This is a genomic window from Pseudomonas reinekei (assembly GCF_001945365.1).
Classification (GTDB): Bacteria; Pseudomonadota; Gammaproteobacteria; order Pseudomonadales; family Pseudomonadaceae; genus Aquipseudomonas; species Aquipseudomonas reinekei.
Genome location: NZ_MSTQ01000010.1, coordinates 1 through 55,235, shown reverse-complemented (window position 1 = coordinate 55,235; position 55,235 = coordinate 1). Strand labels below are relative to the sequence as shown.

At 59.0% G+C, this 55,235-nt stretch carries 55 protein-coding genes and 1 pseudogene (1 of these 56 running past the window's edge); 31 read left to right on the top strand and 25 right to left on the bottom strand.

Going from position 1 to position 55,235, the window contains the following annotated elements; translation table 11 throughout:
- The 8 genes from mlaD to hisC form a co-directional block, all read left to right on the top strand.
- Positions 1–446: the 3' portion of an outer membrane lipid asymmetry maintenance protein MlaD gene (gene mlaD / locus BVK86_RS17525; RefSeq protein WP_046026814.1), read on the top strand. Its footprint begins 22 nt before the window's first position; the window shows 446 of its 468 coding nt (coding positions 23–468); the start codon falls outside the window, past its left edge; the stop codon is at positions 444–446.
- 11 nt (positions 447–457) lie between these two features.
- The gene (locus tag BVK86_RS17520) at positions 458–1,114 is read left to right on the top strand and encodes an MlaC/ttg2D family ABC transporter substrate-binding protein (protein ID WP_075947612.1); all 657 of its coding nucleotides are present in this window, start codon (positions 458–460) and stop codon (positions 1,112–1,114) included.
- Positions 1,111–1,416 carry an STAS domain-containing protein gene (locus BVK86_RS17515; protein ID WP_075947611.1) on the top strand — a complete coding sequence of 102 codons (306 nt, stop codon included), beginning with the start codon at positions 1,111–1,113 and terminating at the stop codon, positions 1,414–1,416. The genes BVK86_RS17520 and BVK86_RS17515 overlap by 4 nt, the downstream gene beginning before the upstream one ends.
- 114 nt (positions 1,417–1,530) lie before the next feature.
- Positions 1,531–1,770, top strand: a complete 240-nt coding sequence (locus BVK86_RS17510; protein ID WP_007912386.1) for a BolA family protein — start codon at positions 1,531–1,533, stop codon at positions 1,768–1,770.
- Positions 1,771–1,792: 22 nt separating this feature from the next.
- Positions 1,793–3,058, top strand: coding sequence for a UDP-N-acetylglucosamine 1-carboxyvinyltransferase (murA, locus tag BVK86_RS17505; protein ID WP_075947610.1), 1,266 nt, complete (start codon positions 1,793–1,795; stop codon positions 3,056–3,058).
- 126 nt (positions 3,059–3,184) lie between these two features.
- Complete coding sequence (gene hisG, locus BVK86_RS17500; protein ID WP_046820541.1) at positions 3,185–3,820, top strand: ATP phosphoribosyltransferase; 636 nt, start codon at positions 3,185–3,187, stop codon at positions 3,818–3,820.
- 127 nt (positions 3,821–3,947) lie between these two features.
- Positions 3,948–5,273: a histidinol dehydrogenase gene (gene hisD, locus BVK86_RS17495; protein WP_075947609.1), complete on the top strand. Its 1,326-nt coding sequence runs from the start codon at positions 3,948–3,950 to the stop codon at positions 5,271–5,273.
- A gap of 2 nt (positions 5,274–5,275) precedes the next feature.
- Positions 5,276–6,328, top strand: a complete 1,053-nt coding sequence (gene hisC, locus BVK86_RS17490; RefSeq protein WP_075947608.1) for a histidinol-phosphate transaminase — start codon at positions 5,276–5,278, stop codon at positions 6,326–6,328.
- 119 nt (positions 6,329–6,447) lie between these two features.
- Here hisC and BVK86_RS17485 read toward each other — a convergent pair whose 3' ends face one another.
- From BVK86_RS17485 to algW, 3 genes are all read right to left on the bottom strand, one after another.
- On the bottom strand, positions 6,448–7,167 hold the full coding sequence (locus tag BVK86_RS17485) for a DUF4198 domain-containing protein (protein ID WP_075947607.1): 720 nt from the start codon (positions 7,165–7,167) through the stop codon (positions 6,448–6,450).
- A 12-nt stretch (positions 7,168–7,179) separates the two neighbouring features.
- Entirely contained in the window at positions 7,180–9,285 is a 2,106-nt protein-coding gene (locus BVK86_RS17480; RefSeq protein WP_075947606.1) for a TonB-dependent siderophore receptor, read from the bottom strand.
- Positions 9,286–9,417: 132 nt separating this feature from the next.
- Positions 9,418–10,578, bottom strand: coding sequence for a Do family serine endopeptidase AlgW (gene algW / locus BVK86_RS17475; protein WP_075947605.1), 1,161 nt, complete (start codon positions 10,576–10,578; stop codon positions 9,418–9,420).
- Between the two features lie 103 nt (positions 10,579–10,681).
- On the opposite strand from algW, the gene BVK86_RS17470 reads away from it, so the two are divergent.
- The 3 genes from BVK86_RS17470 to cysN all read left to right on the top strand — a co-directional run bounded on the left by BVK86_RS17470 (position 10,682) and on the right by cysN (position 14,428).
- Positions 10,682–11,440, top strand: coding sequence for a Nif3-like dinuclear metal center hexameric protein (locus tag BVK86_RS17470; RefSeq protein WP_075947604.1), 759 nt, complete (start codon positions 10,682–10,684; stop codon positions 11,438–11,440).
- Positions 11,441–11,602: 162 nt separating this feature from the next.
- On the top strand, positions 11,603–12,520 hold the full coding sequence (gene cysD, locus BVK86_RS17465; protein ID WP_007912374.1) for a sulfate adenylyltransferase subunit CysD: 918 nt from the start codon (positions 11,603–11,605) through the stop codon (positions 12,518–12,520).
- A gap of 9 nt (positions 12,521–12,529) precedes the next feature.
- Positions 12,530–14,428: a sulfate adenylyltransferase subunit CysN gene (cysN, locus tag BVK86_RS17460; RefSeq protein ID WP_075947603.1), complete on the top strand. Its 1,899-nt coding sequence runs from the start codon at positions 12,530–12,532 to the stop codon at positions 14,426–14,428.
- A gap of 171 nt (positions 14,429–14,599) precedes the next feature.
- Here cysN and BVK86_RS17455 read toward each other — a convergent pair whose 3' ends face one another.
- From BVK86_RS17455 to BVK86_RS17445, 3 genes are read right to left on the bottom strand one after another with little or no spacing between them, the layout of a single operon-like run.
- Complete coding sequence (locus tag BVK86_RS17455) at positions 14,600–15,505, bottom strand: acyltransferase (RefSeq protein WP_075947602.1); 906 nt, start codon at positions 15,503–15,505, stop codon at positions 14,600–14,602.
- Positions 15,506–17,605 carry a phosphate acetyltransferase gene (pta, locus tag BVK86_RS17450; protein WP_075947601.1) on the bottom strand — a complete coding sequence of 700 codons (2,100 nt, stop codon included), beginning with the start codon at positions 17,603–17,605 and terminating at the stop codon, positions 15,506–15,508.
- A 60-nt stretch (positions 17,606–17,665) separates the two neighbouring features.
- On the bottom strand, positions 17,666–17,992 hold the full coding sequence (locus BVK86_RS17445; protein WP_075947726.1) for a DUF3565 domain-containing protein: 327 nt from the start codon (positions 17,990–17,992) through the stop codon (positions 17,666–17,668).
- Here BVK86_RS17445 and BVK86_RS17440 point away from each other — a divergent pair.
- The 3 genes from BVK86_RS17440 (at position 17,961) to BVK86_RS17430 (ending at position 20,298) form a co-directional block, all read left to right on the top strand.
- Entirely contained in the window at positions 17,961–18,446 is a 486-nt protein-coding gene (locus tag BVK86_RS17440; RefSeq protein ID WP_010463269.1) for an FKBP-type peptidyl-prolyl cis-trans isomerase, read from the top strand. The genes BVK86_RS17445 and BVK86_RS17440 overlap by 32 nt on opposite strands.
- Positions 18,447–18,568: 122 nt before the next feature.
- Positions 18,569–19,051 carry a glutathione peroxidase gene (locus tag BVK86_RS17435; RefSeq protein WP_075947600.1) on the top strand — a complete coding sequence of 161 codons (483 nt, stop codon included), beginning with the start codon at positions 18,569–18,571 and terminating at the stop codon, positions 19,049–19,051.
- 143 nt (positions 19,052–19,194) lie between these two features.
- Complete coding sequence (locus tag BVK86_RS17430) at positions 19,195–20,298, top strand: NADH:flavin oxidoreductase (RefSeq protein WP_075947599.1); 1,104 nt, start codon at positions 19,195–19,197, stop codon at positions 20,296–20,298.
- Between the two features lie 133 nt (positions 20,299–20,431).
- Here BVK86_RS17430 and BVK86_RS17425 read toward each other — a convergent pair whose 3' ends face one another.
- Together BVK86_RS17425 and cysZ are read right to left on the bottom strand one after the other, a co-directional pair.
- Entirely contained in the window at positions 20,432–21,631 is a 1,200-nt protein-coding gene (locus BVK86_RS17425) for a glycosyltransferase family 4 protein (RefSeq protein ID WP_075947598.1), read from the bottom strand.
- A 40-nt stretch (positions 21,632–21,671) separates the two neighbouring features.
- A complete protein-coding gene (cysZ, locus tag BVK86_RS17420; RefSeq protein WP_075947597.1) occupies positions 21,672–22,424 on the bottom strand; it encodes a sulfate transporter CysZ in 753 nt (250 codons plus the stop codon).
- A 315-nt stretch (positions 22,425–22,739) separates the two neighbouring features.
- On the opposite strand from cysZ, the gene trxB reads away from it, so the two are divergent.
- Positions 22,740–23,696: a thioredoxin-disulfide reductase gene (trxB, locus tag BVK86_RS17410; protein ID WP_075947595.1), complete on the top strand. Its 957-nt coding sequence runs from the start codon at positions 22,740–22,742 to the stop codon at positions 23,694–23,696.
- Positions 23,697–23,783: 87 nt separating this feature from the next.
- Here trxB and BVK86_RS17405 read toward each other — a convergent pair whose 3' ends face one another.
- From BVK86_RS17405 to BVK86_RS17375, 7 genes are all read right to left on the bottom strand, one after another.
- Complete coding sequence (locus BVK86_RS17405; RefSeq protein WP_075947594.1) at positions 23,784–25,034, bottom strand: 2-aminoadipate transaminase; 1,251 nt, start codon at positions 25,032–25,034, stop codon at positions 23,784–23,786.
- A 167-nt stretch (positions 25,035–25,201) separates the two neighbouring features.
- Entirely contained in the window at positions 25,202–25,540 is a 339-nt protein-coding gene (locus tag BVK86_RS17400; RefSeq protein WP_075947593.1) for a HopJ type III effector protein, read from the bottom strand.
- Positions 25,533–25,829, bottom strand: coding sequence for a DUF1244 domain-containing protein (locus BVK86_RS17395; protein WP_075947592.1), 297 nt, complete (start codon positions 25,827–25,829; stop codon positions 25,533–25,535). The genes BVK86_RS17400 and BVK86_RS17395 overlap by 8 nt, the downstream gene beginning before the upstream one ends.
- A gap of 96 nt (positions 25,830–25,925) precedes the next feature.
- On the bottom strand, positions 25,926–26,297 hold the full coding sequence (folX, locus tag BVK86_RS17390; RefSeq protein ID WP_007970304.1) for a dihydroneopterin triphosphate 2'-epimerase: 372 nt from the start codon (positions 26,295–26,297) through the stop codon (positions 25,926–25,928).
- Between the two features lie 2 nt (positions 26,298–26,299).
- Entirely contained in the window at positions 26,300–26,860 is a 561-nt protein-coding gene (gene folE, locus BVK86_RS17385; protein WP_075947591.1) for a GTP cyclohydrolase I FolE, read from the bottom strand.
- A gap of 20 nt (positions 26,861–26,880) precedes the next feature.
- The gene (folM, locus tag BVK86_RS17380) at positions 26,881–27,591 is read right to left on the bottom strand and encodes a dihydromonapterin reductase (protein ID WP_075947590.1); all 711 of its coding nucleotides are present in this window, start codon (positions 27,589–27,591) and stop codon (positions 26,881–26,883) included.
- A gap of 65 nt (positions 27,592–27,656) precedes the next feature.
- Positions 27,657–28,226 (bottom strand): putative antibiotic biosynthesis monooxygenase, encoded by a 570-nt coding sequence (locus BVK86_RS17375; RefSeq protein WP_075947589.1) that lies wholly within the window; start codon positions 28,224–28,226, stop codon positions 27,657–27,659.
- Between the two features lie 222 nt (positions 28,227–28,448).
- Between BVK86_RS17375 and BVK86_RS17370 the strand changes: the two genes are divergently transcribed.
- Entirely contained in the window at positions 28,449–29,408 is a 960-nt protein-coding gene (locus BVK86_RS17370) for a MerR family transcriptional regulator (protein WP_075947588.1), read from the top strand.
- Positions 29,409–29,411: 3 nt separating this feature from the next.
- Here BVK86_RS17370 and BVK86_RS17365 read toward each other — a convergent pair whose 3' ends face one another.
- On the bottom strand, positions 29,412–30,017 hold the full coding sequence (locus BVK86_RS17365; protein ID WP_075947587.1) for a hypothetical protein: 606 nt from the start codon (positions 30,015–30,017) through the stop codon (positions 29,412–29,414).
- 54 nt (positions 30,018–30,071) lie between these two features.
- Positions 30,072–30,548, bottom strand: coding sequence for a PAS domain-containing protein (locus tag BVK86_RS17360; RefSeq protein ID WP_075947586.1), 477 nt, complete (start codon positions 30,546–30,548; stop codon positions 30,072–30,074).
- Between the two features lie 102 nt (positions 30,549–30,650).
- On the opposite strand from BVK86_RS17360, the gene BVK86_RS17355 reads away from it, so the two are divergent.
- The 4 genes from BVK86_RS17355 to BVK86_RS17340 all read left to right on the top strand — a co-directional run bounded on the left by BVK86_RS17355 (position 30,651) and on the right by BVK86_RS17340 (position 34,061).
- The gene (locus BVK86_RS17355; RefSeq protein ID WP_075947585.1) at positions 30,651–31,106 is read left to right on the top strand and encodes a flavodoxin; all 456 of its coding nucleotides are present in this window, start codon (positions 30,651–30,653) and stop codon (positions 31,104–31,106) included.
- A 233-nt stretch (positions 31,107–31,339) separates the two neighbouring features.
- The gene (locus BVK86_RS17350; protein WP_075947584.1) at positions 31,340–32,122 is read left to right on the top strand and encodes a class II aldolase/adducin family protein; all 783 of its coding nucleotides are present in this window, start codon (positions 31,340–31,342) and stop codon (positions 32,120–32,122) included.
- The gene (locus BVK86_RS17345) at positions 32,122–33,024 is read left to right on the top strand and encodes an alpha/beta fold hydrolase (protein WP_075947583.1); all 903 of its coding nucleotides are present in this window, start codon (positions 32,122–32,124) and stop codon (positions 33,022–33,024) included. Before BVK86_RS17350 ends, BVK86_RS17345 begins: the two co-directional genes overlap by 1 nt.
- 125 nt (positions 33,025–33,149) lie before the next feature.
- Positions 33,150–34,061: an SDR family oxidoreductase gene (locus BVK86_RS17340; RefSeq protein WP_075947582.1), complete on the top strand. Its 912-nt coding sequence runs from the start codon at positions 33,150–33,152 to the stop codon at positions 34,059–34,061.
- 41 nt (positions 34,062–34,102) lie between these two features.
- Here the strand turns inward: BVK86_RS17340 and BVK86_RS17335 are convergent, their stop codons facing one another.
- The 3 genes from BVK86_RS17335 to BVK86_RS17325 all read right to left on the bottom strand — a co-directional run bounded on the left by BVK86_RS17335 (position 34,103) and on the right by BVK86_RS17325 (position 36,824).
- Entirely contained in the window at positions 34,103–34,369 is a 267-nt protein-coding gene (locus tag BVK86_RS17335; protein ID WP_075947581.1) for a hypothetical protein, read from the bottom strand.
- 174 nt (positions 34,370–34,543) lie between these two features.
- Positions 34,544–34,804 (bottom strand): bacteriocin immunity protein, encoded by a 261-nt coding sequence (locus BVK86_RS17330; RefSeq protein WP_075947580.1) that lies wholly within the window; start codon positions 34,802–34,804, stop codon positions 34,544–34,546.
- The gene (locus BVK86_RS17325; RefSeq protein ID WP_075947579.1) at positions 34,791–36,824 is read right to left on the bottom strand and encodes an S-type pyocin domain-containing protein; all 2,034 of its coding nucleotides are present in this window, start codon (positions 36,822–36,824) and stop codon (positions 34,791–34,793) included. The genes BVK86_RS17330 and BVK86_RS17325 overlap by 14 nt, the downstream gene beginning before the upstream one ends.
- A gap of 698 nt (positions 36,825–37,522) precedes the next feature.
- Between BVK86_RS17325 and BVK86_RS17320 the strand changes: the two genes are divergently transcribed.
- From BVK86_RS17320 to BVK86_RS17305, 4 genes are all read left to right on the top strand, one after another.
- Positions 37,523–39,316, top strand: a complete 1,794-nt coding sequence (locus BVK86_RS17320) for a DUF1302 domain-containing protein (protein WP_075947578.1) — start codon at positions 37,523–37,525, stop codon at positions 39,314–39,316.
- Positions 39,317–39,338: 22 nt separating this feature from the next.
- Positions 39,339–40,709 (top strand): DUF1329 domain-containing protein, encoded by a 1,371-nt coding sequence (locus BVK86_RS17315; RefSeq protein WP_075947577.1) that lies wholly within the window; start codon positions 39,339–39,341, stop codon positions 40,707–40,709.
- 139 nt (positions 40,710–40,848) lie between these two features.
- Complete coding sequence (locus BVK86_RS17310) at positions 40,849–43,395, top strand: LuxR C-terminal-related transcriptional regulator (RefSeq protein ID WP_075947576.1); 2,547 nt, start codon at positions 40,849–40,851, stop codon at positions 43,393–43,395.
- A 129-nt stretch (positions 43,396–43,524) separates the two neighbouring features.
- Positions 43,525–43,848: a hypothetical protein gene (locus tag BVK86_RS17305; RefSeq protein ID WP_075947575.1), complete on the top strand. Its 324-nt coding sequence runs from the start codon at positions 43,525–43,527 to the stop codon at positions 43,846–43,848.
- A 41-nt stretch (positions 43,849–43,889) separates the two neighbouring features.
- Here BVK86_RS17305 and BVK86_RS17300 read toward each other — a convergent pair whose 3' ends face one another.
- Positions 43,890–44,690: an IclR family transcriptional regulator gene (locus BVK86_RS17300; protein WP_075947574.1), complete on the bottom strand. Its 801-nt coding sequence runs from the start codon at positions 44,688–44,690 to the stop codon at positions 43,890–43,892.
- A gap of 165 nt (positions 44,691–44,855) precedes the next feature.
- On the opposite strand from BVK86_RS17300, the gene hmgA reads away from it, so the two are divergent.
- From hmgA to maiA, 3 genes are read left to right on the top strand one after another with little or no spacing between them, the layout of a single operon-like run.
- Complete coding sequence (gene hmgA / locus BVK86_RS17295) at positions 44,856–46,160, top strand: homogentisate 1,2-dioxygenase (protein ID WP_075947573.1); 1,305 nt, start codon at positions 44,856–44,858, stop codon at positions 46,158–46,160.
- A 3-nt stretch (positions 46,161–46,163) separates the two neighbouring features.
- Positions 46,164–47,468, top strand: coding sequence for a fumarylacetoacetase (gene fahA, locus BVK86_RS17290; RefSeq protein ID WP_075947572.1), 1,305 nt, complete (start codon positions 46,164–46,166; stop codon positions 47,466–47,468).
- A gap of 12 nt (positions 47,469–47,480) precedes the next feature.
- The gene (gene maiA / locus BVK86_RS17285; RefSeq protein ID WP_075947571.1) at positions 47,481–48,116 is read left to right on the top strand and encodes a maleylacetoacetate isomerase; all 636 of its coding nucleotides are present in this window, start codon (positions 47,481–47,483) and stop codon (positions 48,114–48,116) included.
- Between the two features lie 84 nt (positions 48,117–48,200).
- On the opposite strand, the gene BVK86_RS17280 is transcribed toward maiA, so the two are convergent.
- Positions 48,201–49,004: a SirB1 family protein gene (locus tag BVK86_RS17280; protein ID WP_075947570.1), complete on the bottom strand. Its 804-nt coding sequence runs from the start codon at positions 49,002–49,004 to the stop codon at positions 48,201–48,203.
- 183 nt (positions 49,005–49,187) lie between these two features.
- Here BVK86_RS17280 and BVK86_RS17275 point away from each other — a divergent pair, with 183 nt between their 5' ends.
- Positions 49,188–50,207 carry a Glu/Leu/Phe/Val dehydrogenase family protein gene (locus tag BVK86_RS17275; protein ID WP_075947569.1) on the top strand — a complete coding sequence of 340 codons (1,020 nt, stop codon included), beginning with the start codon at positions 49,188–49,190 and terminating at the stop codon, positions 50,205–50,207.
- 185 nt (positions 50,208–50,392) lie between these two features.
- Here BVK86_RS17275 and BVK86_RS17270 read toward each other — a convergent pair.
- Positions 50,393–50,632: pseudogene (locus tag BVK86_RS17270) on the bottom strand (YebG family protein); the annotation flags it as partial.
- A gap of 275 nt (positions 50,633–50,907) precedes the next feature.
- Between BVK86_RS17270 and BVK86_RS17265 the strand changes: the two are divergent.
- A complete protein-coding gene (locus BVK86_RS17265) occupies positions 50,908–51,408 on the top strand; it encodes a phosphate-starvation-inducible protein PsiE (RefSeq protein WP_075947567.1) in 501 nt (166 codons plus the stop codon).
- Here BVK86_RS17265 and BVK86_RS17260 read toward each other — a convergent pair.
- Both BVK86_RS17260 and BVK86_RS17255 read right to left on the bottom strand, forming a co-directional pair.
- Entirely contained in the window at positions 51,405–51,722 is a 318-nt protein-coding gene (locus BVK86_RS17260) for a DUF3509 domain-containing protein (RefSeq protein WP_075947566.1), read from the bottom strand. The genes BVK86_RS17265 and BVK86_RS17260 overlap by 4 nt on opposite strands.
- 244 nt (positions 51,723–51,966) lie before the next feature.
- The gene (locus BVK86_RS17255) at positions 51,967–53,343 is read right to left on the bottom strand and encodes an L-serine ammonia-lyase (RefSeq protein ID WP_075947565.1); all 1,377 of its coding nucleotides are present in this window, start codon (positions 53,341–53,343) and stop codon (positions 51,967–51,969) included.
- A 135-nt stretch (positions 53,344–53,478) separates the two neighbouring features.
- Between BVK86_RS17255 and BVK86_RS17250 the strand changes: the two genes are divergently transcribed.
- Together BVK86_RS17250 and BVK86_RS17245 are read left to right on the top strand one after the other, a co-directional pair.
- Entirely contained in the window at positions 53,479–54,426 is a 948-nt protein-coding gene (locus BVK86_RS17250; RefSeq protein WP_075947564.1) for a LysR substrate-binding domain-containing protein, read from the top strand.
- Between the two features lie 214 nt (positions 54,427–54,640).
- Positions 54,641–55,051 carry an HPF/RaiA family ribosome-associated protein gene (locus BVK86_RS17245; protein WP_075947563.1) on the top strand — a complete coding sequence of 137 codons (411 nt, stop codon included), beginning with the start codon at positions 54,641–54,643 and terminating at the stop codon, positions 55,049–55,051.
- The last annotated feature ends 184 nt before the right edge of the window (positions 55,052–55,235 follow it).

Below are 55,235 nucleotides of genomic sequence, written 5' to 3'. Positions count from 1 at the left end.
TCGGTGTCGGCCTTTTCTTGCTGGCTGGCATCCTGGCTTTGTTGCTGCTGGCGTTGCGGGTCAGTGGCCTGTCGCCGAGCCCGAGCACCGACACCTATAAACTTTATGCGTATTTCGACAATATCGCCGGTTTGACGGTCAGAGCTAAAGTGACCATGGCCGGTGTCACCATCGGCAAGGTCACAGCGATTGATCTGGATCGCGACAGTTTCACCGGTCGAGTGACCATGCAGCTGGAGAAACGCGTAGATAACCTGCCGGCTGACTCCACTGCCTCTATCCTGACCGCTGGCCTGTTGGGCGAGAAGTACATCGGTATCAGCGTGGGCGGCGAAGAAGCCCTGCTCAAGGATGGCGGAACCATCCATGACACCCAGTCATCGCTGGTACTCGAGGACCTGATCGGCAAGTTCCTGCTCAATACCGTTAGCAAAGACGCCAAATGAGGAATTTTTGAATGATCTCTATCTTGCGACGTGGCCTGTTGGTATTACTCGCGGCGCTGCCGTTGATGGCTAACGCCGTGGCGGCGCCTACTTCCGCGCACGAACTGGTACAGGACACCACCAACCGGTTGCTGGCCGATCTGGCGGCCAACAGAGAAAAGTACAAGCAGGACCCGCAAGACTTTTACCAGGCGCTGAACAGCATTGTCGGCCCGGTCGTGGATGCCGAGGGCATTTCCAAAAGCATCATGACCGTCAAGTATTCGCGCAAGGCCACGCCTGAGCAGATGAAGACTTTTGAGGAAAACTTCAAAAAAGGTCTGTTCCAGTTCTATGGCAATGCCTTGCTCGAGTACAACAACCAGGGCATCACTGTTGATCCGGCCAAAGATGAATCCGGCGATCGCACCAGCGTCGGCATGACGGTCAAGGGCAGCAATGGCGCGGTCTACCCAGTGTCCTACACCCTGGAAAAGGTCGGTGGCGAGTGGAAGCTGCGTAACGTCATCATCAACGGCATCAACATTGGCAAGCTGTTCCGCGATCAGTTCGCGGATGCGATGCAGCGCAATGGCAACGATCTGGACAAGACCATCAATGGTTGGGCCGGGGAAGTCGCCAAGGCCAAGGAAACCGCCAACCAGTCCTCCGAGAAGCAAACTCAATGAGTGAGTCGGCAGTCCGGATGGACGAAGCCGGCGAGTTGCGGCTCAGCGGCGTGCTGGACTACCGCACCGGTCCTGGCCTGCGCAAGCAAGGTCAGGCGCTGATCAAGGCCTGCAAGGCGGCGTCAGTGGTGGTCGATTGTTCGGCGGTTGAGAAGTCCAGCAGCGTCGGTTTGTCGCTGCTGCTGTGCTTCATGCGTGACGCACAGGCTGCCGGCAAGGCGCTGAGCATCCGCGCAATGCCAGAAGACATGCGTGAAATCGCTCAGGTCAGTGAGCTGACCGAGCTGTTGGCGCATCCCTAACCCGCATCTATAAAGAAGCCCCCCGTCAGAGTCCTGCTCCGCGGGGTTCGCAGGTGCGGGGCTTTTTTGTATGATGTCCGACCCGCGCGCACAAGGCGCCGATTGAGGTTGAGCATGCAGGCCGTAGAAGTGAAGAGCTTCCTGGAAGGAAAGCTGCCCGGAACGTTGGTAGAAGTTGAGGGCGAAGGCTGCAATTTCCAGCTGAACGTGATTAGCGATGAACTGGCGGCGTTGAGCCCGGTGAAGCGTCAGCAGCAGATCTATGCCCATTTGAACCCATGGATCACCGATGGCAGCATCCATGCGGTCACTATGAAATTTTTCAGCAGCGCGGCCTGGGCCGAGCGCACCTGAGCCCAAGGGCGTCGAGATTCTTATGGATAAATTGATTATTACTGGCGGTGCTCGTCTTGACGGCGAAATCCGCATCTCCGGGGCAAAGAACTCTGCCCTGCCGATCCTGGCAGCCACGCTGCTGTGTGACGGCCCGGTAACCGTTGCCAACCTGCCGCACCTGCACGACATCACCACCATGATCGAGCTGTTCGGTCGCATGGGCATCGAGCCGGTGATCGACGAGAAGCTGGCCGTTGAAATCGATCCGCGCACCATCAAAACCTTGATCGCTCCGTACGAACTGGTGAAAACCATGCGTGCTTCGATCCTGGTGCTGGGTCCGATGGTCGCCCGTTTCGGCGAAGCCGAAGTCGCCCTGCCTGGCGGATGCGCCATCGGCTCGCGTCCGGTTGACCTGCACATCCGTGGCCTGGAAGCCATGGGCGCGATCATCGACGTCGAAGGCGGCTACATCAAGGCCAAGGCGCCTGAAGGCGGCCTGCGCGGTGCGCATTTCTTCTTCGACACCGTCAGCGTGACCGGTACCGAAAACATCATGATGGCCGCTGCCCTGGCCAAGGGCCGCAGCGTTCTGGCCAACGCCGCGCGTGAGCCTGAAGTCGTCGACCTGGCGAACTTCCTGAACGCCATGGGTGCCAAGGTGTCCGGCGCCGGTACCGACACCATCACCATCGATGGCGTCGAGCGTCTGCACACCACCACCTACAAGGTGATGCCGGACCGTATCGAAACCGGTACCTACCTGGTGGCTGCTGCCGTGACCGGCGGTCGTGTGAAGGTCAAGGACACTGATCCGACCATCCTCGAAGCCGTCCTGGAGAAACTGCGTGAAGCGGGTGCTGAAATCACCTGCGGCGACGACTGGATCGAGCTGAACATGCACGGCAAGCGGCCGAAAGCCGTCAACGTGCGGACCGCTCCGTACCCGGCGTTCCCGACCGACATGCAGGCGCAGTTCATCTCCCTCAACGCCATTGCCGAAGGCACCGGTGCCGTGATCGAGACGATCTTCGAAAACCGCTTCATGCACGTTTACGAACTGCATCGCATGGGCGCCAAGATCCAGGTCGAAGGCAACACCGCCATCGTCACCGGTACCGAAAAGCTCAAGGGCGCGCCAGTCATGGCCACCGACCTGCGCGCTTCGGCCAGCCTGGTGATCTCGGCGCTGATCGCCGAAGGCGACACCCTGATCGACCGCATCTACCACATCGACCGTGGTTACGAGTGCATCGAAGAGAAACTGCAGATGCTGGGCGCCAAGATCCGTCGCGTTCCGGGCTAGTGGCTGCTGCATGGGCACAGGGACGTGCCCGTTGAATTGTTGAAGTCGAGCCGGTTTCCGGCTCGATGTGTGTCCGGCGCCGTTTGCGACCGGGCATGAGTACCTTGATAAGGACTGACGTTTCCCATGTTGACCATCGCACTGTCCAAGGGCCGCATCCTTGACGACACCCTGCCGCTTCTGGCTGAAGCGGGCATCGTGCCGACCGAGAATCCGGACAAGAGCCGCAAGCTGATCATTCCCACGACCCAGGAAGATGTACGCCTGCTGATCGTGCGTGCCACCGACGTGCCGACGTATGTCGAGCATGGTGCCGCCGACCTCGGTGTCGCCGGTAAAGACGTGCTGATGGAATACGGTGGCCAGGGCTTGTACGAGCCGCTGGACCTGCAAATTGCCCAATGCAAGCTGATGACGGCCGGCAAGGTCGGCGCGGCCGAGCCCAAGGGCCGACTGCGCATCGCCACCAAGTTCGTCAACGTCGCCAAGCGTTACTACGCCGAACAGGGCCGTCAGGTCGACATCATCAAGCTCTACGGCTCGATGGAGCTGGCACCGTTGATCGGCCTGGCCGACAAGATCATCGACGTGGTCGACACCGGTAACACGCTGCGGGCCAACGGCCTCGAGCCACAGGATTTCATTGCTGCCATCAGCTCCCGACTGATCGTCAACAAAGCTTCGATGAAAATGCAGCACGCCCGTATCCAGGCGTTGATCGACACCCTGCGCAAGGCAGTGGAGTCTCGACACCGCGGCTGATTCACCTGCGCGCCCGCAAGGCGCGCCCGTCTATCCGCCTCATAGCCAGAATTCTCAGGTGCCCAAGCGGAAACGACTGCTAAGTTAGGGCGCCTGAGTTTTTTGCCAATCCTATGAGGCTCTCGCTATGACCGCACCGACTGCAATTCGCCGACTCAACGCTGCTGATCCGGATTTCGCGCATCACCTGGATCATCTGCTGAGCTGGGAAAGTGTGTCTGACGACTCGGTCAATCAGCGGGTGCTGGACATCATCAAGGCTGTGCGTGAGCGTGGCGACGCGGCGCTGGTGGACTTCACCCGCCAGTTCGATGGATTGGACGTCAAGTCCATGGCCGACCTGATCCTGCCGCGTGAGCGTCTGGAACTGGCGCTGACCCGCATCTCCGTGGCCCAGCGCGAAGCGCTGGAAATCGCCGCGGCCCGTGTGCGCAGCTACCACGAAAAGCAGAAGCAGGATTCCTGGAGCTACACCGAGGCCGACGGCACCGTGCTGGGCCAGAAAGTCACGCCACTGGATCGCGCCGGCCTGTATGTACCGGGCGGTAAGGCGTCCTACCCGTCGTCGGTACTGATGAACGCCATTCCGGCCAAGGTGGCTGGCGTGACCGAAGTGGTCATGGTGGTGCCAACCCCGCGCGGTGAAATCAACGAGCTGGTGCTGGCCGCTGCCTGCATCGCCGGTGTGGACCGGGTGTTCACCATCGGCGGTGCTCAGGCCGTGGCGGCGTTGGCCTATGGCACCGAAAGCGTGCCGAAGGTCGATAAAGTGGTCGGCCCGGGCAACATCTATGTCGCCACCGCCAAGCGCCACGTATTTGGCCAGGTCGGTATCGACATGATCGCCGGTCCGTCGGAAATTCTCGTGGTGTGCGACGGCCTGACCGATCCGGACTGGATCGCCATGGACCTGTTCTCCCAGGCCGAGCACGACGAAGACGCCCAAGCGATTCTGGTGAGCCCGGACGCCGAATTCCTCGACAAGGTCGCTGCCAGCATCAGCAAGCTGATGCCAACCATGGAGCGCGCCGCCATCATCGAAACCTCGATCAATGGCCGTGGTGCGCTGATTAAGGTGCGCGACATGGAGCAAGCCATCGAAGTCGCCAACCGCATCGCGCCGGAGCACCTGGAATTGTCGGTCGCCGACCCGCAAGCCTGGTTGCCGCAGATCCGTCACGCCGGGGCGATCTTCATGGGACGCCACACGTCCGAAGCCCTGGGCGATTACTGTGCCGGCCCGAACCACGTATTGCCGACTTCCGGCACTGCGCGCTTCTCGTCGCCGCTGGGTGTGTATGACTTCCAGAAGCGTTCGTCGATCATCTTCTGCTCCGAGCAGGGTGCTTCCGAGCTGGGCAAAACCGCTTCCGTGCTGGCCCGTGGCGAGTCGCTGACCGCCCACGCCCGTAGCGCTGAATACCGCATCGTTGACGAACAAAAGGGGAACTGAACATGAGTAAATTCTGGAGCCCGTTCGTCAAGAATCTGGTGCCTTACGTGCCGGGCGAACAGCCAAAACTGGCGAAACTGGTGAAGCTCAACACCAACGAAAACCCGTACGGTCCATCGCCCAAAGCCTTGGCGGCGATGCAGGCCGAGCTGAACGACAACCTGCGCCTGTACCCGGACCCGAACAGCGATCTGCTGAAGAACGCCGTCGCCAAGTACTACGGCGTGCCGAGCAACCAGGTGTTCCTCGGCAACGGTTCCGATGAAGTGCTGGCGCACATCTTCCACGGTCTGCTGCAGCACGATCAGCCGCTGCTGTTCCCGGACATCAGCTACAGCTTCTACCCGGTCTATTGCGGGTTGTACGGCATCAAGTTCGACGCGGTGCCGCTGGACGAGCAGTTCCAGATCAACCCGGCGGACTACGCCAAACCGAACGGCGGGATCATCTTCCCTAACCCGAACGCGCCGACCGGTTGCCTGCTGGCACTGGAAGCGGTCGAGCAGATTCTCAAGGCGAGCCCGGATTCGGTGGTGGTGGTCGATGAGGCCTACATCGACTTCGGCGGCGAAACCGCCATTACGCTGGTGGACCGTTATCCCAACCTGCTGGTGACCCAGACGTTGTCCAAGTCCCGTTCGCTGGCGGGGCTGCGGGTGGGGCTGGCGGTCGGCCATCCGGACCTGATCGAGGCGCTGGAGCGGATCAAGAACAGCTTCAACTCCTATCCGCTGGATCGCATGGCGAATGTCGGCGCGGCGGCGGCATTCGAGGACCGAGAGTATTTCGACAAGACTTGCCGTTTGGTGATCGAGAATCGCGAGAAGGTCGTCGCGCAGTTGGAGGATAAGGGCTTTGAAGTACTGCCATCGGCGGCTAACTTCATTTTTGTCCGTCACCCTCGGCACGATGCGGCAGGGCTGGCGGCGAAATTGCGTGAGCAAGGCGTGATCGTGCGGCACTTCAAGCAGGAGCGGATTGCGCAGTTCCTGCGGATTTCCATCGGTACGCCAGAGCAAAATCAGGCACTGATCGACGGCCTCGGCGATCTCTAAACCACCGCTGACCTGCAGGAGCCGGCTTGCTGGCGATGGGATCTGACATTCAACATCTTTGCTGGATGTCATACCGCTATCGCGAGCAGGCTCGCTCCCACATGGTTTTGTGGTGTGGCTTACTCGTGATGCGGCTCGCCCAGGAATGTCAGCGAGCTGAACAGCCCGCGACTGTTCACATCAACGCTGTCCTTCACCGGCACTTCCACCTGCGCCGAAATCACGTTCAAGCCTTCGTTGCGAACCAGTACTTGCGCCCTGCCGTTTGCATCGGTTTCGGTGCTCAGGGTATTCGGTGCGCTCCGATAGTCACCCACCAGCTTCACGCCCGCAGCGGGTTTGCCATCCAGTAACACCTGGACTGGCAGCGACTTGCCCGGCCCTACGGTCAGCGGATCGACCTCAGGCAGAATCAGCAACTTTATCTGGTCCAGCTTGGGCAACTTGGCCCCGGGCTGATAAATCGCCAGGCTGTACTTGAACGTCTGGGTCGCCTCGATCGCTCCCGGCACTTTGCTGCGTCCTTCGTTGATCCACTTCTTGTCGGCAGTCTGCGACCACATGCCATTGTCCAGCGCCACCGCCATCACGGCGGGTGGTTTGAGCGGTTGCAGGCGTGCGTGGTCGGGCAGGCGCTGCACGGTCACCGGGATCATTTTTCCACTGATGTCATAGGCCCAGGCGCCGCTGATTTTTTGCGCCTTGAAGGCATTGTCTTCGGCGCCGTGTCCGTAAATGACCTCAATGTTGCCGCGACGTTGTTCGGTCCACAGGCCGTGGGCCGAGACCTCAGTGGCAAACAGCAAGCCGAGCAGTGCCAGGGGTTTGAGTGGGTGCATGGGGACGTCCTTTTATAGAGTGAGTGTCAGGCTGAGAGTGAAATTGCGCGGCTCACCGGGGTTGACCCAGTAGTTGCTGTAGGAGCGCTCGAAGTATTTCTCGTCGAAAATGTTGTTCAGGTTCAGGCCCACCGTGATGTTGTCGCTGGCCTTGTAATGGGCCAGCAGGTCGACGGTGTGATAGGCCGGTAATTCAAAGTCGCTGCCGGCTTCGCCCGAGCGATCGCCGACGTAAGTGAACGCGGCGCCAAGGTCCGAACCACGCAGTCGACCGTCCTGGAACTCATACACACCCAACAGGCTGCCACTGCGTTTGGCCACGCCGAGAATGCGGCTGCCAGCGGGAATGACCTTGTCGCCTTCAGTGACCTCAGCGTCGATATAGGCGAAAGCGCCGATCACCCGCACAGCGTCGGTGACTTGCCCGGTGACTTGCAGATCGAAGCCCTGGCTGCGTGCCTTGCCCATGGCCCGGCTGGTGTCCGTGCCCGGGTCGAGGGCGAGGACGTTTTCTTTCTCGATATGGAATGCGGCGAGGGTGCTGCTCAAACGGTCGTCGAACAGCTCGCTCTTGATGCCGATTTCGTAGCCGATGCCTTCTTCCGGATCGAAGGATTTACCGGCCGCGTCCAGGCCATTGTTTGGCTTGAACGAGGTCGAGGCGTTGGCAAACAGGCCGACTTCAGGGGTCAGTTGATACAGCAAACCGGCCCGCTGGGTCAGCGCGTCGTGACGCTGATTGCTGGTGGCGCTACGGGTGTGATCGTCGATGCTTTGCTCGAAATGTTCAAAGCGCACACCGAGCATGCCCCGCAACTTGTCGGTGAAGATGATCTGGTCCTGCAGGTTCAGTGCATGGCTTTCGACATGTTCGAAGAAGTCCGTGCCAGAGCGTGCGCCGTTGGGTTTTGGCTGGCCGTAGACCGGTTGGTAGATGTCGATGGCGTAGGGGCTGCCGGCAATCGTCGTCACCCGTTCGTTCTTGCGATAGTTCTCGTATTCGCTGCCGATCAACAGTTCGTGCTGCAAACTGCCGGTGTCGAAAAAGCCGCGCAGTTCCAGTTGGGTAATGCTGTCGTGCCAATTGTTGTCACGCTCGCGATAGCGGCGGTTGACGGTGTGGCCATCGGCATTCAGTGGTCGCGACTCTGACGCGAAGCCCCAGAGTTTGCCTTCCTTGTAATGGCTGGCCAGGCGCAACTTCCAGCTGTCGCTGAGCTGATGTTCCAGGGCTGCTTGCAGCATGTTGTTGTGGTTGTCGATGTCGCCATCGTCGGGTTCACCGAGGAAGGTCGAACGGGAGACCCCGCTCCAGGTGTTGTTCGGGGCGACGATGCCGCGATCAAACGTCGAGCTGTGGCGAACGAACTCGCTTTCCACCAACAGGCTGGTGTCCGGATTGAGTTGCCAGCTGAACGAGGGCGCGACAAACACTCGCTGGCTGTCGACGTGATCGCGGAAGCTGTGGCTGTTCTCGACGGCCAGGTTGACCCGCGACAGCACGTTGCCTTGGTCATCCAGTGGCGTGTTGACGCCCACCGCGGTGCGGTAGCGATCCCAACTGCCCGCGCTGGTGTTCAGCGTCGCGAAGGCTTCGGGCTGAGGTTTCTTGGTGACGATATTCACCGTGCCACCCGGGTCCCCTCGGCCGTACAGGCTGGCGGCGGGGCCTTTGAGCACTTCGATGCGCTCGATGTTCGCCACGTCCGGGGTGCTGGGGTAGCCACGGTTGGCGCTGAAACCGTCCTTGTAGAACTCCGACGTGGTGAAGCCGCGCACGCTGTATTCGTAAAGCGTCAGGCCACCGAAGTTGTTCTGCTTCGAAACACCGCCGGCAAAGTCCAGCGCGCGTTCAACGCTGGTGCTGCCCAGATCGTTGAGCACGCTGACGGGGACCACGCTGATCGATTGCGGGATGTCGCGGATGGCAGTGTCGGTTTTGGTCGCACTGGCGGAGCGGGTGGCGCGGTAGCCCGTGACAGGTCCGGTGGGGGACTCGTAGTCGGAAGTGACGCTGATGGCGTCCAGTTCCAACGCTTGGGACTCTTCGGCGAAAGCCGGTGCTCCCCACAACCCGAGGGCAAGACTTGCCACGGAGGCCTTTATTCGAGACGACATGTTATGTTGTTCCAATTGCTAGAATTGAAACAATATAACATGCCTAATGAGAATGTCTTCTGTTAACGACGCTGGCTTTATCGGGGCTGCCTAGGCCGCAAAAAAGATCGTGGCGGGCGGCAGCTCCTGCAGCTAGTTCTCTTCTTTTTCCTTGGCCGGTGCCGGCGGTGGACGCAAACCGATTTCCGCCGTGAGCTTGATCTCCTTGCCGTTACGCATGACCTGAATCGTGACCTTGTCAGTCGGCTTGATCCGCGCAACCTGGTTCATCGAACGGCGGCCATCGCCTGCCGGCTCGCCATCGATGGCAAGAATCACGTCGCCCAGTTGCAGGCCTGCTTTCTGCGCCGGACCGTCACGGAAAATCCCGGCCACGACAATGCCCGGACGCCCGGACAGGCCGAACGATTCCGCCAGCTCCTGGGTCAATGGCTGTACTTCGATCCCCAGCCAGCCACGAATCACCTGGCCGTGTTCGATGATGGACTTCATCACTTCCATCGCCAGTTTCACCGGGATCGCAAACCCGATGCCCTGGGAGCCGCCGGATTTGGAGAAGATTGCGGTGTTGATGCCCGTCAGGTTGCCGTTGGCGTCCACCAGCGCACCGCCGGAGTTGCCGGGGTTGATCGCGGCGTCGGTCTGGATGAAATCTTCGTAGTTGTTCAGGCCCAACTGATTGCGCCCGGTGGCGCTGATGATGCCCATGGTCACGGTCTGGCCGACGCCGAACGGGTTGCCGATGGCCAGCGCAACGTCGCCGATACGGATGTTGTCGGAGCGACCGACGGTGATCGAAGGCAGATTTTTCAAATCGATCTTCAGCACCGCGAGGTCGGTTTCCGGGTCGCTGCCGATGACGCGGGCGAGGGTTTCACGCCCGTCCTTGAGTGCTACCACGATTTGGTCAGCACCGCTGGTCACGTGGTTGTTGGTCAGGATGTAACCTTCCGGGCTCATGATCACACCGGAACCGAGGCTCGACTCCATGCGCTTCTGCTTGGGCGAGTTGTCGCCGAAGAAGCGGCGGAATTGCGGGTCTTCAAACAGCGGGTGGCTGGGTTTGTTGATGACTTTGGTGGTGTACAGGTTCACCACGGACGGCGCGGCAATGGTCACCGCTTCGGAATAAGAGACCGGGCCTTGCTGCATGGTGGTGGTTTGCGGTGCCTGCTGCAGGTTGACGTCGAGGCTCGGAAGCCCGACCCACTGCGGGTAACGCTGGATGATTAACAGTGCGACAAGCACGCCGGCCAACAGCGGCCAGCCGGAAAAACGCAGCGCCTTGAGCATTAAGCACGTCCTGAGAGAGTTGCAGGCGGAATGAGACCGCTCATAATGACGCGCATTATACGAGGCCGCGCGTGCCTCTGAACGGGATATTTAGGAGTCTTTTATGGCCGTCGCCCTGAGCACCCTGGTCGAAGAAGCCGACCGTTACCTCGGCAGTTCGAAAATTGCCGATTACTGCCCCAACGGCTTGCAGGTCGAAGGGCGGCCGCAAGTGATGCGCATCGTCAGTGGCGTCACCGCCAGTCAGGCTTTGCTCGATGCCGCCGTGGAAGCCAACGCCGATCTGGTGCTGGTGCACCACGGTTACTTCTGGAAGGGCGAAAACCCGTGCATCACCGGCATGAAGCAGCGCCGGTTGAAGACCTTGCTCAAGCACGACATCAGCCTGCTGTCATACCACCTGCCGCTGGACCTGCACCCGGATGTCGGCAATAACGTGCAACTGGCGCGTCAGCTCGACATCACCGTCGAAGGCCCGCTGGACCCGGACAACCTGAAGATTGTCGGGCTGGTCGGTTCATTGAACGAACCGGTGACCCCGCGCGACTTCGCTCGCCGTGTGCAGGAAGTCATGGGCCGCGAGCCTTTGCTGATTGAAGGCAGCGCGATGATTCGCCGGGTCGGCTGGTGCACCGGTGGTGGCCAGGGCTATATCGATCAAGCCGTGTTGGCGGGTGTCGATCTGTACATCAGCGGCGAAGCGTCGGAGCAGACGTTCCATAGCGCCCGGGAAAATGACATCAGCTTCATCGCCGCCGGTCACCACGCTACCGAGCGCTATGGCGTTCAGGCGCTGGGAGACTATCTGGCGCGACGCTTTGCGCTGGAGCACATCTTCATTGATTGCCCGAATCCGATCTGACGAAACGCTACCCCCTGCAGGAGCGTTCTGCCCAAACGAGGAGGCATATTCATATACCCTTTCGATCTAGTTGGCGTCCTGATTAGAAGAGGTCGCTGTGCTAGGATTCCTCGCTCGAACACGGCCCGCTGGCCGTTCATAAGAAAGATTTCGTGAGTAGCCATGGTCGACAAACTGACGCATCTGAAACAGCTGGAGGCGGAAAGCATCCACATCATCCGCGAGGTGGCCGCCGAGTTCGATAACCCGGTGATGCTGTACTCCATCGGTAAAGACTCCGCCGTGATGCTGCACCTGGCACGCAAGGCGTTCTTCCCGGGCAAACTGCCGTTTCCGGTGATGCACGTCGACACCCGCTGGAAATTCCAGGAAATGTACAAGTTCCGCGACAAGATGGTCGAAGAACTGGGCCTGGACTTGATCACCCACATCAACCCCGATGGCGTGGCGCAGAACATCAACCCGTTCACCCACGGCAGCGCCAAGCACACCGACATCATGAAGACCGAGGGCCTGAAGCAGGCGCTCGACAAGCATGGTTTCGACGCGGCATTCGGCGGTGCCCGTCGCGATGAAGAGAAATCCCGCGCCAAAGAGCGCGTGTACTCGTTCCGCGACAGCAAGCACCGCTGGGACCCGAAAAATCAGCGCCCGGAGCTGTGGAACGTCTACAACGGCAAGGTCAACAAGGGCGAATCCATTCGTGTGTTCCCGTTGTCGAACTGGACCGAACTGGACATCTGGCAGTACATCTACCTCGAAGGCATCCCGATCGTCCCGCTGTACTTCGCCGCCGAGCGTGAAGTCATCGAGAAGAACGGCACGCTGATCATGATCGACGACGAGCGCATCCTCGAGCACCTGAGCGATGAAGACAAAGCCCGCATCGTCAAAAAGAAAGTGCGTTTCCGTACCCTTGGTTGCTACCCGTTGACGGGCGCGGTGGAGTCCGAGGCCGAAAGCCTCACGGACATCATTCAGGAAATGCTCCTGACGCGAACTTCCGAACGCCAGGGCCGTGTCATCGACCACGATGGCGCCGGCTCCATGGAAGACAAAAAACGTCAGGGTTATTTCTAAGGGGTTGTCATGTCGCACGCATCTGATTTGATCAGCGAGGACATCCTCGCGTACCTGGGCCAGCACGAACGTAAAGAACTGCTGCGCTTTTTAACCTGCGGTAACGTCGACGACGGCAAGAGCACCCTGATCGGGCGCCTGCTGCACGACTCCAAGATGATCTACGAAGATCACCTGGAAGCCATTACCCGCGACTCGAAAAAAGTCGGCACCACCGGCGAAGACATCGACCTGGCATTGCTGGTCGACGGCCTGCAGGCCGAGCGTGAGCAAGGCATCACCATCGATGTCGCTTACCGCTATTTTTCCACCGCCAAGCGCAAGTTCATCATCGCCGACACGCCCGGCCATGAGCAGTACACCCGCAACATGGCCACCGGTGCGTCCACCTGTGACCTGGCGATCATCCTGGTCGACGCCCGTTACGGCGTGCAGACCCAGACTCGTCGCCACAGCTTCATCGCCTCGTTGCTGGGCATCAAGCACATAGTCGTCGCCATCAACAAGATGGACCTCAAGGACTTCGACCAAGGCGTGTTCGAGTCGATCAAGGCCGACTACCTGAAGTTCGCCGAAGGCTTGAAGATGCAGCCGACGAGCATGCACTTCGTGCCGATGTCTGCGCTCAAAGGCGACAACGTGGTGAACAAGTCCGAGCGTTCGCCTTGGTACACCGGCCAGTCGCTGATGGAAATTCTCGAGACCGTGGAAGTGGCGGGCGATCGCAACTTCACCGATCTGCGTTTCCCGGTGCAGTACGTCAACCGTCCTAACCTTAACTTCCGTGGTTTCGCCGGCACTTTGGCCAGCGGCATCGTCAAGAAAGGCGACGAGGTTGTGGTGCTGCCGTCGGGCAAGAGCAGCCGCGTGAAATCCATCGTCACCTTCGAAGGTGAGCTGGAGCACGCCGGTCCTGGTCAAGCGGTAACGCTGACCATGGAAGACGAGATCGACATTTCCCGTGGCGACCTGTTGGTGCATGCCGACAACGTGCCGCCGGTCACCGACAGCTTCGAAGCGATGCTGGTGTGGATGGCTGAAGAACCGATGCTGCCGGGCAAGAAGTACGACATCAAGCGCGCCACCAGTTACGTGCCGGGCTCCATCGCCAGCATCGTCAACAAGGTCGACGTGAACACGCTTGAAGAAGGCCCGGCCAGCGCGTTGCAGCTGAACGAAATCGGCAAGGTCAAGATCGCGCTCGACGCGCCGATTGCCCTCGACGGTTACGAAAGCAACCGCACCACCGGCGCGTTCATCATCATCGACCGCTTGACCAACGGCACTGTTGGCGCGGGCATGATTGTGGCCCAGCCTTTGGCCCATGGCACCAGTACCCACCACGGCAAACTGGCCCACGTTGCCACCGAAGAACGCGCCCAGCGCTTCGGCCAGCAACCGGCCACCGTGTTGTTCAGCGGCTTGTCGGGCGCGGGCAAAAGCACACTGGCCTACGCCGTTGAGCGCAAGTTGTTCGACCTGGGTCGTGCCGTGTTTGTACTGGATGGCCAGAACCTGCGTCACGACCTGAACAAAGGTCTGCCACAGGATCGCGCCGGACGTACCGAGAACTGGCGTCGTGCCGCGCACGTGGCGCGTCAGTTCAACGAAGCGGGTCTGCTGACGCTGGCGGCATTCGTTGCGCCGAGTGCTGAAGGGCGTGAACAGGCCAAGGACCTGATCGGCAAGGAACGTTTGCTGACTGTCTACGTCCAGGCTTCGCCAGCGGTCTGTGCCGAACGCGATCCACAAGGTCTCTACGCGGCGGCCGGCGATAACATCCCGGGCGAATCCTTCCCGTACGACGTGCCGCTGGATGCCGATCTGGTGATCGACACCCAGGCTGTGTCGCTGGAAGAAGGCGTCAAGCAAGTGCTGGATCTGCTGCGCAAGCGTGGCGCGATCTAAGCCTTGGCCTGAAATAAAAAACCCGCCGATGAGTGATCACCGGCGGGTTTTTTATTTCAGATCGAATCGATCAAAAGGTGGGAGCGAGCCTGCTCGCGAAGACGGTGTGTCATTCAACATTGATGGGGGCTGATCCGCCGCATTCGCGAGCAGGCTCGCTCCCACAGGGGATCAATGTTTGCCTGGATACTCGCGATGCATCTGCCCCAACAACGCATCCTTGTCTTCCCATAACTGATTGATCCAGCCCTGGAACTGCAAGCGGTACTCACCATCCTGGTCGTAGTTCTTGCCAATGAACTGCGGCGGTATCTTCAGTTCTTCAAAGTGCACCACTACGTCCGCAACGTTGCCGCACAGCAAGTCCCAAAAACCCGGACGTCCGGCCGGGTAGTGGATGGTCACGTTGACGATGGATTCCAGTTGCTCACCCATGGCATCCAGCACGAACGCAATGCCACCGGCCTTGGGTTTGAGCAGGTACTTGAACGGCGATTGCTGTTGGGCATGCTTGCCTTCAGTAAAGCGCGTGCCCTCGACAAAATTGAAGATCCCCACCGGATTATCGCGAAACTTCGCGCAGGTCTTGCGGGTGGTTTCCAGGTCTTTGCCTTTCTTCTCCGGGTGCTTTTCCAGATAGGCCTTGGAATAACGTTTCATGAATGGAAAGCCCAGTGCCCACCACGCCAGACCAATCACCGGCACCCAGATCAGTTCCTGTTTGAGGAAAAACTTCAGCGGCTGGATGCGCCGGTTGAGCACGTATTGCAGCACCAGAATGTCGACCCAGCTTTGGTGGTTGCTGGTGATCAGGTATGAATGCTGATAGTCGAGGCCTTGCAGGCCGCTGATGTGCCAGCGAGTGCGGCGTACGAGGTTCATCCAGCCTTTGTTGAGGCTGATCCAGGCTTCGTGGGTGTGGCTCATCAACCAGCCTGAGATGCGCTGGGTGAGGGCAAACGGCAAGGCTTTGATGAGTGCCACACAGAACAGAAACGAGCAGAGCAAAATCGTGTTCATTGCCAATAGCAGGGAGGCGATCACACCCCTCAGCGGAGCAGGTAGGAAATCCAGCATTTAAACATCCATAGGTCGGTTGGCTGCCTGGATCGCGGTCAGCGCGATGGTGTAGACGATGTCATCGACTTGCGCACCACGGGGCAGGTCGTTCACCGGTTTGCGCAGGCCCTGGAGCATCGGCCCGAGGCTGACGCAGTCGGCGCTGCGTTGCACGGCTTTGTGGGTGGTGTTGCCGGTGTTCAGGTCGGGGAACACGAACACCGTGGCACGACCGGCCACCTGACTGTTCGGTGCCAGTTGCCGGGCCACGGTTTCGTTGGCGGCGGCGTCGTATTGCAATGGGCCGTCGATCAGCAATGAATGTTGCTGTTCATGGGCGAGCAGGGTGGCTTCGCGGACTTTCTCGACTTCTTCGCCGCTTGCCGATTCACCGCTGGAGTAGCTGATCATCGCCACGCGCGGCGTAATGCCGAATGCCGCAGCCGAATCCGCACTTTGCAGGGCGATCTCGGCCAGTTCGCTGGCGCTTGGGTGCGGGTTCATCACGCAGTCGCCGTAGACCAGCACTTCCTCCGGAAACAGCATGAAGAACACCGACGACACCAGGGTGCAGCCCGGTGCGGTCTTGATCAATTGCAGGGCCGGGCGGATGGTGTTGGCGGTGGAGTGAATGACACCTGACACCAGGCCATCGACCTCATCCAGCGCCAGCATCATGGTGCCGATCACCACCGTGTCTTCCAGTTGCTGCTCGGCCATCGGCGCGTTGAGGCTTTTACTCTTGCGTAGCGAAACCATTGGCTCAATGTAGCGTTCGCGAATCAGGTCCGGATCAAGAATTTCCAGCCCCGGCGGCAACTCGATTCCCTGGGCACGGGCGACGGCCTGCACGTCTTCGGGCTTGGCCAGCAACACGCAACGGGCGATGCCTCGGGCCTGGCAGATCGCGGCCGCTTGCACGGTCAACGGCTCGCTGCCTTCGGGCAACACGATGCGTTTGTTGGCGTTCTGCGCACGCTGGATCAGCTGATAACGGAACACGGCCGGCGACAAGCGCATTTCCCTGGGCGTGCCGCAGCGCTGGTGCAGCCATTTGGCATCCAGGTGGCTGGCAACGAAATCGGTGATGATTTCGGCACGCTCGCGGTCGTCGATCGGGATTTCCTTGTTCAGCCCATTCAACTGGTTGGCGGTGTCGTAGGATCCGGTGCTCACCGACAACACCGGCAAGCCCGCCTGCAACGCGCCCCGGCACAAATCCATGATGCGCGGGTCGGGCAGGGTGTCGCTGGTCAGCAGCAGGCCGGCCAACGGCACGCCGTTCATGGCCGCCAGGCTGACGGCGAGGATGATGTCGTCGCGATCACCCGGGGTCACTACCAGCACGCCGGGCTTGAGCAACTCCACGGTGTTGCGCATGGTGCGGGCGCAGATGATGATTTTGGTCATGCGCCGGGTTTCGTAGTCACCGGCGTTGAGCACTTGGGCGCCCATCAGATCGGCCACGTCGCGGGTGCGCGGCGCGTTCAGTTCCGGTTGGAACGGGATGCAACCCAGCAAGCGGAAATCACCGCTACGCAACAGCGGCGAATGTTCCTTCAGCCGCGTGGCGAACGCCTCCATGCTCTCATCGGTTTTGACCTTGTTGAGGATCACCCCAAGGACTTTCGGATCCTTCGGGCCACCGAACAATTGCGCCTGCAACTCCACGCGACCGGAGAGTTCGGTCAGCACTTCGTTTTCCGGTGCCGAGACCAGGATCACCTCGGCGTCGAGGCTCTTGGCCAGGTGCAGGTTGACCCGCGCGGCGTAACTGGCGCTGCGGGTCGGGACCATGCCTTCGACGATCAGCACATCTTTGCCGATGGCAGCCTGCTGATAAAGGGTGATGATTTCTTCGAGCAGCTCATCGAGCTGACCATCGCCGAGCATGCGCTCGACATGGGCCAGGCCCAAAGGTTGAGGCGGCTTCAAACCGTGGGTGCGGGCCACCAGTTCGGTGGAGCGTTCAGGTCCCGTGTCACCTGGATGCGGCTGGGCGATCGGTTTGAAAAAACCGACCTTGAGGCCGGCGCGCTCGAGGGTACGCACCAGCCCGAGGCTGATGGAGGTCAGACCCACACCAAAATCGGTGGGCGCGATAAAAAAAGTTTGCATGCGGATTCTCTGAAGGAGCATGGCAAGGGTGATGGCCTATGACTGGCCGTCTACCGAAATTCAGTCACCAAGGTTATCGCTAACCGAGCCTTGTGCGCACCAACCGCAAGCAAAGGGCTGGCCTATTTTTTCAAGGCGTTGCACCGGGTCCATGACCCAGGCCCGTGATTGCCACGGCGGCTGGTGGCGCAGGTGCTGGGTGTGGCCGCAGGAAAGCTCGACCACCCAGTGACCGTCCTCATCCTGATGAAATCCGATGATCGTCGAATCCCGTCTGTCCGGGTTGTGTTCGCTTTCGGACGATTGCTTCGCTAAACTGGGTCTTTCAATATTCTTATGCAAAAGGTCTCGCCCCATGCTGATCGCCGCCAATAAGGCTGTCTCCATCGACTATACCCTGACCAACGACGCTGGTGAGGTCATCGACAGCTCCGCCGGCGGCGCGCCGCTGGTCTACCTGCAAGGCGCAGGCAACATCATCCCGGGCCTGGAAAAGGCTCTGGAAGGCAAAGCAGTCGGCGACGAGCTGACCGTAGCTGTCGAACCAGAAGATGCCTACGGCGAATACGCTGCAGAACTGGTCAGCACCCTGAGCCGCAGCATGTTCGAAGGTGTTGATGAGCTGGAAGTCGGCATGCAGTTCCACGCCTCCGCTCCGGACGGCCAGATGCAGATCGTGACCATCCGCGATCTGGATGGCGACGATGTAACCGTCGACGGCAACCACCCGTTGGCCGGTCAACGCCTGAATTTCCAGGTCAAGATCATCGCCATCCGTGATGCCAGCCAGGAAGAAGTCGCACATGGTCACGTCCATGGCGAAGGTGGCCATCACCACTGATTTCTGCGCTAAGCTCAGATAACTGGAGAGGCGCCCTGTGGGCGCCTTTTTAGTCTGCGGCTGTCCCGTGTGGCACCGCAAAGCGGCTGTTTCGAGAAGAACACTGGAATCTGGAGTACGTCATGAGTGCTTTTCACGACCTTAATTTGACAGCCCTGGATGGTCAGGCGCTACCTCTGGCACCGTTCAAGGGGCATGTCGTGCTGGTGGTCAACGTTGCCTCCAAATGTGGCCTTACCCCTCAGTACGCCGCGCTGGAAAACCTCTACCAGCAATACAAGGCCAAAGGCTTCAGCGTGCTAGGTCTGCCATGCAACCAGTTTGCCGGGCAGGAGCCGGGCACCGAGCATGAGATCCAGGAGTTTTGCAGCCTCAACTACGGCGTGACCTTTCCGTTGTCCAGCAAGCTGGAAGTCAACGGTCATGAGCGCCATCAGCTGTACAAACTGCTGGCGGGCGAGGGTGCGGAGTTTCCGGGGGACATCACCTGGAACTTCGAAAAGTTTCTGTTGGGCAAAGACGGGCGCGTATTGGCGCGGTTCTCGCCACGTACGCCGCCGGATGACCCGAGCGTCATTCAGGCGATTGAAAAAGCCTTGAGCTGAAACCTTCCCTGTAGGGGCGAGCAACTCGCTCCTACAGTGTTCCCACCTTCTGACCCTCAATCACTCTGATCAATAATGCTGTTCAAAGCCTTGGGCTCTCCATATTATCGCCGTCATAAAGTTATTCCTCCGTGGAGCGTCCCATGCCCGTAAAAGCACTGTTCAAACCGTTCCACCTCGGCACCCTCGAACTGCCGACCCGCGTCGTCATGGCGCCGATGACCCGCTCGTTTTCGCCGGGTGGCGTGCCTAATTCCAAAGTGATCGAGTACTACCGTCGTCGCGCTGCCGCGGGCGTTGGCCTGATCATCACCGAAGGCACCACTGTCGGTCACAAGGCTTCCAACGGCTACCCGAACGTACCGCATTTCTACGGTGAGGCCGCGCTTGCCGGCTGGAAGAAAGTGGTCGACGCCGTACACGCCGAAGGCGGCAAGATCGTTCCGCAGCTGTGGCACGTGGGCAGCGTGCGTCGTATCGGCACTGAGCCGGACGCGAGCGTTCCGGGCTACGGTCCGTCGGAAAAAATCAAGGACGGCCAGGTCGTGGTTCACGGCATGACCCAACAAGACATTCAAGACGTGATTGCCGCCTTTGCCCAGGCTGCGAAGGATGCCCGGAGCATCGGCATGGACGGCGTGGAAATCCACGGCGCCCACGGTTATCTGGTCGACCAGTTCTTCTGGGAAGGCAGCAACCAGCGTACCGACGAATACGGCGGCAGCCTGGCCAACCGTTCGCGTTTTGCCATTGAGTTGATCCAGGCTGTGCGAGCCGCGGTCGGCGAAGGCTTCCCGATCATTTTCCGCTTCTCGCAGTGGAAACAGCAGGACTACACCGCGCGTCTGGTGCAAACCCCGGAAGCCTTGGGCGAGTTCCTCAAGCCGCTGTCTGACGCTGGCGTGGATATTTTCCACTGTTCGACCCGACGTTTCTGGGAGCCGGAGTTCGACGGTTCCGAACTGAACCTGGCAGGTTGGACCCGCAAACTCACTGGCAAGCCGACCATCACCGTGGGCAGCGTTGGTCTGGATGGCGAGTTCCTGCAGTTCATGGTCAACACCGACAAGGTCGCGCAACCGGCCAGTCTGGAAAAACTGCTGGAGCGTTTGAACAACGATGAGTTCGATCTGGTGGCGGTCGGACGGGCGTTGCTGGTTGACCCGGACTGGGCGCAGAAAGTACGTGACGGTCGCGAGGAAGACATCCTGCCGTTCAGCCGTGAGGCGTTGATGACGCTGGTTTAAGCGGCGTTTGGAGTGGCCCCCTCGCGGGCAAGCCCGTTCCCACAGGATTTTTTGCAGATCACATGATTTGTAAACGCTCCGAGCACTGTGGGCGTTGGCTTGCCAGCGATGGCGATCTCAAAACACAAAAGACTCAAGGCACGGTCGGTGCATTCGGCACCGCCATTTCCCCGACACAAGCGCCCCGCAACTGTCCCTCGAACTGTTCGATAATCGCTGCCCAGCCCTGCCGACTGGCATGCTGGCGCGCATTGAGCCGCACGCAACGCAAGGTTTCATTTTCTTCGAGCATCCACACCGCCGCATCGCAGAATGCCTCTTCGTCCCCGGGCATCGCGAGCACACCGTTGTAGCCATGGCGAATGTGTTGCGCCGCCGCAGCCTGATCGTAAGCCACCACGCCGAGCCCGGAAGCCAATGCCTCCAGCACCACGTTGCCGAAGGTTTCCGTCAGGCTCGGGAACAGAAACACATCCCCAGACGCATAGTGAGCCGCCAGCGCTTCGCCGCGTTGTGAGCCACAAAAGATCGCCTCGGGCAGTTCTTTTTCCAGGTCCGCACGCTGCGGCCCGTCGCCAATCACGATCAACTTGAGATGACGCTGTGGATAAGTGCTTTTCAGGGTGTCGAAACAGCGCTTGAGCAAGCCCAGATTTTTCTCCGGTGCCAAGCGTCCTACATGGATGACGGCGATGTCGTTCTCACCCAGTCCCCATTGCTCGCGCAGCGCGTTCAAGCGTTTGGCCGGGTGGAACAGCTGGCTGTCGACGCCCCGGGACAACAATGCCAGGCGCTCGAAGTGACGACGTTCCAGCTCCAGGCGCTGGCTGACACTGGGCACCAGTGTCAGGTTCGAGCGGTTGTGGAACCAGCGCAGGTAGTGAGTCAGCAGGCGGGTCAGCAAGCCGAGGCCGTACTGGCTGGAGTACTGCTGGAAATTGGTATGGAAGCCGCTGACCACCGAAATGCCCAGGCGCCGTGCCGCGCGCAATGCAGACAGGCCCAACGGGCCTTCGGTGGCGATGTACAAGACATCCGGGCGATGACGCTTCCAGCGCCGCAGCAACTTGTGCATCGACGACTGGCCCCATTGCAAGCCAGGGTAACCGGGCAGCGGCCAGCCTCGACACAGCAGCAATTCATCGTCGCTACCGGTCTGCTGATCGCAGCCCTGACGGGGGCGAACCAGCTCCACCTGATGCCCGCGTGCGCGCAAACCGTCGCACAAGCGACCAAGGGTATTGGCCACGCCGTTGATTTCCGGAGGGAAGGTTTCGGTGATCAGGGTGATATGCAGAGCTGTCGTCATGACCCCAGTGTCTGCTGAGGCCATGTCGACGTTGTGACGGTCAGATGATGGATTTGTGAACGCGTCAGCGTTGCACCACGAGGTTCTCCGCGCCGCGCTCGCGTACCCAGAACAGCGTCGCCCCGGCCACGGCGGCCGGCATCATCAAAATGTTGACCACCGGGATCAGCAGCACCAGGTAAACACTGCCGCCAAAACCCATGCTCTGCCAGCGCTTCTCGCGTAGCCAGGCAAGCATTTCGTTCCAGCCCAGCTTGTGGTTATCGGCCGGGTAGTCGATGTACTGGATCGCCATCATCCACACCCCGAACAGCAGCCACAGCGGTGCAGCGATGATGTTCACCACCGGGATGAACGAGAGGATGAACAGCCCGATTGCCCGTGGCAGGAAGTAGCCGAGCTTGCGCATTTCGCGAGCCAGGGTACGCGGGATCATCGCGACCAGCTCACCCCAGCTGAAGGCCGGGAAATCATCGGTGCCGCGTACCACCACCTCGACTTTCTCGGCGAGAAAACCGTTGAACGGCGCGGCAATGATGTTGGCGAGCATGGTGAAGGTGAAGAACACCATCAACACCACCAGCACCACGAACAGCGGCCACAAGATGTAACTGAGGAAACTCAGCCACTCGGGCAGGGAAGGCATCAGCGTATCGACCCACAGGCTGAACTGATGGCCGGCCAGATAGATCAATCCGACGAACAGCACCAGGTTGATGGCCAGCGGCAGCAACACGAACAAACGCAAGCCGGGGCTGAGGACCAGTTTGAGGCCTTCACGCAGGTATTGCGGGCCGGAAAGAACGGGGGCGGGCATAACGTGCTCCGAGCAGAGGGTAAACGCGCCGACCTTACCGGCTTTGCCTGACAGGTGAAAGCACGGCAGCGGTATCGACATTCACTGTAACAAAGGCGCCCTGAAAAGCACGCTGACGGGATAGAGACCACCTATGAGCTGGATTGTTAAACCGTATTTCCTTAATCTTCGCCCCCTCGATACGCTGCACCCAATCTTTTTACAGGACGGTCGAGCTCAAGCCTTCCCCAAGTGCTTTCAATCGTCCTTTTTTATTCCCGCCGGCAAACCGGCGTTCCGCGCCAGGTGTTCCGGGCCGGTCAACAGGAGCAGGTCATGTCTGAAGTCCGTCATTCGCGTGTGATTATTCTTGGTTCCGGCCCTGCCGGTTACAGCGCTGCGGTCTATGCCGCCCGTGCCAACCTCAAGCCACTGCTGATCACCGGCATGCAGGCCGGCGGTCAATTGACCACCACCACCGAAGTCGACAACTGGCCTGGCGACGTCCACGGCCTGACCGGCCCGGCGCTGATGGAGCGGATGCGCGAGCACGCCGAGCGCTTTGAAACCGAGATCGTTTTCGATCACATCAATGCTGTGGACTTCGCTGCCAAGCCGTACACCCTGACTGGCGACAGCGCGACCTACACTTGCGATGCATTGATCATCGCCACCGGCGCCAGTGCTCGCTACCTGGGCCTGCCGTCCGAAGAAACCTTCATGGGCAAAGGCGTTTCGGCCTGCGCAACCTGCGACGGTTTCTTCTATCGCAACAAGCCGGTGGCTGTGGTCGGCGGTGGCAACACCGCCGTTGAAGAAGCCCTGTACCTGGCCAACATTGCCAGCAAGGTAACGTTGATCCACCGTCGCGAAACCTTCCGCGCCGAGAAGATTCTGATCGACAAGCTGAACGCCCGCGTTGCCGAAGGCAAGATCGAGCTGAAGCTGAATTCGACCCTGGACGAAGTCCTGGGCGACAACATGGGCGTGACCGGTGCTCGCCTGAAGAACAACGATGGCAGCTTCGACGAAGTGAAAGTCGACGGCGTGTTTATCGCCATCGGCCACACCCCGAACACTTCGCTGTTCGAAGGCCAGTTGACCCTGAAAGACGGTTACCTGGTTGTGCACGGCGGCCGCGACGGCAACGCCACCGCGACCAACCTGGAAGGTATCTTCGCCGCCGGTGACGTGGCTGACCACGTCTACCGTCAGGCCATCACCTCGGCCGGCGCCGGTTGCATGGCGGCACTGGATGCCGAGCGTTACCTCGACGGTCTGCAGAACGCTTGATTCTGTTTGCATCGAAATGAGAAAAACCGGCTTCGGCCGGTTTTTTTATGCTCCTGAATATTGCAGTGAACCTTGTGGGAATTGCATTCAGGCCAATTTTTTCAGGCACGCTTCAAGGATGTCCAGGCCTTCTTCCAGCACCACAGCCTCGGTGGTCAGCGGCGCCAGCAGCCGAATGATGTGTCGCGACTTGCCGCTAGGCATCAGCAGCAAGCCCGCATCCCGTGCCAGGGCCAGCAATTGCGTCAACTGTGCGGCGGCGGGCGTGCCGTCGGCATTTGCCAGCTCAATACCGCGCATCGCGCCGACACCGGTCAGGCGACCAAGATACGGCGACAGACTGTTCGAGCGCCACGTTTGGTAGCGACTGACAATGGCCTCTTCCTGCTGAGCGCCCCAGGCATGCAGGTTGGCATCAGTCATTTCATCCAGCGTCGCCAATGCCGCGGCGCAGGCAATGGGGTTACCCGAATAGGTACCGCCGAGCCCGCCCTTGGGCAAGTTGTCGAGCAGCGCCTTGCGCCCGACCACCGCACCCAACGGCACGCCGCCGGCGATGCTTTTGCCGAGCAGGATCAGGTCCGGCTCGATGCCCAGTCGCGAGAATGCAAAGCGCTGCCCGGTACGGCCGAAACCGGACTGGATTTCATCGGCGATCAGCACAATCCCTTTCTCGTCGCAGAAGCGGCGCAGCGCCTGGGCGAACGCCACGTCCATGGCCAGGAAGCCGGCTTCACCCTGCACGGGCTCGACGATGAAACAAGCCACGTCCTCGACGTCGATTTCGACACTGAACAGGCGCTCCATGGCTTTCAGGGCCTCGGCGCAGGTGACGCCGTTGTCCTGGCTGGGGAAGGGCAAGTGATACACCGGCCCGGGCAGCACGCCGACTTTCTGTTTGTAGGGCGCGACCTTGCCGTTGAGATTGAGGGTGGCCAGGGTGCGACCGTGGAAGGCGCCGTCAAAGGCAATCACCGCGCTGCGGCCGGTGGCGCCACGGACGATCTTCAGCGCGTTCTCAGCGGCTTCGGCGCCACTGTTGGTGAGCATGCCGCTGACCGGATAATCGACCGGGATAAAGGCGCTGAGGCGCTCCATCAAGTCGATGTAGGGCCCGTGAGGTGCGGCATTGAATGCGTAGTGGGTCAGGCGGGTAGCTTGTTCGCGAATGGCTTCGACGATGCGCGGATGGCAGTGGCCGAGGTTGAGCACGCCGATGCCACCGACAAAGTCGATGTAGCGTTTGCCGTCGGTGTCCCAGACCTCGGCGTTTTTGCCGTGGCTGAGGGTGACAGGGTGGACGATGTTGATCGACTGGCTAATGGATTCGCTGCGCATGGATGACCGACTCAGAAGAAGGGAGGCTTCTTTTATCTAAGCCGCGAGCAGCGGTACCGGGCAAACGAAATAAAGTGGCCGGATCAATCTTAAAAGTCAGGATGTTCCATAAGGCGGAAAACAGGGTGGCAAGGGAGCAAGCTCCCTCGACACAGGTTCATTGATGCTTAGCGGCGCGTCAGGGGCTGCTGGGTGAATTTCACGCCGGCCAGGCCATGGGCAATCAACGCGCGGATGTTGCCATGATCGCTGCCTTCCGGCGTCGCCACCACCGAGCGGTAATGCTCGCCGAATGCCAGCAGCGCTTCTTCATCGCTCAGGCCTTCCAGCAATGCCAGACCCAACGTCTTGCACGAACCTTCGTTCTGCCCGGCAGCATTTTCCACGCCGCCATTGTTGAAGGCCTGAGGCTGGTAGTCGTAACCGCCAGCGATAAACGCCAGGGTGTCGGCGAAAGCGTGTTCACCGCTCTTGAGGCTGGCGCGCAGGGTGTTCAAATTACTCATTGGGTTTTCCTTTGGCGAACGCCGCTTGCTGTTCGGCACTGGCTTCTTGCTGAAACTGGGCTTTCCACTCGGCATACGGCATGCCGTAAACCACTTCACGGGCGTCATCGAGGCTGACGTCGATCTGGCGTTCGTCGGCCGCGGCCTTGTACCACTTGGACAGGCAGTTGCGGCAGAAACCCGAGAGGTTCATCAGGTCGATGTTCTGCACATCCTTGCGGCTGTCCAGGTGGGCCACCAGCCGGCGAAAGGCCGCGGCTTCGAGTTCGAGGCGTTGTTGATCGTTCATGGCGGTCTCTGCGAGACAGCTTCAAGCGGCAAGCTTCAAGCTGCAAGTTGGGTTGCGGTGGCTGCCAGTTTACAGCCTGACGCTTGTGCCTTGTAGCTAGCGGCTCGCTGCAAGCGTAATCGACACCGACTCGGCGAATCGCAACGCGTGGGGTTTGTCGACTTCCACTTCGGCATACAGTACTGATGCGTTGGCCATGACCAGATCAAGAATTTCCTGGGTCAGGCGTTCGAGCAGGGCAAAGCGATTGCCCTCCACGTGGGCGATGATCGCTTTGGTGATGGTGCGGTAGTTCAGCGCGTGATCGATGTCGTTGTCACGCACCGCTTCCTGGGCCGCATAGAGGATGGTCAGGTTGATCAACACATCCTGCTTGTTGAGGATTTCATCTTCGTTGATGCCGATGAAAGTGCGCAAACACAGGTCCTTGACCCGGATGCGTGCCATGCCTGGTTGAAGTTGTGGCATTACTACTTGCTCCGTCCAATCAATTGCAGGAACTCCTGGCGGGTGTTGCTCGACTCGCGAAAGGCGCCGAGCATCACTGAGGTGTTCATGGTCGAATTCTGTTTCTCGACGCCGCGCATCATCATGCACATGTGCCGGGCTTCAATGACCACCGCGACGCCTGCCGCGCCGGTCACTGCTTGCACGGCGTCGGCAATTTGCCGGGTGAGGTTTTCCTGGATTTGCAGACGACGGGCGAACATGTCCACCAGCCGTGCAATCTTCGACAGGCCCAGCACTTTGCCCGTTGGAATATAAGCCACATGCGCCTTGCCGATGAAGGGCAACATGTGATGTTCGCACAGTGAATAGAGCTCGATGTTGTCGACGATCACCATTTCATCGTTGTCGGACGCAAACAATGCGCCGTTGACGATTTGCTCGACACTCTGTTCATAGCCATGACACAGGTACTGCATGGCTTTGGCCGCGCGCATCGGCGTGTCGCGCAAGCCTTCGCGGTCGGGGTTTTCACCGAGGCCGATGAGGATCTCTCGAAAATTCTGAGGCAGGGATAACGTCATTGAAGATCCTCGCGGGACACTTATTTGATGTGCCTTCCGCCATTGACGGTCAGGGTCGTGCCAGTGACATAAGGGTTGTCGAGCAAGTATCGCAGGCTCTGGTAGATCACTTCGCTGCCGGGTTCGATGCCCATCGCGGATTTGGCCAGTGCCTTGGCGCGGTAGGTCGCGTCGTCGTCAGGGTTGAACAGTAGCAGGGCGGGGGCAATCGCGTTGACCTTGATCTGCGGCGCGTACTTTGCGGCGAAGGACAGGTTCAGGCTCTCGAGCCCGGCTTTGCTGGCACAGTAGCCGATGTGCTTGCTGCTGCCCTTACGCGTCACGTCGTCGCTGATGTGCACGATGTCGGCGGGGCTCGAGCGCTCGAGCAAGTCAGCGCAATGCAAGTTGATCAGGTAGGGCGCCAGCATGTGCACGCTGAACATGCGGGTGAAGGCGGCTGCGTCGGTGTCCGGGGTTTCGGCCAGCCATTCGGAGGCGTTGTGGACAATTGCCCGCAGGCTGTCGGTATGGGTTTTCAGTTCGCTGATGAAGGCAAGGATTCCGGCCTCGCTGGCGAAGTCCGCGAACACCGCCGTCGCTCCCAGGTCGCGCAGGATCTGCACACCGGGGCGTTCAGTGCGGTAGCTGAAGATCACCCGATGACCGTCTTCGAGCAATCGCTGCGCACAATGCAGGCCGACACGCTGGCCGGCACCGGTAATGAGGATAGGGGCTGCGGAAGAGGTCATGAACGGCTCGCATCGCGGTGAGAGCAAAACTATACCAGTGACGAGCCGTGCGATGCCTGCGATCTTTAGCGGTTTTGCGGGGAGGGCTCGGCGGACAATCGTCGCGTCGGCGTGCTGTTGAGCCAGTTGGCCAACAGTCGGGTCGACAGCGGAATAAAGAAATAAACCATCAACGGCGTCAGGCACAGGGTGCTGACAATGACCCGAGGCAGCAGGCTCATTTCATTCAGCAGCGGCCCCAAGGCAAAGTTGAACAAAAGAGACACCGGAAAAAACGCCAGCCAGATCGCCACCGCCTGTTTCCAGCGAGGCGGACGTTGTCCTGTGGCGCCGAACCAGCCCTCGATGCCACTGACCCGGTGTTCTGTCGGGTGGGCGAACAAGTCGCTGCCACGTGCCAGCCAGGCGGTGCGCGATACCGAATGTTCCCAGGCGTGCAGGGTCTGTTCGTCGGCGAAGCGGAAAATAATCTGGAATTCGTCATCTTCAGGTGGCGGAGCGAGCACGCCGGAGCCGAGATAACCGGGGAAGTCGGTGGCCAGTTGTTCGCCTTCGTGCAGCCAGGTGATGAGGTCCTGATAACGCCCATTGGCAACGCGGCGCGCAACCATCAGTGTGACGGGGGAGGTAGACATTTTGTATCTCCGTATAGCGATTGCGACGCTCCGGATAGGAGTTTCGCCAGGCGCAGCGCCGGGGTGATGGGCTGCGTCTCGAGACAAGCAAGGATTATTCCTGATTCTGTCAGAAGCGTCTGCGACATTTTTTGCTGCAAGCGGTATTGAATTTTTTATGGAATCTTTGTTGGGTGCGGGAGTTAGAATGGGGCTCGAACGATACAAGGATGTTTGAACCAGATGCCCGTAATCACTGACATCACGTCGGATGACAACCCATCCGTCGCACTTGAGCAGGATGAGCTTTTCCCCATTCGTGAGGTCTCGCGTTTGACCGGCGTCAACCCGGTGACCCTGCGTGCCTGGGAGCGTCGCTATGGGTTGATCGTGCCGACGCGCACCGAAAGTGGGCATCGGCTGTATTCGATCGCCGACGTTGAGCGCGTCCGCAGCATTCTCGACTGGATCGAACGTGGCGTGGCGGTCAGCAAAATCGGCAAGATACTGGCCAAGGCTGCGCCGCTTCAGGCGTTGTCGCACTTCATTCCCAATGACCTTGTACAGGCCGACTATGCGCAATGGCAGCAGCAGGTCGAAGCCGCCGTCGTAACTTTCGACGAGACGCGGCTGGATCAAATCTACGGACAGATTTTTTCCACGTACTCGCAGCCGGTCGTGTTTCAGGACATCTTGCTCCCGCTCTGGAAACAGTTGCTGCAACGCCAGGACACTTTCGGCCGGACCAGTGAGTGGCTTTTCCTTGATAGTTTTCTACGTTCGAGGGTATTGCAGCGTTTACTGCTGATTCGCGATCAACAGCCAAGGCGAGTCATCGTCAGTGCCCTCGCGGGACAATGCCGAGAGCTTGAACTGCTGATTGCTGCGCTGTTTCTCGGCTCCGGGCAAACAGGAGTGCGTGTGCTGACCATTGGCCAACCGTTTGATGAATTGACCCTGGTGTGCGAGCGAATCAAACCGCAGGCACTGGTGCTGTTCTCCAACTATGTGCCCACCCCCGAGTTGCCCCGGCGTTTGAATCGCTTGGCGATGAGCCTGGATTGTCCGGTGCTGCTGGCGGGCGATGCGTCGGATCTGGCGCAAGAAAGCCTGGCCGGATCGTCGATTGGTTGCCTGGGTAACGAGGGGACGGTGATGCGCCAGCGCCTGAATCAATTCCTGGTCGGCAGTCTGGATACCTGAACGTCAGAGATGCAGGGAGGGGTGGGTCAGGCGGTGCTGCTGCAGGATGTACTGGCGTAGACGCTCGGTTTCATCCTTGTCGTCCTGGCTCAACTGATAGGCATAAAAGCCGTGTTCGGTTTCCTTCTCGAGCGTGCCACGCAAGGCGATTCGCTCATAGCCTGACGGGCTGAACCACAGGGCGAAATGCTTCGGCGCCTTGGTTTTGTTGCGAACTTCCAGCAGTACACCCTTGAACGATACTTCATGCACCCACATTGTGCCGGGCTGGCCCTTGGCATTTTCAAGCGCGACCGGCTCGTCGAGCACCAGCCGCCACGGACGGATCGAAGGACCGTCCTCGTAAATGCTGGGAACGCCAAGTCGCAGGTGCATCGCGTGAAATTCGTCTTCCACCAAATGAAGGGGGAAGGTCATCTGCTGATTTTCGAAGTTGGCCTGGATGGTGACTTGCTCATTTGCAGCCAGGCGCGTGAGCAGGTCACGGATCTGCGAACCACCGTTGACGAGCAGACTCGACGTCGCATCCCGCACATTGAGTTGCGGGTTATGTTGCATGGTCTGGATAAAATCCAGCTCATCCTGGGTCAGGAGCGCGTCGCGTTGCATAGCAGACTCGAAAGATATAGTTACAAAGTCATTGGTGATTGTAGTTAATGACAATTAATTCGCTGATTTGTTTTCGCCGTTCGTCGCCTTGATCGCGTCAAGCTCTGCCTGGACCTTCGCCAATTGCGCTTCAAGCTGTGCAATTCGCAACTGCGCCTTGACCTGCACGGTCACGTCTTTCTGCACGCCGATGAAGTAAACCTGCCCGTCACTCGGATTTTTCACCGTGGAAATCGACAGCTCGTTCCAAAAGGGCGTGCCGTCCTTGCGGTAGTTCCTGATGATTTCCCGGCAAGAACCTTCGTTGTTCAACGCATCGCGTATCAGTGCGAGGGCCTGTTGGTCGCGGTCTCCGGATTGAAGAAAACGGCAATCCTGATAGAGGATTTCTTCGCTGGTGTAGCCGGTGATGCGTTCGAATGCGGGGTTAACGTAAATCACGATTTTGTCGCGCTCGCCTTCCTTCTCGGCAATCACGATGCCGTCGTTGGAGGCATTGATGGCCAGCTGCAGCAGCTTTGCGTTGATCATCGAAGAAATCCTTCCTTGTTGCTTGTCTGCGGCATTCTAAAAGAACGATGCACTCCGTGCTGTTAATATCCCGGTCTTTCACTCAGTTTCAGGATCAGATTGATGAAAGTCGCCATCATTTCCGGCTCGGTCTACGGCACGGCTGAAGAAGTCGCCCGTCACGCCGCGAACATTTTGAACGCCGCCGGTTTCGAAACTTCGTACAACCCGCGAGCAAGCCTTGCCGATATCCAGGCCTTCGCTCCGGAGGCTTTTCTGGCCGTGACGTCGACCACAGGCATGGGCGAATTGCCGGACAATCTTCAACCGCTGTATTTCTCGATTCGCGACCAGTTGCCAGCCGCATGGCGTGGTTTGCCGGGCGCGGTCATCGGGCTGGGGGATGCGAGCTATGGCGATACCTTTTGCGGCGGCGGTGAGTTGATGCGCGAGTTGTTCGGTGAATTGGGTGTTCGGGAAGTCCTGCCGATGCTGCGTCTGGACGCCAGTGAAAGCGTGACCCCGGAAGCCGATGCCGAGCCCTGGCTGGCAGAACTGATCAGCGCATTGCGCGGTTGACCGGCAGCCTTCATTGATGAATTCACTCGCCTGTCACGGCTCTGTCGAGGCGGTCCGAACGGCGCGTCTCGGCTTCCCTGGCGGCGGTACTTTGACACGGACGCAAACTCTTTGAGGCAGTGACTCGTTCGGCCATCAAGCTGGCTGCCAATGCAACTACGGGAACCCCGGACGCTGACTAGACTCGGTAGTCATTGGAAACACTCCATAATAAAAAACCGAGGTTCCTTGCCGTGAGCGTAGCCCCCGTCCAATCCTCACAGAGTGTCAAAGACCTGGTCAGCGCAGCGGAATGGCAGACCCGTGTCGACCTCGCTGCCTGTTATCGCCTGGTGGCCCAGCACGGCTGGGACGATCTGATTTTTACCCACATCTCCGCCAAAGTGCCTGGCACCGAAGACTTCCTGATCAACCCGTTTGGCTTGATGTTTCACGAGATCACCGCGTCGAGCCTGGTCAAGGTCGATCAGGCCGGTCACAAGCTGATGGACAGTCCCTACGAGATCAATCCGGCTGGGTACACCATCCACAGTGCTGTACACGAAGTCCGCCACGATGTGGTCTGCGTGCTGCACACCCATACGGCGTCGGGTGTGGCGGTCTCGGCGCAGAAGCAAGGGATTTTGCCCATCAGCCAGCAGTCGCTGTTTGTCCTGTCGAGCCTCGCGTATCACGCCTATGAAGGCGTGGCGCTGAATCACGAAGAGAAGGCGCGTCTGCAAGCCGACCTCGGCGAGAGCAATTTCCTGATGCTGCACAACCACGGTCTGTTGACTTGCGGCAGCACCATCGCCGATACGTTCCTGATGATGTTTACCTTTCAACGCGCCTGCGACATTCAGGTCATGGCGCAAAACGGTGGTGCCGAGTTGATCGCCATCGAACCGCAGATTCTTGCCGGTGCCAAGGCGATGATCGCCGGGGTCACCAAAAGCTCCCAAGGAATGGGCGGAGCGCTGGCCTGGCCGGCGCTGCTGCGCAAACTCGATAAACAAGACCCGGGTTATAAACTCTGATGCCACTCACCGAGATCCCTTTGAGTGTCTGGCGCAAACGCGGCCAGACGTTCGAGTTCAATGGCCAGACTATCCATTACTGGACGGCAGGGCAGGGTGAGCCGCTGTTGCTCATCCACGGCTTCCCGACTGCCAGTTGGGACTGGCATTACCTCTGGCAACCGTTGTCTCAGCGCTATCGCGTGATTGCCTGCGACATGCTGGGCTTCGGCGACTCGGCCAAACCGGTGAACCACGAATACAGCCTGCTGGAGCAGGCAGACCTGCAACAGGCGTTGCTGGCCCATTTGCATGTCGAGCAACCCGTGCACGTATTCGCCCATGACTATGGCGACAGCGTGGCCCAGGAACTGCTTGCCCGGCATTACGAAGCGCGCATCACTCTGGCCAGTTGTGTGTTCCTCAATGGCGGCTTGTTTCCGGAAACCCACCGTCCGGTCATGATCCAGAAGCTGTTGCTCAGCCCTTTGGGCTGGATGATTGGTCGCGCTTTCAGTCGCGATGGCCTGGTAAAAAGCTTCCGCCAGATCTTCGGCCCCCAGACCCGTCCCAGCGAAAGCGAGATGGATGATTTCTGGAGCCTGGTCGAAAGCAATCGCGGGCCACGGATCATGCACAAGTTGATCACCTACATTCCTGAGCGACGTGTGCAGCGCGATCGCTGGGTCAGTGCCATGCAGCGCGGTGACGTGCCGCTGCGGGTGATCGATGGCGCAGTCGATCCGATTTCCGGCGAGCACATGGTCACGCGTTACCGCGAGTTGATACCCGATGCGGACACCGTACTGTTGACCGACATTGGTCACTACCCCCAGATCGAAGCACCGTGCCAGGTGCTCAAGCATTACCTGTCGTTTCGCGACCGGTTGGTGTTGCCGCCGCTCAAAGTCGCTTGTTCCTGAAGGCTGGGGCTCATCATCCCCCAGCCTTATCGCACACCATTCAGCCTCCCCCGTGTTCATTGTGAGCCGCAGCCCCGTGCCTGACACTCCAAGGTAATGTCCCTGGCCTGCTGGAGTTTCCCCACATGAATGAATCTGTGCGCTTCGAAGATAAAGTCGTGATCATCACCGGTGCAGGTGGTGGCCTGGGACGGGCGCATGCACTGCTGTTCGCCAAACAGGGCGCGAAAGTGCTGGTCAACGACCTCGGCGGCTCGGCCCAGGGCGAAGGCGCGAATGCCTCGGCGGCTGATCGCGTGGTGGCGGAAATCCGTGAGGCCGGCGGCACCGCCGAGGCCAACCACGACTCAGTGACCGACGGCGACAAACTGGTCCAGCACGCCCTCGATGCCTTCGGCCGGGTCGACGTGGTGGTCAACAACGCCGGGATTCTGCGTGACAAAACCTTCCACAAAATGGACGACGCCGACTGGGACCTGGTTTACCGCGTCCATGTCGAAGGCGCCTACAAAGTCACCCGCGCCGCGTGGCCGCACATGCGCGAGCAAAACTACGGCCGGGTGATCTTCACTGCATCCACTTCAGGCATCTACGGCAACTTCGGCCAATCCAACTACGGCATGGCCAAGCTCGGCCTCTACGGCCTGACCCGCACCCTGGCCATCGAAGGCCGCAAGAACAACATCCTGGTCAACGCCATCGCCCCCACCGGCGGCACCCGCATGACCGAAGGCCTGATCCCGCCACAAGTCTTCGAACAACTCAAACCGGAACTCGTCAGCCCGTTGGTGGTGTATCTGGCCAGCGAAAACTGCCAGGAAACCTCCGGCCTGTTTGAAGTCGGTGGCGGCTGGATGGGCAAAGTCCGCTGGGAACGCAGCCTCGGCGCCGGGTTTGATCCACGAGTCGGATTCTCCCCGGAAGATGTCGCGGCGCATTGGCAGCAAATCTGCGATTTCGAAGGGGCGGCGCATCCGAAGGACAATATTGAGGCGTTGAAAGAGATGATGGGGAATTTGCAGCGGTATTCGATTTAAGAGAAAAATGACCAAGCCGCTGTACAGCGGCTTGATTGGTTTCAAGGAGTATCAGGCGTATCTATTTCCTTGAAAAATTCAGGTGCTTTCCAGTTTGGACCCTTAACAGCGAGGCTATTTTCTCCTTTCGCGAGTACACCACTTTCGAATAGTCGGGAATATGATTCCTGAAGCTCACCGTGTCTAATAGACTCCGGTTTGTACTGCCCTATCATCATCTCTAAATGTGGGGTGGCTTTGAAAAGCGAAAAAATAGTAACTATGTCGTCTAGCGATTCGTTTTTTACAATTTGTTCGATTGTGTTCATTGTCACATCTCCTTCAAAAGCTTTTGATATTCTCGCTCATCCTATGCTCTACCCGCATGCTTCCGGTGTGTAGAGAAGCGGAGGGGTATCATTCAATTTTGCAGCAGCACTTGTTGTAAGTAGAGTTTAAGAAAGAGACAGGGGCAAGCGAGTGCCTGCCCCTGCTTTCAAATTTTATATATCAGTGTTGAATCCTTTCTTTCCATTTGCTGACCGCCAAGCTTTTACTTTTTCAATAATAGCTTCGGGGGTGGATTCTTCATCTGAGTCTGCGTAGTAAATTAAATCAGATCCTTGTGGGTGTTCCGTTACCTTCTTAAATAAAAGTATCGCATCTGTATGCTCCTTTTCAGTCGGAAAATCGGCGTCACAGATTTTTGTAACGAACTGGAGAAATTCGGTTTCTGTATAATCTGAAAAATTAATGTGGCTCATTGGTTTTTACCTTTTTATGCAGTTCAGAGTGTCTTTTTGGTGTGACAACTTTTATGTTGTCAATGTCGTACACTGCGCCACCTTCGGATATTAGCTCTATATGATGTAGTTCAAATTTTATTTTGTCTCCAAGGTGGTCGTCCTCGCGTGCAGATGGAGCCTTTCCGTTCATCATTGCTTTTATGTTGTGAGCTCTAAACTGTTTTGCTAGTTCGGGATCGCTAGCGACTGCTTTCCAGAGAGCCTCTCTAAATGCTCTAAAATTCGGAAAGTCTTGTCCTCTGAGTTTATCCGCAATTTGATTGGGAATCACCGCACCATCATCTTGCGAGGCCGTCCCCAACCAAACGCCCGATATTGGCTCCCCATACCCGCTGGCAGCACCGGGCTCACCCCGCCGATCCCGGAACATCGTGAAGGTCGGAGGAATTCCCGATTCCGCCGGGAAAACAGTAATGAAGCCACCAAAGCTATAAAGGTCCAGCTCCGGGAATGAATCAATCCTCCCTTCAAGGGCTGTTAGGGTAGTGCCGTCATACACGGCAGTACTCGGCGCGCTTGCCGGCGAGTAGGTTGACGCGTTGGTGGGCCTGACTATCGGCGTCCAGGTCATGCCGATCGGCGGGGCTTCTGGGTTGTAAGCGGTGTAAAGGTTGAGGTTTGAATCGTATGTGGCAAGCCGAACAGGGACTTTGCCTGACACCGAAATACCATTGGTGGCAGCAACGAAGAACTCCGTTGTAGTACCAACAGATTTGAAACCGATGGCTACTGGCAGTTCGATTTCTCCATTGACCTCAGCAATGGCACGCAAATCATGGAACTCACCAAGTGTGAGATCCGAAAGTGGGACGCTCAAAGCATGGGGATTATTGGGCTCGTATTCCTCGAGCGAGAGGGACCAAGTATGCAGATCGTCGGGTACCAGATCCCGAAGTGGGATATTCAATTGACGGCTTTCGCCGTCACCTAATGGCGAGGGAAATAGCAGTGCCGCGAATCCGACAAGTATCGCACTCGCTGATGTCGCCGCTGCGGTCATCACAGCGGTTACTCCGGTTTGCAGGGAAGCCCTGATGGCCTGAGTCGTGGCCACATTTGTTGCGATGCGACCCGTTGCCAAAGTGAAAATCGGGCCACTTGCCGCTGCCGCGCCCGATATGGCAAACGGGTGATTGCCTCGAACGGAATTCGACGATTCGATTGCCTCACTAAGCGCTTGTTCCTCCGCTAGCCGTTCGTTTTCGAGGCGCAGTTGCTCGGCTTGTCGTAGGACCTCTGCCTCGGCTTCGAGGCGAGCCTCTTCAGCAGCAACACGTTGTGCTTCCCGTTCCACTTCCAATCGTGCTTGTTCAGCAGCGGCCCTTTGTTCTTGTGCTTGTGCAGTGGCAAGAAGGTTCTGTACCTGTCCGTGTTGATTGTTTAAAAGCTGGATCTGCTCCGTCAGCAGCTTTGCAGAGTATGCAGCTTTATAGGATGCAACCCATTTGGAGTAATCGGGGCCATAGGGAATAACAGCCTTATTCAGGGTCTTAGCCCTGGCTAGATAATCAGAAAAGCTTGTATTGAGAGGGCTGTGCCCATAAAAATAATTAGCCAGTACTGTTTGAGTGTGCCGTTCAGCGTTTTTTTGTTGTATTAATACGTTTCTGACGTTTAGTTCGTGCTGATAGGCCTGAGCAGTTGTGGAAGTTGCTGTCGGGTATTGTGCTCTAACATTGGCAAGGTCGGCTTCAGTTGATGCGGATAAATTTCCGAAATTGGCCTCATAAGCGGCTTTGACGGACTGTTCCGTAGCTCTTATTTTGTCCCCGGTTTCGCGCCTTAGTCCTTCTGTGTTTGTAATGCCAGAGCCCATTCCTCCAGCTCGTGTTGGTGGAATGCGAAAACCACCACTTTGGGGATTTTTCCCTGGTTTTGGTTGTGCTCCTACATAAGTTGTTCCTAAATGAACTGTGCCATCTTCTCCTCGGATATTAGTTGGCGGCAGGGATAACGGTGGTCCTTGTTTCTCTGGCATTGGTTGATCTTCCTTGTGCGTTATTAATCGATGCTGCCGAATAATGCTACGTCAGGAATGTTTGGGACGGGTCTGAGACGGTTGTGAGCTGTTACGTATAAAATTGAAAGGGGTTTCACGATAATGGATGTGCAAACAGGAAATTTCCGCGCATTAAAAGATATTTCTTATGCAGTTATAGGAAGTGTCTTGTAGGACGTGTTTTTAACTATGTGTGGGTTGGTTGGTGCCGCAGAAACCACCGCCCATAAAAAAGGCCGCTGCAAACGCAGCGGCCAAAGCAAGACGTTGGATCCAGGAGCTACAAATCAACGTCGGTGTACACGGGGCGATGGTTCGAAACGTTCAAATCATCTGAAAACTGTTGCGAGCTACGGGGCGGGATCGCTTGTCGTTGCTTCGCGCTTTCCGGCTGTTTTGCGTGAAAGCCCGGCAAGAATAAGTCTTCGCCGGCAACGGAAAAACAGCGATTACGGACATGCACCGTTACCGAGTGCGTAACAGTTAGCCTGCTTGCAGCGTAGTCGATGAATTCGACTGATGCCGCCACATCGCGTCCATTTATACCCCGCGCAATCTCACGTTCCACACCGCCAGTCATCCTTTAGAGGTACACCACGAATACCTCCTTGGTGCGCTTATCGCACTTGGCGGGCGGCAGTAGGGTGAGGCCTTCTGTCACTCACCGGGGAAGACGCATGACAAAAACAACAATGCGCGCCATCTTCACACCGCAGGCTCTGGCCGCTGCGGTTGCCTTGGGCTGCTGTGCCCAGGCGCAGGCTGTTTCATTCAACATCGGGGAAATCGAAGGCACGTTCGACTCTTCGCTGTCGGTCGGCGCGAGTTGGGGCATGCGCGATGCAGACGATGCCCTGGTGGGCACGGTCAATGGCGGTAGCGGGCAGGCGTCGACCGGTGATGACGGGCGGCAGAATTTCAAGAAGGGCGATACCTTCTCGAAGATCTTCAAGGGCATTCACGACCTTGAATTGAAGTACGGCGATACCGGCGTGTTCGTCCGCGGCAAGTACTGGTACGACTTCGAGCTCAAGGACGAAGACCGGCCTTTCAAGCCGATCAGCGATCACAATCGCAAAGAGGGTTCCAAGTCTTCCGGTGCGCAGATCCTCGACGCCTTCGTCTATCACAACTATTCCATCGCCGACCTGCCAGGGACCGTTCGTGCCGGTAAACAGGTCGTGAGCTGGGGCGAAAGTACCTTCATCGGTAACTCGATCAACAGCATCAACCCGGTCGACGTTTCCGCGTTCCGCCGACCTGGTGCCGAGATCAAGGAAGGGCTGATTCCGGTCAACATGTTGTTTGCCTCCCAGGGCCTGACGGACAAGTTGACCGTCGAAGGCTTCTATCAACTGGAGTGGGACCAGACCGTTGTCGACAACTGCGGCACTTTCTTCGGGGTCGACGTGGTGGCGGACGGGTGTGACAAGGGGTACACGGTTGCCAACCCGGCCATTGCGCCGTTGCAACCGGTTGCTGCCGCGTTTGGCCAGGGCTTCGAGGTGACCAGCGAAGGCGTGGTCGTCCCCCGTGGTGGCGACCGCGATGCCCGGGATTCGGGGCAGTGGGGGACCGCGCTGCGTTGGCTGGGAGACGATACCGAGTACGGTCTGTATTTCATGAACTACCACAGCCGTACGCCGACGGTCGGCACCACCACAGCCGGCCTCAGTACGCTGGCAAGCATTCCGGGAATCATCACCACGGCCAACCGCATTGCGCCGGGTAGCGGTGCGGGTCTGGCGCAGAGTGTGATGCTCGGGCGTGGTCAGTATTACCTCGAATACCCCGAAGACATTCGCCTCTACGGTGCGAGTTTTTCCACGACGTTGCCCACCGGTACGGCGTGGACCGGCGAGATCAGCTATCGCCCCAACGCGCCGGTGCAGATCAACACCAACGACCTGACGCTGGCGTTGCTCAACCCCATCGCCGGGGGCGCGGCTTCACCGATTGCGACCTCGCCGGGCGCTGACAACAAAGGCTATCGCCGCAAGGAAGTGACGCAAATCCAGAGCACCCTGACGCACTTCATCGATCAGATCGCCGGTGCAGATCGCCTGACCCTGGTGGGCGAAGCGGCGGTGGTGCATGTCGGTGGCCTGGAGTCGCGCAGCGACCTGCGCTACGGCCGCGACTCGGTGTACGGCCAGTATGGTTTCGGTGGCGACACCGACGGTTTCGTGACCTCGACCTCGTGGGGTTATCGGGCCCGGGCGATCCTTGATTACAACAACGTGATCGCCGGGATCAACTTCAAACCCAACCTGTCGTGGTCCCACGACGTCGCCGGTTACGGCCCCAACGGGTTGTTCAACGAAGGTGCCAAGGCCGTCAGCCTCGGTGTTGATGCGGACTACCGCAACACCTACACCGCAAGCCTCAGTTACACGGACTTTTTCGGTGGTGACTACAACGTGCTCGAAGACCGCGACTTCGTGGCGTTGAGCTTTGGCGTGAACTTCTGATCTGGCTGAAAGGATGAATTCAATGCGCAAGATTATTCTGCAATTCGGTTCCGCACTGGCCCTGAGTCTGCTGGCCGTCAACGTGATGGCCGCGGTATCGGCGGAAGAAGCCAACAAGCTCGGCACCACGCTCACGCCGCTCGGTGCCGAGAAGGCCGGCAATGCTGACGGCTCGATTCCGCCGTGGACCGGTGGTATTCCGAAAAATGCCGGTGCGGTGGACAGCAAGGGTTTCCTGGCCGATCCGTTCGGCAAGGAAAAGCCGCTGTTCATCATTACCGCGGCCACCGTCGACCAGTACAAGGACAAGTTGTCTGACGGGCAGGTAGCGATGTTCAAGCGCTACCCCGAAACCTACAAAATCCCGGTCTACCCGAGCCACCGCACCGCGGCCCTGCCGCCGGAAGTCTATGAAGCGGCCAAACGCAGCGCGTTGAACGTGACACCGACCAACGATGGCAACGGTCTGGCCAATTTCACCGGCAATCGCTACTACGCTTTTCCGATTCCGAAGAACGGGGTCGAGGTGATCTGGAACCACATCACCCGTTATCACGGCGGTAACCTGCGTCGCACCATTACCCAGGCAACGCCGCAGTCCAACGGCGATTTCACCGTCATCCGATTCAAGGACGAAGTGGCCGTTCCATCGCTGCTGGGTGATTTGAAACCGGGCAGCGATGAGAACGTACTCAACTATTTCAAACAGGAAGTGACCGCGCCGGCACGGCTGGCAGGCAACGTGTTGCTGGTTCATGAGACGCTCGACCAGGTCCAGGAACCGCGCAAGGCCTGGATCTACAACGCCGGCCAGCGACGTGTGCGGCGCGCGCCACAAGTGGCGTATGACGGTGTGGGGACTTCGTCCGATGGGCTGCGCACCACCGACAACTTCGACATGTTTTCCGGCGCGCCGGATCGCTATGACTGGAAGCTGGTCGGCAAGAAGGAAATGTACATCCCGTACAACAGCTACAAACTCGACTCGCCTGACCTTAAATACACAGACGTGATCAAGGCCGGCCACATCAACCAGGACCTGACCCGCTATGAGCTGCACCGGGTCTGGGAGGTGGTGGCCACGGTCAAGCCTAACGAACGGCATGTCTACGCCAAACGCCATATGTACATCGACGAAGACACCTGGCAAGTGGCGCTGGCGGACCACTACGACGGTCGCGGCCAGTTGTGGCGAGTGGCCGAAGGGCATGCGCAGTTCTACTACGATCATCAGGTGCCGGCCTATACCGTCGAAGCGCTGTATGACTTGATTGCCGGTCGCTACATTGCCTTGGGAATGAAGAACGAGGAGAAGCGCAGCTTCGAGTTCAACATCGCTGCAAAAGCTGGGGACTACACACCGGCAGCCCTTAGGAGTACAGGTGTGAGGTAATCTTCCTACAGCCTCCTACACCGAAAGGTGACTTCGCAGTCACCTTTTTTATGGCTGCAAATCAGTGTGCTGAATACTTCTTCAATAAGCGCTCGGGAGGGGGCTAGGGTGGCGCCACAACTATAAAAGGCGCACCACTATGACTGCCATGACGTTGTGTCTGGACCGTCCTGGATTTCTGCCTCGCTTGTCCTCCCATCACCTGGCTCGTGAGCGTTTGGTCGAGCCGTTGCTGGCTTCGACGGCTCGGGTGAAATTGCTCTGCGCACCTGCCGGGAGCGGTAAGAGTGCGCTGCTCACTGAGTGCCTGTTGCGCGCGCCGGCGGACTGTCGGCTGTGTTGGTTGCCGATGGCCGGGGAGTCCCTGGATGTCGGCACTTTTCAGCAGCGCCTGGCGCAAGCGCTGGGGTTGGGTTCGGTGGACGAGCCTGATTTGCTGGACTATCTGACCCATTTGCAGACGCCGACCTGGCTGTTCATTGACGATTATTGCCGTGTTTCCAACTCGGAACTCGATCACTTTCTGGATCGTTTACTGGCGGTCAGAAGCCCCCTATTGAATTGGTGGCTGGCCTCACGCCGACGCCCACAATGCAACTGGCCGCGGCTGTTGCTCGATGACGAGTTGTACGAGTGCGAGGCGCGTGCGCTGGCGTTCACCGAGTGTGAAGTCCAGCATTTTCTAAGTGATGTCGAGCCGGCACTGGCCACCCATACCGCCCGCAGAATTATCCAGCGCAGCAGCGGCTGGTGTGCCGGTGTACGCATTGCCTTGCTTGGCGGCTGCCAGTGGGCCGCCGATCAGGACAAACAGGAACGCTCGACGACACTGCTCGATTATCTGCACCACGAGCTGTTCAGCACGCTGGCGCCGGAACTGATTGAAGCGTGGCAGGTACTGGCGCATTTGCCGCGATTCAATGCCAGCCTCTGTGAGCATCTTTTTGGTGCGGGCGAAGGGGCGCAGTGGTTGCATGCCCTGCAGGAGATGGGTTGCTTTATCGAGCCGTGGGAGGACTCCGCCGAATGGCTGCGGGTGTTTGTGCCGTTGGCCCGGGCCGTGGGGGACGAGCGCGGTTCGGCGGGACGGGCCTGGCATCGGCGCGCCTGCCAGTGGTTTTGCGCCGAGGAGGACTGGCAGGGGGCGTTCGAACACGCGCTGCTGGCTGAAGAATTTGAAGTCGCAGTCAGCCTGCTGCAGCACTTCAGCCTTGAGCATTTGTTCCGGCGAGAAAACGTGCGCTTGTTGTTGAATCTGCATGAGCGTCAGGGCGAAGGGTTGACCCTCGGTTCGCCGCAGTTGGTCGGTCTGATCACGGCGGCGTTGTTGTTCGCCGGACGCTTCGACCAGGCGGCCGAGTGCATTGCGCAACTGGCCCGGTTCGCACCGCAACCGAGCGTCATGCTGCAACGGCAATTGCTGGCACGCTGGCAGGCACAACAAGGTTGGCTTTTGCATCTGTTGGGGCGCATGGACGCGGCTCGTGCGCACTTTATCGATGCGTTGGCTGAATTGGCGCCGGATGCCTGGCCTGCGCGTCTGTTGTGCCTGTCCGGGTTGACCCAGCAGGCGTTGCTTAACGCCGAACTTGACGCTGCGCAAGCCTTCAATCGTGAGGCGTTGTGCCTGGCCCGTGCGCAGGGTTCGTTGCTGTTTGAAGGCCTGCTTGAACTGGATCATGCACAGTTGCTGGAGCAACGAGGCGCTCCCCGACGAGCCGAGAGTTTGTTGGCCGATATTCATGAAATGTTGAGTCGACAGGCCGATCGCCCGACGCCGTTGCTGGGAAGAATTGCCTTGCAGCGCGGGCGGCTGGCGCTTTGTCAGGGGCAGGACGCAGTGGCTGCGCAATTCTTCCAGTCCGGCTTGCAGGACTGTCTGCACAGTCAGGACAAGCGTGCGTTGTATGGTTTTCTCGGGCAGGCGCAACTGGCCGCCAATCAGCGCGATTACGCCCACGCGTTCGATCGCTTGCGCGAAGCCGAGCGCCTGATGCAGCAGCGGCAGATTCCCGATACGGTTTATCGGGGTGTGTTACTGCAGATCAGCAGTCATTTCTGGCTGCAGCAGGGGCGCCCGCAATTGGCGCGCGAAGCGTTGACCCGGGTGCTGCGCCACTACCGCGGGCCGCATGCCCGTCAGGCACCTCCAGCGACTTTCATGCTGATTGCCCGAATCGAGTATTTACTGGTGCTCGCCCAAACCCGAATGCAAGAGGCGCAACAGCCGCTCGAACGGCTCAAAACCTTGCTCGATCACGCACAACAACACGCAATGCTGGCGCTGGAAACGGAATTGCAGTTGGCGATCTGCGAAGTGGCGGACCTGATCGGCGAGACCGAACTGGCAGCCTCGGCATTGCAGACAGGCCTGAAGTTGGCAGGGCGTGGCCAACAGCAACAGGCCGTGTGCGAACTGCGACTGCGTCAACCGACCTTGCTCAGCCGTTACGGCGTGGACGATGAGTCTGCGGCAACAATCGAAAGCAACCCGTTGAGCGGTCGGGAACTGGAGGTACTGGGCCTGATTGCCCAAGGCAACTCCAATCAGCAAATCGCCGAACAGTTGTTCATCTCATTGCATACAGTAAAAACCCATGCACGGCGAATTCATAGCAAGTTAGGTGTAGAGCGTCGTACGCAAGCGGTGGCAATAGCGAAAAAGTTGGGGTTGATTTCCCTGTAGTAACGAATGCAAACACTCCCTTGCGTGCATTGATCACCCTTTCAATTATGATGTTGGCAGGACTAAGGCATGGAGATTCAATTGCATTTAGTCCGGTATTGCTCACTATCATTAATAGGTTGTTAAATCATGGAAGAACTAAGTATCGAGCGGGTGCGTGCCATGTTGCATGCAAAACTCAGCGGGCGTGGAATCAATGTCGATGAGGTTTATATCAACGGCGTTCATTCTCTGGAAAATCTGCAGGTCACCTATTCGCAAACGCTGGTGTGGGCCTTGTATCTGGAGTTGCAGGACGCTCAAGTTCCTTACTTCGAGGGCGAGCATCTCGGGTTGTTTTCCAAGTCTTATACATTCGACTCTGCGTATCGTTTCAAAGGCTTGGAGTTTGACGAAGTAAATGACTTGGCTGCGAATATCGCGAAGCTATTTCTGAGTGAATCTGTAGTTTAATCAATACGGTTGTGCTGGTTTATTTACCGGCACAACCGTTTTCAGACGTTGGGTGTCGTTGCCTGATAACCCATTCGCCAACTAACGGCGCGCGTCGCAGCCAGCAAACGCTGTGCTGCCGGGCCATTCTCGTCGGCATGAAACAGCGAAGTCGGGCCGACCACCGTCAACACGGCCACGACATTGCCCATCGCGTTCAACACCGGTGCCGACAAGGCATCCACGCCGGGCATCAACAAGCCATGCACATGATGCAGGCCACGCGCGCGGATCTGCTCGCACATCAGCGCATAAGCCTGCTCATCTTCCAGTGCGTGATTGGCATGCTCCTGCAACTCCCGGTCGCGCAGTTCCACGGTTTCGCGCTTGGGCAGGTAGGCGCCAAAGACCAGACCAGTCGAAGAACTGAGCAAGGGCAGTACCGAGCCCAGTTGCGTCACCACCGTGACCGCACGCACCGCGGGTTCGATGCGTACCACGGTCGCGCCCTGATTGCCCCATACCGCCAAAAAGCAGGTTTCGTTCAAGTCATCGCGCAACTCGGCCAGGGGCAGGGCGGCGACATTCAGTACATCCATGCTGTTGAGGGCTGCAAGGCCAACGCGCAAGGCTTCACGGCCCAGGCCGTAATGGTTGGTCGCCGCATTCTGTTCGGCAAAACCGCTGGCGATCAGCGCCTGCAAATAGCGGTGAACCTTGCTCGCCGGCATCTGCACATGTTCGGCCAGCCGCGAGAGTGACGTCGAAGGCGACAACTCGGCCAACGCCTTGAGGATATCGGTCCCCACCTCGGCGGAGCGGACTTTCTGTTTACCGTTACTGTCGCTGCTGGGCTTTTCCATGGTGGTGCTGTGATCCCGGGACGAATGGGCGTCTTTATAGCTTGACGGTCAATACCAATCAAATTACGTTATGCGTAATTGAATTACGATAAAAATAACCCCGGCGTGTCATGAGCGTTGCAACAGAGCGATCAGTCACCGTCGACTCCCCGTTCAGGAGGCTCCATGAACCCCGATTCAACCGCCCCGGCGTTGGCTTATCTGTCAGGCTTCGGCAACGAATTCAGCAGCGAAGCGCTACCGGGTGCATTGCCGGTTGGGCAGAACTCCCCGCAAAAAGCCCCTTACGGCCTGTATACCGAACTGTTCTCCGGCACCGCCTTCACCATGGCGCGCAGCGAAGCCCGGCGGACCTGGATGTACCGCATCCAGCCATCAGCCAATCACCCGGCTTTCGTCAAACTCGATCGGCAACTGGCCGGCGGCCCATTGGGTGAAGTGACTCCCAATCGCCTGCGCTGGAACCCGCTGGAAATTCCCGCTGAACCGACGGATTTCATCGATGGCCTGGTGAGCATGGCGGCCAATTGCGCTTCTGAAAAACCGGCCGGCATCAGCCTCTACAACTACCTCGCCAATCGTTCAATGGAGCGAGTGTTCTTCAATGCCGACGGCGAAATGCTGTTGGTGCCGCAACAGGGACGCCTGCGCATCGCCACCGAGCTCGGCGTGCTGGAAGTGGCGCCGCTGGAAATCGCCGTGCTGCCACGGGGCTTGAAATTCCGTGTCGAGCTGCTGGACCCGCAAGCCCGCGGCTACATCGCCGAGAACCATGGTGCGCCCCTGCGTCTGCCGGATCTGGGGCCGATCGGCAGCAATGGCCTGGCCAATCCACGGGACTTTCTGACCCCCGTGGCGGCTTACGAAAACCTGCAACAACCGACCACGCTGGTGCAGAAGTTCCTCGGCCAGTTATGGGCGTGCGAACTCAATTATTCGCCGCTCAACGTCGTGGCCTGGCATGGCAACAACGTGCCGTACAAATATGACCTGCGCCGTTTCAACACCATCGGCACCGTCAGCTTCGATCACCCGGACCCGTCGATCTTCACCGTGCTGACCTCGCCGACCAGCGTCCACGGCCTGGCTAATCTCGATTTTGTGATTTTCCCGCCGCGCTGGATGGTCGCCGAGAACACCTTCCGTCCACCGTGGTTCCACCGCAACCTGATGAATGAATTCATGGGCCTGATCCAGGGCGAGTACGACGCCAAGGCCGAAGGCTTCCTGCCCGGTGGCGCATCGCTGCACAGTTGCATGAGCGCCCACGGCCCGGATGGCGAAACCTGCACCAAAGCGATCAACGCTGAGCTCAAGCCGGCGAAGATCGATAACACCATGGCGTTCATGTTCGAGACCAGCCAGGTGTTGCGCCCGAGCCGCTTCGCCCTTGATTGCGCGCAATTGCAAAACTCATACGACGCCTGCTGGGCCACGCTGCCAGCCACTTTCGACCCGACCCGGAGATAACCCATGACGCAGACTTCCATCACTCGCAGCTGGGTTACTTCCGCCAACGGCCATGCTGACTTCCCCTTGCAAAACCTGCCGCTGGGCGTGTTCAGCGTGAAGGGCTCCGCGCCACGTAGTGGCGTGGCCATCGGCGAGCATATTTTCGATCTGGAAGCCGCGCTCGATGCCGGGCTGTTCGACGGCGCCGCGAAAGCGGCCGTCGAAGCCACCCGAGGCGGTCAGTTGAATGCGTTCTTCGAGTTGGGTAGCGCCGCTCGAGTGGCCCTGCGCGAGCGCTTGCTGGAACTGTTGAGCGAAGGCAGCACCCTGCACGGCAAGATCGAAGCCCAGGGCGCAAAACTGCTGCCGCTGGCGGCGGATTGCGAGATGCACCTGCCGGCGAAAATCAACGACTACACCGATTTTTACGTCGGTATCGAGCACGCGCAGAACGTCGGCAAACTGTTCCGTCCCGACAATCCGTTGCTGCCGAACTACAAATACGTGCCGATCGGTTACCACGGCCGCGCCTCGACGATTCGTCCCTCCGGCACCGATGTGCGTCGCCCGAAAGGCCAGACTCTACCGGCCGGTCAGACCGAGCCAACCTTCGGCCCGTGCGCCCGTCTGGACTACGAACTGGAGCTGGGCATCTGGATTGGCCGGGGCAACGAGTTGGGCGACTCGATCGCCATCGGTGACGCTGCTGATCACATCGCCGGTTTCTGCCTGCTCAATGACTGGTCGGCGCGGGACATCCAGGCCTGGGAATACCAGCCATTGGGGCCGTTCCTGTCGAAGAGTTTTATCACCAGCATTTCGCCGTGGATCGTGACCGCTGAAGCGCTGGAGCCGTTCCGTCGCGCCCAGCCTGCGCGCCCGGAAGGTGATCCGCAGCCACTGCCGTACCTGTTCGACAAACGCGATCAGGCGGCTGGCGGCTTCGACATCGAACTGGAAGTGTTGCTACTCACTGAAGCCATGCGCGAGCAGAACCTGCCGGCCCATCGCCTGACCCTGAGCAATTCGAAACACATGTACTGGACCGTGGCGCAGATGGTCGCGCATCACAGCGTCAACGGCTGCCAGTTGCAGGCCGGTGACCTGTTCGGTTCGGGCACGTTGTCGGGGCCGGAGAGCGGTCAGTTCGGCAGCCTGCTGGAAATCACCGAGGGCGGTAAAAAGCCGATCGAGCTGGCCTCGGGCGAGGTGCGCAAGTTCCTTGAGGACGGAGACGAGATCATCCTGCGTGGCCGTTGCAGCCGCGAAGGGTTTGCCTCCATCGGCTTTGGCGAATGTCGCGGTAAAGTGCTGCCGGCGCGCTAAGGGGAGCGGGTGATGGAACTCTATACCTACTACCGTTCGACCTCGTCCTACCGGGTGCGCATCGCGTTAGCCCTCAAGGGGCTGGACTATCAGGCGCTGCCGATCAACCTGATCGCGCCGCCCGGTGGCGAGCACCGTCAGCCGCCGTATCTGGCCATCAACCCGCAAGGTCGCGTACCGGCCTTGCGTACCGATGAAGGCGCGTTGCTGATTCAGTCGCCGGCGATCATCGAGTATCTGGAAGAACGTTATCCACAGCTGCCGCTGCTGTCCAAAGACCTCGCCTCGCGGGCTCATGAGCGCGGCGCGGCCGCCGTGATCGGCTGCGACGTTCATCCGTTGCACAACGTCAGCGTGCTCAACCGGCTGCGGCAATCGGGTCACGATGAACCGCAGGTGATGGAGTGGATCGGGCACTGGATCCGCCAGGGATTGGCAACGGTGGAGCAGTTGATCGGTGATGAGGGTTACTGCTTTGGCCCGCAGCCGGGACTGGCGGACGTGTACCTGATCCCTCAGTTGTATGCCGCTGAGCGCTTCAGCATTTCCCTTGACGACTATCCGAAGATTCGACGAGTGGCGGCGCTGGCGGCTGTGCACCCGGCGTTCATCAAGGCTCATCCGGCGAATCAGCCGGACACCCCTTAACTCAGAAGCACGATCAATTGATCGCAACCTTCTGCAGCTCCTGCACAAATCCAGGGAGCTGCCGAAGGCTGCGATCTTTTGCTTTTAATGGACAATTGAATTGGGCGGCAAATGCCCCAGGCGCTCGGTGAGGCGAATCCGCTGGATCGGATCATCGCTGAGCAGCAAGGCATGTTCGAGGTCAAAACGCTCGGCATTGGGGCAGTCCAGCCGTTGGTAAAGACTGGCCCGGGCCAGGTAATCGGCGGCATTGGCGTTACCCAGTTCCAGCACGCGCTCGGCGTCGATCAGGGCACCGATGAAATCGTCGTGGGAAAGGTGCAACTGGCGCAGGTTGCGCGACAGGCGTTGTAGCATCTGCACGGGTTCGGCATTCATCAGGTGTTCGGCATTGAGCTTCATGTTCGGGCCGTACTGGCGGTGCAGCAGGTCCCGGCAATCGTTGGGGTAGAGGCGGCGACCGCCACAAGGATCGAGCAAGTGATCGGCGCCCGGCACCCGCAGAAGAAAGTGACCGGGAAAATTGACCCCGACCAAGGGGATTTCCAGGCCTCTGGCCAGTTCCAGCGCAATCAGCCCCAGGGCCAGTGGTTGCCCGCGTCGACGTTCCAGCACTTTGTTGACTAACGCCGCTTGCGGCCGCAAGGGGGTGGCATCGTCCTGCGCAAAGCCCAGATCATTCATGCGCCGCAACAACGGCTGCGCCAGTTCGCTCACCGGCAGCATCGGCAAGCCGCCACTGACGCGCTGTCGCAGCTCTCGCACATTTGCCAGCACCGCCTCGTGGTCCACCTCACTGTCATGCTCGGCGCAAATCCACAGCGCCGCCTCGAACAGCGCAGGCGGTGAACGTTGCAGGCAAGCGAAAAACGATTGGCGCGGCGTCATTGAAATCTCCCGGCAATGCCTCGTTTTAGCCCCGTCTCCTGTATTCGTCCAGTGCCTTACACGGGCTGCAACAGGTTATTTCCGAAAGACTGCATGGCCGCGTCGCTTATTCCGGTGCGCTTCTGCAATTTTTTAGCGCAAGCCTATACTGGCGTCTACAAGAAGTGATTCGGGAGCCTTACGATGTTCGCTCTCATGCAAAGCACTCGCCTTGAATCGCTGCATCTGAGCGTCGACCCGGTCACCGGGTTGAAGGCGGTCATTGCCATTCATAACAGCCGACTGGGACCTGCCCTGGGTGGTTGTCGTTACCTTGCCTACCCCAGCGACGAATCAGCGGTCGAGGATGCCATACGCCTTGCTCAAGGCATGAGCTACAAGGCTGCACTGGCCGGCCTGGCCCAGGGCGGTGGAGTGGCGGTGATTGTCCGACCTGCCCATGTCGCCAACCGCGCAGCGCTGTTCGAAGCGTTCGGACGTTGTATCGATCAGCTTGACGGTCGCTATATCACCGCTATCGACAGCGGCACCTCGGTGGCGGACATGGATTGCATCGCTCAACAGACCCAGCACGTTACCAGCACCACCTCGGCGGGTGACCCGGCACCGCATGCGGCAATGGGCGTGTTCACCGGCATTCGCGCCACGGCCATGGCCCGCCTGGGCAGCGACAATCTCGAAGGCTTGCGCGTGGCCATCCAGGGCCTGGGCAATGTCGGCTATGCCCTCGCGGAACAGCTGCATGCCGCCGGTGCCGAGCTGTTGGTCAGCGACATCGACCACGGCAAGGTGCAACTGGCCATGGAGCAGCTTGGCGCGCATCCCATTGCCAACGATGCATTGCTCAGCACGCCTTGCGACATCCTCGCACCGTGCGGCCTTGGCGGAGTGCTCAACAGCCATAGCGTGACGCAGTTGCGCTGCTCGGCGGTGGCCGGGTCGGCGAACAACCAGCTGACGCATCTGGACGTGGCCGATCAACTGGAGCGGCGAGGCATCCTTTACGCACCGGATTACGTGATCAATGCCGGTGGGTTGATCTATGTTTCGCTCAAACATCGTGGTGAGGCGTTGGGGACCATTACCGCGCACTTGTCAAAGATCAGTTCACGGCTGACCGAAGTGTTTGCTCATGCCCAGGCGGAGAAGCGCTCGCCGGCGCGGGTGGCGGATGAGTTGGCGGAGAAAGTGTTGTATCGGTAACAAGGCCCTGCAAAATGAAAAAGGCCCTGAATCCATCGGACTCAGGGCCTATTCAATTCTGACATTGCTTACTTGGCTGCTTTCGCGGCCTTGGCTGGCTTGGCCGGGGCGATCGGCTCAGCGCTCACCTCTTCGGCAGGTGCCGCTACTTCAGCCGGTTCTGGTGTTTCGACAGGTGCGTTGAGCAACTCGGACAGGGCGTCCGGCTGGCTCTTGAACGCCTTGGCGAACACATCGCGGTTCTTCGCCATGTAGATCCCGGCTTCTTCCACTTGCTGCTCGCTCAGGGACGGAACGGCTTTTTGCAACACTTCAGCCAGCAACTCGGCCAGTTCGAGCATTTTGTCATGACGGTCAGCTTCGGCTTTATCCATGAACAAGCGCTCCAGATCTCGGCTGCTGCGGTATACCACTTCGACGGCCATTCACCACCTCACATGCCTTCACATTGGTTGTCAGTTTCGACTACTGTATTTATATACAGCGAAAAGGATAAGCCAATCCCTTTGCTTTGGGTAGTGGCTTTTCAATGTAGTCCGGATTCAGGGTTTGTCAGGTCAGCCCGCACGAGGTGCGACCAAACGCCACGGCGCGTTATCGAGGGCCGCTCGCCATCATGGAGTGGCCTTTTTTCTGCATGCAGAAAACCGTCACGTCCAACCCGCATTATCCGGTCGAGTCGACCTAAGGAAGCATCATCGTGAAAATCAACTGGGCCGAAAAGCTGCGGCAGAACGTGCATGAACTGGCGGAGTCCCTGGGCAACCTGTTCGTCGAGACCTTTCATTATCTGGCCCTGTTCGCCATTGGTGCCGTGACCGCATGGGCGGCGGTGATGGAGTTTCTCGGGATGCTCGAAAAGGGCCACATCAAGATTGACGACATCTTGCTGCTGTTCATCTACCTGGAACTGGGGGCGATGGTCGGGATTTATTTCAAGACCAACCACATGCCGGTGCGCTTCCTGATCTACGTGGCGATCACTGCGCTGACGCGGCTGCTGATTTCCAACGTGTCGCACCACAATCCGCCGGACCTGGGGATCATCTACCTGTGCGGCGGGATTCTGCTGCTGGCGTTTGCGATTCTGGTGGTGCGGTACGCGTCGTCGCAGTTTCCGTCGGTGAAGATAGAAAACCCGCACCGTAAGACCGGCGCGGGCTCCAGTGAACATCCCGAAGTGGAGAAGGGCGAGCTTTAAAGTCCCATGGCGGGGCGCGGGCGCCCCTTGGCTTGTGGTGGCGGCAGGTTGCGCGTGCCGCCATCGGTCATGGATTCAAGGATGGCCACGGCGCTGTGGCCCTGTTCGATGGCAATGCCGAACTGAATGCTTTGCACCAGTCGTTTGAGGCGTTCGGGGTCATTGCGCTGCTCGGCGCTGATCATGCGTTTGGCAACGACCCGGCCGCTATTGGAGAGGGTCAGCATGATGCTGCCGTCCAGACCCTGAATGCTCAGGTTGATCTGGTAATCCGCTGCAAAGGCATCGGTAATGAGCTGAAAAGGGTTGTCCATGATGCGTCACCGCCTGATTGAACGTGCAGTTGTTGACCGGCCATGATCGGGTTGGTTCGCAATGCCGGACCACTGGCATCCCACGGCCATATCGCCATCATTGTTCCAACAGGGGTGTAGCAAGGGGCATGCCGATTAAATTGTCGGACAATGATCACAGGGGAAAAGAAGGCGGGCACCATGGCCCGCCTTCTTTTTGACTGCCCGTTTCAGGGCAGTAACCCCCAACGTGCCTCCAAACCGGTCAGCATTCCACCCAGTTCACCGCCAGGCCGCCGCGTGAGGTTTCCTTGTACTTGTCGTGCATGTCGGCGCCGGTGTCGCGCATGGTGCGGATCACCCGGTCCAGGGAGATGAAATGTTTGCCGTCACCGCGCAGGGCCATTTGCGTGGCATTGATCGCCTTCACGGCGGCGATCGCATTGCGCTCGATGCAGGGCACTTGCACCAGTCCGCCCACCGGGTCGCAGGTCAGGCCTAGGTTGTGTTCCAGGCCGATTTCCGCGGCGTTTTCCAGTTGTTCCGGCGTGGCGCCCAACACCTCCGCCAGCCCGGCAGCCGCCATGGCGCAGGCCGAGCCGACTTCGCCCTGGCAACCGACTTCGGCACCGGAGATCGAGGCGTTTTTCTTGCACAGAATGCCGACCGCCGCCGCCCCCAGAAAAAAGGCGACAACGTCGTCGTCCGACGCGTCCGGGTTGAATTTCATGTAGTAGTGCAAGACCGCCGGAATGATGCCCGCCGCGCCGTTGGTCGGTGCGGTGACCATGCGTCCGCCGGCGGCGTTTTCTTCGTTCACGGCGAGGGCAAACAGGTTCACCCATTCCATGGCCGAAAGGGTCGAGGTGATGACGTTCGGCTTGCCGATTTCCAACAGGCTACGGTGAAGTTTCGCCGCACGACGAGGCACATTCAAACCGCCTGGAAGGATGCCTTCGTGGCGCAGGCCTTGCTCGACGCAGTCGCGCATCACCGACCAGATGTGCAGCAGGCCCTGACGAATCTCGGCGTCACTGCGCCAGACCCGTTCGTTGGCCATCATCAATTCGGAAATACGCAGACCGTGTTGGTTGCAGAGCTGGAGCAATTCCACAGCGCTGGAAAAATCGTACGGCAACACCACGTCGCTGGCCGGTGCAACGCCGGATTCGGCTTCGGCCGCTTCGATGATGAAACCACCGCCCACCGAGTAATACGTCTGCTCGAACAGTTCGCCGGTTTCGCCGAAGGCTGTCAGGGACATGGCATTGGGGTGGTAGGGCAAGCTTTCGTCGAGCAGCAGCAGGTCGCGTGCCCAGTCGAAAGCGATGGTCGCCTGGCCTGCCAGGGACAATTCGCCGGTTTCGCGCAGGGTGTTGATGCGGCTGTCGATGGTGGTGGGGTCGATGCTGTCCGGCCACTCGCCCATCAGGCCCATGACACAGGCGCGGTCGGTGGCGTGACCCACGCCGGTGGCTGACAGGGAGCCGAAGAGGCGGATCTCCACCCGTCGCACGTCCCTCAGTAAAGCCTGATCGATCAGCGCTTGGGCAAAAGTCGCCGCCGCGCGCATCGGACCAACGGTATGGGAGCTGGACGGACCGATGCCGACTTTGAAGAGATCGAAAACACTGATAGCCATGCTAAAGCCTATGCCTGCAATGGAAGATGAATCGCTGCCATTTTTGTAGGACAAGCGCACTTTCAGCGATACTGCCTGCCATGGTCCTACGTGACCAACGAAACTTCCTAAGACAGCCTTTAGCAGGACTAAACGATGAGCCGTCAATTGCACGCCCAGACATACGTGTGGCTGCAGGTGTTTTCCTGTGCCGCCCGGCATTTGTCGTTCACCCGGTGCGCCGAAGAACTGCACATCACGCCGGGAGCGGTCAGCCAGCAGATCCGCCAGCTTGAGGAGCGCCTGGGTTTTCGTCTGTTTCATCGGCGTGCACGGGGTGTGGAGTTGAGTGCCGAAGGACAGCGACTGGCCATTACGGTCAACGAGGCCTATGGCAGCATTGATGCGGAATTGCGTCGCCTGGACGCCGGCATGATCAGCGGTACCTTGCGGGTGCGTTCGATCCCGTCGTTTCTCAGCAAGTGGCTGACCCCGCGCTTGCCGCGTTTGCAGCAGCGTTTCCCGGACATTCAGTTGCGCCTGGTGGCCGAGGACAGCAGCGTGCCGCTGCACGAGGGTGATTTCGACCTGGCCATCGACCTGAACGACGGCAGCTATCCGGGGCTGTTATCCACAGCCTTGCTCGATGAGCAGATTTTTCCGGTGTGCGCGCCGAGCCTGTTGCGTGGTCGGCCGCCGCTGCATGGCCCGGCGGACCTGATGCACTTTGCGTTACTGCACGACATCACGGCCTGGCGTGGCAGCTACGAGTACGCGGAATGGGAGTTCTATCTCAACGCCATCGGCTTCGAAGGCGCGGATGTACGGCGAGGGCACACGTTCAATCGAAACCACCTGACCATCGAAGCCGCCATCGCCGGGATGGGGGTCGCCATTGCCCGGCGCACGCTGCTCAACGACGAGTTGGAACGCGGGGCGTTGATTGTGCCGTTTGGGCTGACGGTGCCCAATCACAAACGCTACATGGTGCTCTATGCGCCGGGTGCGCTGAGCCATCCGGGCGTGCGTGCGGTGCATGACTGGCTGGTGGAAGAGGCGGGGATTTTTCGCGGCTTGCATCCGCTGGGGGAGCGGCAAATGTGAGCAATTATTACGCGAGGGCGGGGCGACTCGACTCCCGACCTTAACAGCGCTTTTGCCGGTTGTCCGGCTTTATTTACGATTAAAAATTTATCTTTTTTTAGGGGTTGAATTGTTCATCGTACAGACCGATTGTGTAAGTAAGAGGTCACGGTGATGACGCCCAAGGGCTTAGCTGACCGGCCTCTCGCGAGCTAGCTGAAATAAGGGATGAACTATGCAAATCCAAGTCAACAGCGATAACCATATTCAAGGCAGTAAACGACTGGAGGAGTGGGTACGTACTACCATTGAGAGCACGCTCGAACGCTACGAAGAGGACCTGACACGCGTCGAGGTTCACCTGCGGGACGAGAACGGCGACAAGCCGGGTCCTCACGATTTGCGCTGCCAACTGGAGGCGCGGCCAAAAGGCCATCAACCGATTTCTGTCACCCATAAAGCTGCCAGCCTGGAACTGGCGATCGATGGAGCTGCTGAAAAACTCGAACATGCGCTGGAACATCTGTTCGGCAAATTGCGAGGCAAACCACGCGCTGCCGTGGTGCCGTTCGAGCCCAGGGCTCACGCCGATGTGCTGCTGGAAGAAGAGTTTCTTGAAAACGAACAGGCTGCGCAAAACGGCTGAAGCCTGATTCACATTTTACCTTGCCACTGAGACGGGCCTGCATTGCAGGCCCGTTTTGTTTGTGCGCCAGGCATGGCGCGTTGCGCGCAAGCGCAACTAGCTTGGCTGTGGTGGCCATGCTGGTGACTTGGAGGTGAAAGTCCTCTACACACCCGGCAAGGGGAAGTGTTAGCCAGAGGCAAGG

What these genes read in the sequence shown, in the direction of transcription:
- BVK86_RS17520 (WP_075947612.1), top strand. Translation starts at nt 458, where the DNA reads ATGATCTCTATCTTGCGACGTGGCCTGTTGGTATTACTCGCGGCGCTG.
- BVK86_RS17515 (WP_075947611.1), top strand. Translation starts at nt 1,111, where the DNA reads ATGAGTGAGTCGGCAGTCCGGATGGACGAAGCCGGCGAGTTGCGGCTC.
- BVK86_RS17510 (WP_007912386.1), top strand. Translation starts at nt 1,531, where the DNA reads ATGCAGGCCGTAGAAGTGAAGAGCTTCCTGGAAGGAAAGCTGCCCGGA.
- murA (WP_075947610.1), top strand. Translation starts at nt 1,793, where the DNA reads ATGGATAAATTGATTATTACTGGCGGTGCTCGTCTTGACGGCGAAATC.
- hisG (WP_046820541.1), top strand. Translation starts at nt 3,185, where the DNA reads ATGTTGACCATCGCACTGTCCAAGGGCCGCATCCTTGACGACACCCTG.
- hisD (WP_075947609.1), top strand. Translation starts at nt 3,948, where the DNA reads ATGACCGCACCGACTGCAATTCGCCGACTCAACGCTGCTGATCCGGAT.
- hisC (WP_075947608.1), top strand. Translation starts at nt 5,276, where the DNA reads ATGAGTAAATTCTGGAGCCCGTTCGTCAAGAATCTGGTGCCTTACGTG.
- BVK86_RS17485 (WP_075947607.1), bottom strand. Translation starts at nt 7,167, where the DNA reads ATGCACCCACTCAAACCCCTGGCACTGCTCGGCTTGCTGTTTGCCACT.
- BVK86_RS17480 (WP_075947606.1), bottom strand. Translation starts at nt 9,285, where the DNA reads ATGTCGTCTCGAATAAAGGCCTCCGTGGCAAGTCTTGCCCTCGGGTTG.
- algW (WP_075947605.1), bottom strand. Translation starts at nt 10,578, where the DNA reads ATGCTCAAGGCGCTGCGTTTTTCCGGCTGGCCGCTGTTGGCCGGCGTG.
- BVK86_RS17470 (WP_075947604.1), top strand. Translation starts at nt 10,682, where the DNA reads ATGGCCGTCGCCCTGAGCACCCTGGTCGAAGAAGCCGACCGTTACCTC.
- cysD (WP_007912374.1), top strand. Translation starts at nt 11,603, where the DNA reads ATGGTCGACAAACTGACGCATCTGAAACAGCTGGAGGCGGAAAGCATC.
- cysN (WP_075947603.1), top strand. Translation starts at nt 12,530, where the DNA reads ATGTCGCACGCATCTGATTTGATCAGCGAGGACATCCTCGCGTACCTG.
- BVK86_RS17455 (WP_075947602.1), bottom strand. Translation starts at nt 15,505, where the DNA reads ATGCTGGATTTCCTACCTGCTCCGCTGAGGGGTGTGATCGCCTCCCTG.
- pta (WP_075947601.1), bottom strand. Translation starts at nt 17,605, where the DNA reads ATGCAAACTTTTTTTATCGCGCCCACCGATTTTGGTGTGGGTCTGACC.
- BVK86_RS17440 (WP_010463269.1), top strand. Translation starts at nt 17,961, where the DNA reads ATGCTGATCGCCGCCAATAAGGCTGTCTCCATCGACTATACCCTGACC.
- BVK86_RS17445 (WP_075947726.1), bottom strand. Translation starts at nt 17,992, where the DNA reads ATGGAGACAGCCTTATTGGCGGCGATCAGCATGGGGCGAGACCTTTTG.
- BVK86_RS17435 (WP_075947600.1), top strand. Translation starts at nt 18,569, where the DNA reads ATGAGTGCTTTTCACGACCTTAATTTGACAGCCCTGGATGGTCAGGCG.
- BVK86_RS17430 (WP_075947599.1), top strand. Translation starts at nt 19,195, where the DNA reads ATGCCCGTAAAAGCACTGTTCAAACCGTTCCACCTCGGCACCCTCGAA.
- BVK86_RS17425 (WP_075947598.1), bottom strand. Translation starts at nt 21,631, where the DNA reads ATGGCCTCAGCAGACACTGGGGTCATGACGACAGCTCTGCATATCACC.
- cysZ (WP_075947597.1), bottom strand. Translation starts at nt 22,424, where the DNA reads ATGCCCGCCCCCGTTCTTTCCGGCCCGCAATACCTGCGTGAAGGCCTC.
- trxB (WP_075947595.1), top strand. Translation starts at nt 22,740, where the DNA reads ATGTCTGAAGTCCGTCATTCGCGTGTGATTATTCTTGGTTCCGGCCCT.
- BVK86_RS17405 (WP_075947594.1), bottom strand. Translation starts at nt 25,034, where the DNA reads ATGCGCAGCGAATCCATTAGCCAGTCGATCAACATCGTCCACCCTGTC.
- BVK86_RS17400 (WP_075947593.1), bottom strand. Translation starts at nt 25,540, where the DNA reads ATGAGTAATTTGAACACCCTGCGCGCCAGCCTCAAGAGCGGTGAACAC.
- BVK86_RS17395 (WP_075947592.1), bottom strand. Translation starts at nt 25,829, where the DNA reads ATGAACGATCAACAACGCCTCGAACTCGAAGCCGCGGCCTTTCGCCGG.
- folX (WP_007970304.1), bottom strand. Translation starts at nt 26,297, where the DNA reads ATGCCACAACTTCAACCAGGCATGGCACGCATCCGGGTCAAGGACCTG.
- folE (WP_075947591.1), bottom strand. Translation starts at nt 26,860, where the DNA reads ATGACGTTATCCCTGCCTCAGAATTTTCGAGAGATCCTCATCGGCCTC.
- folM (WP_075947590.1), bottom strand. Translation starts at nt 27,591, where the DNA reads ATGACCTCTTCCGCAGCCCCTATCCTCATTACCGGTGCCGGCCAGCGT.
- BVK86_RS17375 (WP_075947589.1), bottom strand. Translation starts at nt 28,226, where the DNA reads ATGTCTACCTCCCCCGTCACACTGATGGTTGCGCGCCGCGTTGCCAAT.
- BVK86_RS17370 (WP_075947588.1), top strand. Translation starts at nt 28,449, where the DNA reads ATGCCCGTAATCACTGACATCACGTCGGATGACAACCCATCCGTCGCA.
- BVK86_RS17365 (WP_075947587.1), bottom strand. Translation starts at nt 30,017, where the DNA reads ATGCAACGCGACGCGCTCCTGACCCAGGATGAGCTGGATTTTATCCAG.
- BVK86_RS17360 (WP_075947586.1), bottom strand. Translation starts at nt 30,548, where the DNA reads ATGATCAACGCAAAGCTGCTGCAGCTGGCCATCAATGCCTCCAACGAC.
- BVK86_RS17355 (WP_075947585.1), top strand. Translation starts at nt 30,651, where the DNA reads ATGAAAGTCGCCATCATTTCCGGCTCGGTCTACGGCACGGCTGAAGAA.
- BVK86_RS17345 (WP_075947583.1), top strand. Translation starts at nt 32,122, where the DNA reads ATGCCACTCACCGAGATCCCTTTGAGTGTCTGGCGCAAACGCGGCCAG.
- BVK86_RS17340 (WP_075947582.1), top strand. Translation starts at nt 33,150, where the DNA reads ATGAATGAATCTGTGCGCTTCGAAGATAAAGTCGTGATCATCACCGGT.
- BVK86_RS17335 (WP_075947581.1), bottom strand. Translation starts at nt 34,369, where the DNA reads ATGAACACAATCGAACAAATTGTAAAAAACGAATCGCTAGACGACATA.
- BVK86_RS17330 (WP_075947580.1), bottom strand. Translation starts at nt 34,804, where the DNA reads ATGAGCCACATTAATTTTTCAGATTATACAGAAACCGAATTTCTCCAG.
- BVK86_RS17325 (WP_075947579.1), bottom strand. Translation starts at nt 36,824, where the DNA reads ATGCCAGAGAAACAAGGACCACCGTTATCCCTGCCGCCAACTAATATC.
- BVK86_RS17320 (WP_075947578.1), top strand. Translation starts at nt 37,523, where the DNA reads ATGACAAAAACAACAATGCGCGCCATCTTCACACCGCAGGCTCTGGCC.
- BVK86_RS17315 (WP_075947577.1), top strand. Translation starts at nt 39,339, where the DNA reads ATGCGCAAGATTATTCTGCAATTCGGTTCCGCACTGGCCCTGAGTCTG.
- BVK86_RS17310 (WP_075947576.1), top strand. Translation starts at nt 40,849, where the DNA reads ATGACTGCCATGACGTTGTGTCTGGACCGTCCTGGATTTCTGCCTCGC.
- BVK86_RS17305 (WP_075947575.1), top strand. Translation starts at nt 43,525, where the DNA reads ATGGAAGAACTAAGTATCGAGCGGGTGCGTGCCATGTTGCATGCAAAA.
- BVK86_RS17300 (WP_075947574.1), bottom strand. Translation starts at nt 44,690, where the DNA reads ATGGAAAAGCCCAGCAGCGACAGTAACGGTAAACAGAAAGTCCGCTCC.
- hmgA (WP_075947573.1), top strand. Translation starts at nt 44,856, where the DNA reads ATGAACCCCGATTCAACCGCCCCGGCGTTGGCTTATCTGTCAGGCTTC.
- fahA (WP_075947572.1), top strand. Translation starts at nt 46,164, where the DNA reads ATGACGCAGACTTCCATCACTCGCAGCTGGGTTACTTCCGCCAACGGC.
- maiA (WP_075947571.1), top strand. Translation starts at nt 47,481, where the DNA reads ATGGAACTCTATACCTACTACCGTTCGACCTCGTCCTACCGGGTGCGC.
- BVK86_RS17280 (WP_075947570.1), bottom strand. Translation starts at nt 49,004, where the DNA reads ATGACGCCGCGCCAATCGTTTTTCGCTTGCCTGCAACGTTCACCGCCT.
- BVK86_RS17275 (WP_075947569.1), top strand. Translation starts at nt 49,188, where the DNA reads ATGTTCGCTCTCATGCAAAGCACTCGCCTTGAATCGCTGCATCTGAGC.
- BVK86_RS17260 (WP_075947566.1), bottom strand. Translation starts at nt 51,722, where the DNA reads ATGGACAACCCTTTTCAGCTCATTACCGATGCCTTTGCAGCGGATTAC.
- BVK86_RS17255 (WP_075947565.1), bottom strand. Translation starts at nt 53,343, where the DNA reads ATGGCTATCAGTGTTTTCGATCTCTTCAAAGTCGGCATCGGTCCGTCC.
- BVK86_RS17250 (WP_075947564.1), top strand. Translation starts at nt 53,479, where the DNA reads ATGAGCCGTCAATTGCACGCCCAGACATACGTGTGGCTGCAGGTGTTT.
- BVK86_RS17245 (WP_075947563.1), top strand. Translation starts at nt 54,641, where the DNA reads ATGCAAATCCAAGTCAACAGCGATAACCATATTCAAGGCAGTAAACGA.